At 71.3% G+C, this 57,671-nt stretch carries 45 protein-coding genes (2 of these 45 running past the window's edge); 25 read left to right on the top strand and 20 right to left on the bottom strand.

Annotated features, from left to right (window positions below):
* A protein-coding gene (locus tag R3E98_10185; protein ID MEZ4423770.1) for an iron dependent repressor, metal binding and dimerization domain protein crosses the window boundary here: on the top strand, positions 1-1,053 show its 3' portion. 9 nt of this gene lie to the left of the window's left edge; 1,053 of the gene's 1,062 nt are visible here — the last part of the coding sequence; its start codon lies beyond the left edge, outside the window; it ends in the stop codon at positions 1,051-1,053.
* A gap of 4 nt (positions 1,054-1,057) precedes the next feature.
* Positions 1,058-3,277, top strand: a complete 2,220-nt coding sequence (feoB, locus tag R3E98_10180; protein ID MEZ4423769.1) for a ferrous iron transport protein B — start codon at positions 1,058-1,060, stop codon at positions 3,275-3,277.
* A gap of 22 nt (positions 3,278-3,299) precedes the next feature.
* On the opposite strand, the gene glgP is transcribed toward feoB, so the two are convergent.
* Both glgP and R3E98_10170 read right to left on the bottom strand, forming a co-directional pair.
* Positions 3,300-5,459: an alpha-glucan family phosphorylase gene (gene glgP / locus R3E98_10175; GenBank protein MEZ4423768.1), complete on the bottom strand. Its 2,160-nt coding sequence runs from the start codon at positions 5,457-5,459 to the stop codon at positions 3,300-3,302.
* 133 nt (positions 5,460-5,592) lie between these two features.
* Positions 5,593-7,203 (bottom strand): peptide ligase PGM1-related protein, encoded by a 1,611-nt coding sequence (locus tag R3E98_10170; protein MEZ4423767.1) that lies wholly within the window; start codon positions 7,201-7,203, stop codon positions 5,593-5,595.
* 183 nt (positions 7,204-7,386) lie between these two features.
* Here R3E98_10170 and R3E98_10165 point away from each other — a divergent pair, with 183 nt between their 5' ends.
* The 4 genes from R3E98_10165 (at position 7,387) to R3E98_10150 (ending at position 13,248) form a co-directional block, all read left to right on the top strand.
* On the top strand, positions 7,387-7,782 hold the full coding sequence (locus R3E98_10165; GenBank protein ID MEZ4423766.1) for a hypothetical protein: 396 nt from the start codon (positions 7,387-7,389) through the stop codon (positions 7,780-7,782).
* Between the two features lie 159 nt (positions 7,783-7,941).
* A complete protein-coding gene (locus R3E98_10160; protein ID MEZ4423765.1) occupies positions 7,942-10,968 on the top strand; it encodes a SusC/RagA family TonB-linked outer membrane protein in 3,027 nt (1,008 codons plus the stop codon).
* A 10-nt stretch (positions 10,969-10,978) separates the two neighbouring features.
* The gene (locus R3E98_10155; GenBank protein ID MEZ4423764.1) at positions 10,979-12,343 is read left to right on the top strand and encodes a RagB/SusD family nutrient uptake outer membrane protein; all 1,365 of its coding nucleotides are present in this window, start codon (positions 10,979-10,981) and stop codon (positions 12,341-12,343) included.
* Between the two features lie 92 nt (positions 12,344-12,435).
* Complete coding sequence (locus tag R3E98_10150; GenBank protein ID MEZ4423763.1) at positions 12,436-13,248, top strand: TonB-dependent receptor plug domain-containing protein; 813 nt, start codon at positions 12,436-12,438, stop codon at positions 13,246-13,248.
* 19 nt (positions 13,249-13,267) lie between these two features.
* Here the strand turns inward: R3E98_10150 and R3E98_10145 are convergent, their stop codons facing one another.
* From R3E98_10145 to R3E98_10130, 4 genes are all read right to left on the bottom strand, one after another.
* Positions 13,268-14,083 carry a hypothetical protein gene (locus R3E98_10145; GenBank protein ID MEZ4423762.1) on the bottom strand — a complete coding sequence of 272 codons (816 nt, stop codon included), beginning with the start codon at positions 14,081-14,083 and terminating at the stop codon, positions 13,268-13,270.
* 56 nt (positions 14,084-14,139) lie between these two features.
* On the bottom strand, positions 14,140-14,658 hold the full coding sequence (locus R3E98_10140) for a hypothetical protein (GenBank protein MEZ4423761.1): 519 nt from the start codon (positions 14,656-14,658) through the stop codon (positions 14,140-14,142).
* A 5-nt stretch (positions 14,659-14,663) separates the two neighbouring features.
* Positions 14,664-16,346, bottom strand: coding sequence for an amidohydrolase (locus R3E98_10135; protein MEZ4423760.1), 1,683 nt, complete (start codon positions 16,344-16,346; stop codon positions 14,664-14,666).
* Between the two features lie 106 nt (positions 16,347-16,452).
* Complete coding sequence (locus R3E98_10130; GenBank protein MEZ4423759.1) at positions 16,453-17,817, bottom strand: hypothetical protein; 1,365 nt, start codon at positions 17,815-17,817, stop codon at positions 16,453-16,455.
* Positions 17,818-18,099: 282 nt separating this feature from the next.
* On the opposite strand from R3E98_10130, the gene R3E98_10125 reads away from it, so the two are divergent.
* The 3 genes from R3E98_10125 to R3E98_10115 all read left to right on the top strand — a co-directional run bounded on the left by R3E98_10125 (position 18,100) and on the right by R3E98_10115 (position 20,054).
* Positions 18,100-18,246: a lasso RiPP family leader peptide-containing protein gene (locus R3E98_10125; GenBank protein MEZ4423758.1), complete on the top strand. Its 147-nt coding sequence runs from the start codon at positions 18,100-18,102 to the stop codon at positions 18,244-18,246.
* Between the two features lie 159 nt (positions 18,247-18,405).
* Positions 18,406-19,110, top strand: a complete 705-nt coding sequence (locus R3E98_10120) for an FKBP-type peptidyl-prolyl cis-trans isomerase (protein MEZ4423757.1) — start codon at positions 18,406-18,408, stop codon at positions 19,108-19,110.
* A 68-nt stretch (positions 19,111-19,178) separates the two neighbouring features.
* On the top strand, positions 19,179-20,054 hold the full coding sequence (locus R3E98_10115; GenBank protein ID MEZ4423756.1) for an HD domain-containing protein: 876 nt from the start codon (positions 19,179-19,181) through the stop codon (positions 20,052-20,054).
* A 22-nt stretch (positions 20,055-20,076) separates the two neighbouring features.
* Here the strand turns inward: R3E98_10115 and R3E98_10110 are convergent, their stop codons facing one another.
* Positions 20,077-22,800, bottom strand: coding sequence for an ABC transporter permease (locus R3E98_10110; GenBank protein ID MEZ4423755.1), 2,724 nt, complete (start codon positions 22,798-22,800; stop codon positions 20,077-20,079).
* The gene (locus tag R3E98_10105) at positions 22,797-23,162 is read right to left on the bottom strand and encodes a PadR family transcriptional regulator (protein MEZ4423754.1); all 366 of its coding nucleotides are present in this window, start codon (positions 23,160-23,162) and stop codon (positions 22,797-22,799) included. The genes R3E98_10110 and R3E98_10105 overlap by 4 nt, the downstream gene beginning before the upstream one ends.
* Positions 23,163-23,379: 217 nt before the next feature.
* On the opposite strand from R3E98_10105, the gene R3E98_10100 reads away from it, so the two are divergent.
* The gene (locus tag R3E98_10100; protein ID MEZ4423753.1) at positions 23,380-23,700 is read left to right on the top strand and encodes a TraR/DksA C4-type zinc finger protein; all 321 of its coding nucleotides are present in this window, start codon (positions 23,380-23,382) and stop codon (positions 23,698-23,700) included.
* A gap of 207 nt (positions 23,701-23,907) precedes the next feature.
* Positions 23,908-26,526, top strand: coding sequence for a M14 family metallopeptidase (locus tag R3E98_10095; protein MEZ4423752.1), 2,619 nt, complete (start codon positions 23,908-23,910; stop codon positions 26,524-26,526).
* A gap of 34 nt (positions 26,527-26,560) precedes the next feature.
* Here the strand turns inward: R3E98_10095 and R3E98_10090 are convergent, their stop codons facing one another.
* From R3E98_10090 to R3E98_10070, 5 genes are all read right to left on the bottom strand, one after another.
* On the bottom strand, positions 26,561-27,193 hold the full coding sequence (locus R3E98_10090; GenBank protein MEZ4423751.1) for a hypothetical protein: 633 nt from the start codon (positions 27,191-27,193) through the stop codon (positions 26,561-26,563).
* The gene (locus tag R3E98_10085) at positions 27,190-28,467 is read right to left on the bottom strand and encodes a glycogen-binding domain-containing protein (GenBank protein ID MEZ4423750.1); all 1,278 of its coding nucleotides are present in this window, start codon (positions 28,465-28,467) and stop codon (positions 27,190-27,192) included. Before R3E98_10085 ends, R3E98_10090 begins: the two co-directional genes overlap by 4 nt.
* A gap of 86 nt (positions 28,468-28,553) precedes the next feature.
* Complete coding sequence (locus R3E98_10080; GenBank protein MEZ4423749.1) at positions 28,554-29,159, bottom strand: glycogen-binding domain-containing protein; 606 nt, start codon at positions 29,157-29,159, stop codon at positions 28,554-28,556.
* The gene (locus R3E98_10075; protein MEZ4423748.1) at positions 29,156-29,710 is read right to left on the bottom strand and encodes an RNA polymerase sigma factor; all 555 of its coding nucleotides are present in this window, start codon (positions 29,708-29,710) and stop codon (positions 29,156-29,158) included. Before R3E98_10075 ends, R3E98_10080 begins: the two co-directional genes overlap by 4 nt.
* A gap of 89 nt (positions 29,711-29,799) precedes the next feature.
* Positions 29,800-30,861 (bottom strand): hypothetical protein, encoded by a 1,062-nt coding sequence (locus R3E98_10070; GenBank protein MEZ4423747.1) that lies wholly within the window; start codon positions 30,859-30,861, stop codon positions 29,800-29,802.
* Positions 30,862-31,100: 239 nt separating this feature from the next.
* On the opposite strand from R3E98_10070, the gene R3E98_10065 reads away from it, so the two are divergent.
* The 8 genes from R3E98_10065 (at position 31,101) to R3E98_10030 (ending at position 42,116) form a co-directional block, all read left to right on the top strand.
* Entirely contained in the window at positions 31,101-33,089 is a 1,989-nt protein-coding gene (locus R3E98_10065; protein MEZ4423746.1) for an Ig-like domain-containing protein, read from the top strand.
* 11 nt (positions 33,090-33,100) lie between these two features.
* Positions 33,101-34,267 (top strand): YncE family protein, encoded by a 1,167-nt coding sequence (locus R3E98_10060; protein ID MEZ4423745.1) that lies wholly within the window; start codon positions 33,101-33,103, stop codon positions 34,265-34,267.
* A 102-nt stretch (positions 34,268-34,369) separates the two neighbouring features.
* Positions 34,370-35,206 (top strand): ion transporter, encoded by an 837-nt coding sequence (locus tag R3E98_10055; protein ID MEZ4423744.1) that lies wholly within the window; start codon positions 34,370-34,372, stop codon positions 35,204-35,206.
* Between the two features lie 137 nt (positions 35,207-35,343).
* Positions 35,344-38,310, top strand: coding sequence for a prolyl oligopeptidase family serine peptidase (locus tag R3E98_10050; protein MEZ4423743.1), 2,967 nt, complete (start codon positions 35,344-35,346; stop codon positions 38,308-38,310).
* Positions 38,307-38,804, top strand: a complete 498-nt coding sequence (locus R3E98_10045) for a DinB family protein (GenBank protein MEZ4423742.1) — start codon at positions 38,307-38,309, stop codon at positions 38,802-38,804. The genes R3E98_10050 and R3E98_10045 overlap by 4 nt, the downstream gene beginning before the upstream one ends.
* Before the next feature lie 13 nt (positions 38,805-38,817).
* Complete coding sequence (locus R3E98_10040; GenBank protein ID MEZ4423741.1) at positions 38,818-39,285, top strand: hypothetical protein; 468 nt, start codon at positions 38,818-38,820, stop codon at positions 39,283-39,285.
* Positions 39,286-39,426: 141 nt separating this feature from the next.
* The gene (locus tag R3E98_10035; protein MEZ4423740.1) at positions 39,427-41,520 is read left to right on the top strand and encodes a TonB-dependent receptor; all 2,094 of its coding nucleotides are present in this window, start codon (positions 39,427-39,429) and stop codon (positions 41,518-41,520) included.
* Positions 41,520-42,116, top strand: a complete 597-nt coding sequence (locus R3E98_10030) for a 5-formyltetrahydrofolate cyclo-ligase (protein MEZ4423739.1) — start codon at positions 41,520-41,522, stop codon at positions 42,114-42,116. Before R3E98_10035 ends, R3E98_10030 begins: the two co-directional genes overlap by 1 nt.
* Positions 42,117-42,196: 80 nt before the next feature.
* Here the strand turns inward: R3E98_10030 and R3E98_10025 are convergent, their stop codons facing one another.
* From R3E98_10025 to R3E98_10015, 3 genes are all read right to left on the bottom strand, one after another.
* Positions 42,197-42,784 (bottom strand): ECF-type sigma factor, encoded by a 588-nt coding sequence (locus tag R3E98_10025; protein ID MEZ4423738.1) that lies wholly within the window; start codon positions 42,782-42,784, stop codon positions 42,197-42,199.
* Between the two features lie 314 nt (positions 42,785-43,098).
* Positions 43,099-44,709, bottom strand: a complete 1,611-nt coding sequence (locus R3E98_10020; protein MEZ4423737.1) for a hypothetical protein — start codon at positions 44,707-44,709, stop codon at positions 43,099-43,101.
* 180 nt (positions 44,710-44,889) lie between these two features.
* Entirely contained in the window at positions 44,890-47,211 is a 2,322-nt protein-coding gene (locus tag R3E98_10015; GenBank protein ID MEZ4423736.1) for a DUF5916 domain-containing protein, read from the bottom strand.
* Between the two features lie 231 nt (positions 47,212-47,442).
* Here R3E98_10015 and R3E98_10010 point away from each other — a divergent pair, with 231 nt between their 5' ends.
* From R3E98_10010 to R3E98_09985, 6 genes are all read left to right on the top strand, one after another.
* Positions 47,443-48,960, top strand: a complete 1,518-nt coding sequence (locus R3E98_10010) for an APC family permease (GenBank protein MEZ4423735.1) — start codon at positions 47,443-47,445, stop codon at positions 48,958-48,960.
* A 262-nt stretch (positions 48,961-49,222) separates the two neighbouring features.
* On the top strand, positions 49,223-50,221 hold the full coding sequence (locus R3E98_10005; GenBank protein ID MEZ4423734.1) for a cytochrome-c peroxidase: 999 nt from the start codon (positions 49,223-49,225) through the stop codon (positions 50,219-50,221).
* A gap of 121 nt (positions 50,222-50,342) precedes the next feature.
* Positions 50,343-51,293 carry an NAD-dependent epimerase/dehydratase family protein gene (locus R3E98_10000; GenBank protein ID MEZ4423733.1) on the top strand — a complete coding sequence of 317 codons (951 nt, stop codon included), beginning with the start codon at positions 50,343-50,345 and terminating at the stop codon, positions 51,291-51,293.
* A 49-nt stretch (positions 51,294-51,342) separates the two neighbouring features.
* On the top strand, positions 51,343-52,569 hold the full coding sequence (locus R3E98_09995) for an aminotransferase class I/II-fold pyridoxal phosphate-dependent enzyme (GenBank protein ID MEZ4423732.1): 1,227 nt from the start codon (positions 51,343-51,345) through the stop codon (positions 52,567-52,569).
* A 162-nt stretch (positions 52,570-52,731) separates the two neighbouring features.
* The gene (locus R3E98_09990; GenBank protein MEZ4423731.1) at positions 52,732-53,166 is read left to right on the top strand and encodes a hypothetical protein; all 435 of its coding nucleotides are present in this window, start codon (positions 52,732-52,734) and stop codon (positions 53,164-53,166) included.
* Positions 53,167-53,242: 76 nt separating this feature from the next.
* Positions 53,243-54,757 (top strand): aldo/keto reductase, encoded by a 1,515-nt coding sequence (locus tag R3E98_09985; GenBank protein ID MEZ4423730.1) that lies wholly within the window; start codon positions 53,243-53,245, stop codon positions 54,755-54,757.
* A 36-nt stretch (positions 54,758-54,793) separates the two neighbouring features.
* Here the strand turns inward: R3E98_09985 and R3E98_09980 are convergent, their stop codons facing one another.
* The 4 genes from R3E98_09980 to R3E98_09965 form a co-directional block, all read right to left on the bottom strand.
* Positions 54,794-55,186, bottom strand: coding sequence for a type II toxin-antitoxin system VapC family toxin (locus R3E98_09980; GenBank protein MEZ4423729.1), 393 nt, complete (start codon positions 55,184-55,186; stop codon positions 54,794-54,796).
* Positions 55,183-55,452 (bottom strand): type II toxin-antitoxin system Phd/YefM family antitoxin, encoded by a 270-nt coding sequence (locus R3E98_09975; GenBank protein ID MEZ4423728.1) that lies wholly within the window; start codon positions 55,450-55,452, stop codon positions 55,183-55,185. Before R3E98_09975 ends, R3E98_09980 begins: the two co-directional genes overlap by 4 nt.
* A gap of 95 nt (positions 55,453-55,547) precedes the next feature.
* On the bottom strand, positions 55,548-57,488 hold the full coding sequence (locus tag R3E98_09970) for a diguanylate cyclase (GenBank protein ID MEZ4423727.1): 1,941 nt from the start codon (positions 57,486-57,488) through the stop codon (positions 55,548-55,550).
* Positions 57,489-57,581: 93 nt separating this feature from the next.
* Positions 57,582-57,671, bottom strand: partial view of a hypothetical protein gene (locus R3E98_09965; protein MEZ4423726.1) — the end only. It continues 201 nt past the right edge of the window; 90 of the gene's 291 nt are visible here — the last part of the coding sequence; its start codon lies beyond the right edge, outside the window; it ends in the stop codon at positions 57,582-57,584.

The raw sequence follows: 57,671 nt of genomic DNA, 5'->3' as shown, positions 1-57,671 counted from the left end.
CCGATCCCCCAGCTTCCCACCCCCGAGCACGCGCTGCTCTGGTTCTTCGCCGTCGCCCTCCTGGTCGCATTGCTGCTGTGGCCGGGGAGGGGGGTCGTGGCGCGCGTCCGTCGCTCGCTGCGCTCCAGCGAGCGGGTTCGCATGGAGGACGCCCTCAAGCAGCTGCTGTCCGCGGAACGACGCGGCGTCGCCTCGTCCGCCGACACGCTGGCGGGCGCCCTCGGGATCACGCGCCTCCTCGCGTCCTCGACGCTCCAACGGCTCTCGGAGGGCGGACTGGTGAGCCTGGATCCCGCGGGGCCGAGCCTCACCGAGGCGGGACGCGAGTACGCGCTGCGCATCCTGCGCACGCACCGGCTCTGGGAGCGCTACCTGGCGGACCGGACCGGTGTGCGTCCGGAGGACTGGCACACGGTTGCGGAGGAAGCGGAGCATACGCTGACGGGCGGCGAGGTGGACGCGCTGTCCGCCCGCTTGGGGCACCCGCTGTACGACCCGCACGGGGATCCGATCCCCCGACCGGACGGGTCGCTGCCTCCGTACCGGGCCACGACGCTCAACAGCGTCGAGCCCGGCAGCGCCGTGGCGGTGACCCACGTGGAGGACGAGCCGCCGGAGGTCTTCCGGCAGCTCACCGAGCTGGGTCTGGTGCCCGGGGCCCGGATGGAGGTGCAGGAGCGCGGCACCCACGGCGTTCGCGTGGTCGGGGAGTTCGGCGAGCGCGTGATCCCGCGCTCGGTCGCCGGCCATGTGACGGTCCGCCCGCTGGTGGAGGGGGAGGGCATCCCCCGCTCGCGCCGCTCGCTCGCCGACGTGCCGCGCGGCGAGGTGGCGCGGGTGGCCGGGATCTCCCCCGCCTGCCAGGGGCCCCAACGGCGCCGACTGCTCGACCTGGGCGTGGTGGCCGGCACGCTCGTGGTGCCGGAGCTCGTCAGCAGCGGAGGCGATCCGGTCGCCTACCGGATCCGCGGGGCCCTGATCGCGCTCCGCCGGGATCAGGCGCGCTGGGTGGAGGTGGAGCCCGCCGCGACCCCGTCCGTCCGGAGCGCGTGACGCCATGGCCACCCTCGTTCCCGAGCCCCGCGCCGGCTGCCACGAGCACCGCGAACAGAGCCTGGTGCGTCTGGGCCTCAAGCCCGACCGCTGGGACATCCTGGTGGCGCTGGCGGGCAACCCCAACACCGGCAAGACCACCGTCTTCAACGCCCTGACCGGATTGCGCCAGCATACGGGCAACTGGCCCGGCAAGACCGTGGTGCGGGCGGAGGGCGCCTTCCTGCACGAGGATCGGCGCGTCAAGATCGTCGATCTGCCCGGCACCTACTCGCTCCAGGCCGGCAGCGTGGACGAAGAGGTCGCGCGCGACTTCATCCTGTTCGGTCGGCCCGACGTCACCGTGGTGGTCGTCGACGCCACGCGGCTCGAGCGCAACCTGAACCTGGTGCTCCAGATCCTGGAGATTACCGATCGGGTGGTGGTGTGCCTCAACCTGATGGACGAGGCCCGGCGCCACGGGATCGCGATCGATCCCGACCGCCTCTCCGAGGCGCTCGGCGTGCCCGTCGTCACCGCCGTCGCCCGGGAGAACCGCGGGATCGATGAGCTGGTCCGTACGGCGGTCGCCGTGGCCAACGGGGAGCGCGTCACGGCGCCGTATCGCATCGCCCGGCACCAGCCGGCCGTGGAGGAGGCGATCTCCGCGCTCGTCACCGTCATCGAAGACGCCTATCCGGCGCTCCCCAACGCGCGCTGGGTGGCGCTGCGCCTCCTCAATGCCGATGAAGCCGTCGAGGCGGCGGTGGCCTCCGGCGAGCTGGGCCACCTCATCGAAGGGGCACCGGGCGCGGAAGACGCGCCGGCGCCGGCGTTGCGCGATGCCGTGCTGGAGCGGGCGCGCGCGCTCCGCTGGGACCTGCCCCACGACTTCCACGACGCGCTGATGGAGCGCACCTACGGCGCCGCGCAGGAGATCGCCGAGCGGGCCCAGACCCGCGGCCTGCAGAAGGCGCGCTTCGACCTGGATCGGACGCTCGACCGGCTGCTCACGAGCCGCTGGCTCGGCTTTCCCACCATGCTGGCGATGCTGGCCGTCGTGTTCTGGCTGACCATCGCGGGGGCCAATGTCCCGTCCGCGATGCTCGCAGAGCTGCTGATCGACACCGTGCATCCCTGGCTGAAGGGCCTGGGCGCCGGCGTCGGGCTGCCCTGGTGGCTGAACGGCTTCCTGTTCGACGGACTCTACCTGTCGACGGCCTGGGTGGTGAGCGTGATGCTTCCGCCCATGGCCATCTTCTTTCCGCTGTTCACGCTGCTGGAGGACTTCGGGTATCTCCCGCGCGTCGCGTTCAACCTGGACGGCCTCTTCCGTCGCGTGGGGGCGCACGGGAAGCAGGCGCTCACCATGAGCATGGGCTTCGGCTGCAACGCGGCCGGTGTGGTGGCCACGCGCATCATCGACAGCCCACGCGAGCGCCTCATCGCCATCCTCACCAACAACTTCTCCTTGTGCAACGGCCGTTGGCCCACGCAGATCCTCATCGCGACGCTGTTCATCGGCGCCCTGGCGCCGCCCGCCCTCGCAGGCATCGTCTCGGCCGCCGCGGTCGTCGGGATCGCGCTGCTGGGGATCGGTGTGATGCTCCTCACGTCGTGGGGTCTCTCCCGCACGGTGCTACGTGGGGAAGCCACCGCGTTCAGCCTCGAGCTGCCCCCGTATCGTCCCCCGCGCATCCTGCAGACGCTGTACACCTCGCTCATCGATCGCACGTTGATCGTGCTCTGGCGCGCCGTGGTCTTCGCGCTTCCCGCGGGGGCCGTGATCTGGCTCACGTCCAACATCACGGTGGGCGGCACCAGCGTCGCGGAGCACCTGATCGGATGGATGAACCCGCTCGGTGTGCTGCTGGGCCTGAACGGCGTGATCCTGCTGGCCTACGTGGTGGCCATCCCCGCCAACGAGATCGTCATCCCGACCGTCCTGATGCTCACCGTGCTGACCACGGGCATGGCCGGCGTGGGATCGGGGGCGGGCGTGATGTTCGAGCTGGACTCCGCGGACGCCATGGGCTCCGTGCTGCAGGCAGGGGGCTGGACGCTGCTGACGGCCGTGTGCCTCATGCTGTTCAGCCTGCTGCACAACCCCTGCTCGACCACGATCTACACCATCTACAAGGAGACGGGCAGCAAGCGCTGGACGGCGCTGGCCACGGTGCTGCCGCTCGCCCTGGGCTTCGTGGTCTGCTTCCTGGTGGCGCAGGTCTGGCGCCTGCTCGCCTGACCCGACTGTCCCGGCCCCGGCATCAGCCGTGGGGGGGAAGGTCCGTCCCCGCGTCCCCGCGACAGGCGCCGACGTAGTACTGCGCGACATAGCGCTCGATCATGCCGCCGGCCGTGAAGTTGCGCCCGGCTTCCCGGATCGCGTGCTTCATCCGTTCGGCCCAGCCGTGGGGCACGCCGTCCGCGTCGCGCTCGTGATAGAGGGGGAGCACCTCGTCCTCGAGCAGCGTGAAGAGGTGATCCCAGTCCGCCTCGTCCACGTCCGAGCGCTCCCCCGGGAGCGGGATGGCCCATCCGTTCTTCCCGGTGAAGCCCTCCGCCCACCAGCCATCGAGTGTCGCGAGCTGGGGGACTCCGTTCAGCGCCGCCTTCATGCCACTGGTGCCGCAGGCCTCCAACGGCACCCGGGGCAGGTTCAACCACACGTCCACCCCTTCGTAGAGCCGGTGGGCCAGGTGCAGCTCGTAGTCCTCCAGGAACGCGACCCGTCCCTCCACCTTGGGGTCGCGCGCCAGCTGGTAGATCCGTTGCAGGACCTGCTTGCCGGCGTCGTCCGCGGGATGGGCCTTGCCCGCGAAGACGATCTGCACGGGACGCCGCGCGTTGGTCAGGAGCCGCAGCAGACGACCCTCGCTCCGGAGCAGCAGGTCGGCCCGCTTGTAGGTCGCGAAGCGGCGCGCGAAGCCGAGCGTCAGCGCGTCCGGATCCAGGAGGGTCCCGGAGGCCGCCAGGTGGGCGGGCTCGTCCCAGTGCTCGGTCCAGCGGCGCCGCGACTGCTCGCGGATGAACCGGAACAGTTGCTTCTTCAGCCCGACGTGCGTGTGCCAGAGCTCACGGTCCGGGATCTCCAGGACGCGGTCCCACAGCTCCGGGGCCGCGCCGGGAGCGCGCCACTCGTGCCCCAGGTGGCGATCCAGGAGCAGGCGGATCTCGGCGCTCATCCACGTCGGCATGTGCACGCCGTTGGTGACGTGCCCGATGGGCACGGCCTCCGGCTGCACGCCCGGCCACAGCGACTGCCAGATGCGGCGGGTCTCCAGACCGTGCCGCTCGGACACCCCGTTGACTCCCTGACAGAGCCGGATGGCGGCTGCGGTCATGTGGAAGGTCTGGTGGTCGATCTCGGGATGGCGTCCCAGGGACAGGAAGCCCTCGGTGTCCATCCCCATCCCCTCCCAGTAGGCCGCCGGGATGCAGGACTCGATCTGTTCGCGCTGGAAGGTGTCATGGCCGGCGGGAACCGGCGTGTGCGTCGTGAAGACGCTGTGGGCGCGCACGCGCGCGACGGCGTCATGGGCGCCCATGCCGCGCTCGAGGTACTCGCGCAGCCGCTCGATCAGCATGAACGCGGCGTGGCCCTCGTTCGCGTGCCACGCGCCCGGGCGAACGCCCAGCGCGCGCAGGACACGCACGCCCCCCACGCCCAGGATCCACTCCTGCTTGAGGCGCAGCTCGCGTCCGCCGCCGTACAGCTTGCTCGTCAGCGCCCGGTCGTCGCGGTGGTTCTCCTCCAGGTCCGTATCGAGCAGGATGACCCGTGTGCGACCCACCCGGATCTCCCACGCCCCGATGTGGATGTCCCGATCTCCCGTGGGGAGCGTGGCGAGGACCCGGCTGCCGTCCTCCGCCCGCAGCGCCGTCAACGGCATCAGGTCGGTGTCGAACGGCTCGTCCCCGTCCACCTGCCATCCGTCCGCCGTCAGCTTCTGGTCGAAGTATCCCTTGGCGTACAGCAGCCCGACGCCCACGAAGGGGACGCCCAGGTCGGAGATGGCCTTGCAATGGTCACCAGCGAGCACGCCGAGACCGCCCGAGTAGATGGGCACGGAGTTGTGCAGCGCGAACTCGGCGCAGAAGTACGCGATCGGCCGCCCGCGTCCGAGGTCGGGGTGGCGCTCGTGGAACCACGTGTCGTCCCCGGTGAGCTCCTGCCGCATCCGCTCCTGGACGGCGTGGTACCGCTGCAGGAACTGCGGATCGCTGGCACACTCGGCCAGCCGGGCCGGGTCGGCCTTCCGCAAGAGGGCGATGGGGTTGTGCCACCACTGCCGCCACAAGATGGGATCGATCGAGGCGAACAGCGCCCGCGCCTCCAGGTGCCAGGACCACCAGAGGTTCGTGGCCAGCTCGGCGAGGCCCTCGAGGGCGTCCGGCAGGTAGGGGATCTTCTGTCGGTGGCTCATCGGGTCGGGGCGCGTTCAAGGGGACGGACGGCACCACGGCCGCCCTGGTGCCACGGGTGCAGGCGTTGCAACAAGCGAGCCCGACAATCTGCACAGGACGGCCTGTCCGGTGAAGTCCCGCCGGCGCCGGCGCTTACTCCATCCGGGTGGAGGCCGTGACGGTGAACAGCGAGGTGGGGACGTCCAGATCGCTGGAATCGGCGCCCGTTTCGCGGTCGAGGATGGCCACCGTGGTGCGATACATCTCGTCCGCCTCGGCGCGACTGTTCCCGATGGAGGTCAGCCCCAGCTTCCCGTACTGGGACAGGGCCCCGATCATGTAGAACAGCACACCGGTTCCCGTGCTGTGCTTGAAGTGCAGCCCGTGCGAGACCAGCAGCTCCATGAGGTCTTCCGGCAGGAGGCCGCGGTAGGCCGGAGAGCGCAGGTTGTCCGTGGCCGTGTAGTACTTGGGCGTTCCGTTCAACGTGTGGTACAACCCGGTGCCCCGGTCCAGCCGGCCGCCGGTGAGGAACTCCAGCGCCATGAACGGAGGCGTGGTTCCGCCCATCCGCAGGTTGATCTCGATGGCGTGGGCCCGCCACGGGGTTCCGGGATCGCGGGACAGCACGAAGTCGATCCCGAACCGGCCCAGGACCCCCTTTCTGGCCAGGACCTCGCCGATCCGCAGCCCCGCGTCCTGGATGAGGTCCCGGTACCCGTCCGCGGCGGGAAAGCGGCATCCCACGTAGGCCTGCGCCGACTCGCCCCCCAGCACCTGGTCGTGGGTGGAGACCAGGGCCAGCTCGCCGTCGGGGTGGATGCGGAGCTGGACGCTCGGGGAATGGAACTCCGTCCCCTCGATGCGCTCCTCCACCACCCCACCCATCTCGCCCAGCTTCCGCAGGAACTCGCGGTGGGTCTCTCCCTGACCGGCGAGCGCCATCGCGTGCAGCTCCGTCCGCAGGGCGGCCGAGCGCTCCAGCGGGGCCTCGGGCAGCGGGTCGGGAAAGCGGAAGATGGCGTTGCCTTCTCCCGCGAAGCTGTCGTTGAGCTTGACGATGGCCTGACGCAGCCCGGGCCGGTCCGACGCGAGCCGGCTCAACGCGTGGATCACCTCGTCCTCGCTCTGGACCCCGGACCGCCCCGCGGGCAGGTCGACGCCGGCCTCCTCGAAGACCCGGCGCGACCCCGACTTGGTGCCGAGCCAGAGCAGGGCCGGGTCGACCGCATTGAGCGGGATGCCGAGCTCGACCGCCAGTCGGCGTTCGAGGGCCGTGGAGTTGAAGACGCTCAGATACGCGCGCTCGGGGGGGCCGATCCAGTCCCGGATGCGCCGGATCACGCGCGGGCGCTCGAGGACCTTCTCCGTGAGCGGGCGGGGAGACGCGTCGTAGAGCCGGAGGACGAGCAGTCGGCGCAGCGCGTGCCGCATGGGCACGCCCGGCAGATGTTGCAGATAGTACTCGAGGATGTCCGGGTGGATCGGCTGGCTGGTGACGTAGACCAGACGCGCCGCCGGATTGGCGAGTCGGATCAGCGTGAACAGGAGGCGCTCCTCGTAGAAGGAAGCGCCCTTGATCTTGCGCAGCTCCTCCTGGTTCACGCTGATGGACGGCACCACGACGGTCGTGTGCTCGAAGCCCGGCTCGTGCAGGATGGAGCGCGCCGTGTCGGGGAGTTGACGTTTGAGTCGCTCGAATTCCTCGAGCTCCTCGTGGGACCCGAGCGGACCGTAGGGAGAACCAGGGGGGAAGGTGGACATCACGGGCTCCTACCGGGGGAAGCGCCGGCGGGGCCGGCCGCAGCCAGAATGGGCCGGGGGACGTGACGCGTGCAACCGCCGCCACGGGGCGTCGGGGGCTGGGGACGGCCTCGCGCCGTCCGGCCCGGACCCGCGCGTTTCCACGTGTTGGCGCGCGCGCGCCTGGCGCTGGTAGCTTGGAGCATGCGCCGGGAATGCTGGGCACCTTCCTTCCGACACGCGGCGGTCGCACTGGCCCTGGTGCTGCCGGCCCTGGAGGGGTGTGTGCGTCCGCGCTGGGCCGGAGCCGGGCCCGAGCCGGCCACCCTCCAGGTCACGAACCGGGGCTGGGCGGATATCACGGTGTCCGTCGAGCGTGGAGGGGCGCGCCACCGCCTGGGCCTGGCACCCGCCCTGTCCGACCGCACCTTCCGCATCCCACCGGAGATCGCGCCCCCGGGGGAGACCATCGCCCTGCTCGCCGATCCGGTGGGCAGTGATGCCGTCTACCGCAGTCCCTCGGTCCAGCTCGAGTCGGGGCTCGTGTTGGTGTGGACCCTCCAGGACAACCTGGTCCAGTCGTCCCTGCGCACGCGCTGACCCGCACCGGGTGTCCTGAACCGACGCGCATGTCCGGCCGGTCCACCGGAGGGCGCCGGGCTCCCGGGTTGAAAGGCGCGTGCGGGCATCCCAAGTTGCCCGGACAACCCCCCGCGGGCGTGCTCTCTTCCCGTCCCGCACCCCTACTTCGGAGGTCACATGTCGAGAGTCCCCATCCGCCTGGGACTCCTCTTGGCGCTGATCGTCCCCCTCCCCCTCCACGCGCAGCAGCGTGAGGTCCGAGGGCAGGTCGTCGCCGAATCGGGAGCCCAACCCCTCCAGGACGTCGCCGTCCAACTGGTCGGGAACAACCGTGTCGGCACGTTCACCGACCGGGAGGGTCGCTTCGTCCTGAACGTTCCCTCCGGTCCGGTCCGGCTGCAGGCCAGCCTCCTGGGCTGGCAGACGGCCACCGTGGAGGTCGGCGAGAACCAGTCCACGGTGGTGATCCAGCTGGGGCAGGACGCCCTGCGGCTGGACGAGCTGGTGGTCACCGGCCAGGTCACCAGCGTGGCCCGCCGCAACCTCGCCAACGCCGTTGCGAGCGTGAGCGCAGAGGAGCTCACGCAGGTCCCCGCCGCCTCCGTCGAGCAGCAGCTCGCCGGTAAGGTCGCGGGCGCCGACATCCAGGCCAACTCGGGCGCGCCCGGCGGCGGGATGCAGATCAACCTGCGCGGGGTGACGTCGATCATCGGAGCCGCCACGCCGCTCTATGTGATCGACGGCGTGATCGTCTCGGATGCCTCCATCGCATCGGGTACCAACGTCATCACCCGGGCCAGCGGAGGGGCATTCAACAGCGGCTTCGCCAGCAACCAGGACAACGCTCCCAACCGCATCGCGGACCTGAACCCCAACGACATCGAGAGCATCGAGATCCTGAAGGGTGGCTCCGCGGCCGCGATCTACGGGTCCAAGGCCTCGAACGGCGTGATCGTGATCACGACCAAGCAGGGCCGCGAGGGTGCGCCGCGCTACAGCTTCACGCAGCGGGTCGGGACCTTCGATCTGGCCAACAAGCTGGGGCTGCGCGTCTTCGACAACGTGGACGAGGCCGTGGAGGCCTTCGGGCCCCGCGCCGCGGACTTCTTCGTCCCCGGGCAGGTCTACGACCACGAGGAGGAGCTGGCCGGCAACAATCCCTTGTCCTACGAGACCGCCGCCAGTGTGAGCGGCGGCAGCGGCAACACCCGCTACTTCGCCTCCGCGTTGCTCAAGCACGACGGCGGCATCATCACCGGGACCTACTACGACAAGCAGTCGCTGCGGCTCAACCTGGATCAGAACCTGGGCTCCTGGGCCACCCTGGGGCTGAACACCAACCTGATCCGCTCCAAGACGGGCCGGGGCTTCACGAACAACGACAACCGGTCCATCAGCTACTGGATGACGTTCCCGCAGACGCCCACGTTCGTGGACATCCGCCCGGGTGCGGACGGCGAGTATCCGGACAACCCGTTCGCGAACTCCAACCCGCTGGAGACGGCGGGCCGCGCCTTGAACGACGAAGAGGTGTGGCGCATGATCGCGTCCACCGACTTCACGGCGGACCTGTGGAGCGGGGACAACCAATCCCTCCAGCTGGTCGCGACCGGCGGTGTGGACTTCTTCAGCCTGAAGAACAACATCTTCTCCCCGCCCGATCTCCAATACGAGCTGGACGACGGGAAGGCCGGGACCACGTTCCTCGGGAACTCGAGCAACCGGAACCTGAATGTCACCGGCAACCTGGTGCACCGGTACGGCTTCGGGGAGGGCCTGTCGGCGACCACGTCCCTCGGGATCCAGTACGAGGACGTGGACCTGGACGTTGCCCGTATCCTCAACGAGGACCTGATCGTCGGGCAGTCCAACATCGATCAGGGCACGAACCCGGGCGTCTTCCAGACGCGTTCGCGCACGCGCGACCTGGGCTTCTTCGCCCAGGAGGAGCTCCTGCTGCTCGATGAGCGGCTGACCCTCGTGGCCGGCCTGCGCGCCGACAAGAGCTCCAACAACGCCGACCCCGGCGAGTTCTTCCTGTATCCGAAGTTCGCGGCCGCGTACCGCTTCGTGGATCTCGCGCCGGGAATGGTGGACGAGCTCAAGGTGCGCGGCGCCTGGGGCCAGACCGGGAACCAGCCTCGGTACGGCGACAAGTTCTCGGTCCTGAACACGGGCAACATCGCCGGCCTGCAGACGCTGAACATCTCCACCACCACGGTGGCGGAGGATCTGCACCCCGAGCGCCAGCGCGAGGTGGAGGTGGGCTTCGACGCCACGCTCCTGAACCGGACGGCGCAGCTCGAGGTCACCGCCTACGAGCGGCGCATCACGGAGCTGCTGCTCCGGCGCGCGCTGCCGCCGTCGACCGGGTACGCGACCTCCATCTTCAACGGGGGTGTGCTGGAGACCCGCGGCATCGAGTCGTCCCTGCGCGTGGTGCCGGTGCAGACGTCCGGCTTCCAGTGGACGTCCACCACCACGTTCTCGCTCGACCGCTCCGAGGTGGTGGAGCTGCCGGTGCCGCCGTTCGCGGCCGGTGGCTTCGGAACCGCGCTCGGTGGCTTCCAGATCGAGGAGGGCAGGTCGCCCACCCAGATCGTCGGCCGCGACACGGTGGTGGCCAACGACCCCCGCTGCGTGGTCGGTGGGCCGTGCGACCCCGGGACCGCCGCGGGGACCCGCATCGTGACCGGCATCGGCGACGCCAACCCGGACTTCCGGATGGGCTTCTCCAACGAGTTCAGCTTCGGCGACTTCAACATCTACTCACTGTGGGATTGGCAGCACGGCGGCGACGTCATCAATCTCACCGCATGGCTGTTCGATCTGAGCCGCACGTCGGGCGACTTCAACGATCCCTGCGTGGAGGCCTGCGTCGACAACGAGACGCTGGGCGAGCAGCGCCTGCGGCTCTATCCGGGCCGCACGTCCACCATCTGGGTGGAGGACGCGTCGTTCGTGAAGCTGCGTGAGCTGACGCTCACGTACGAAGTGCCGAGTGACGCCGCGGCGCGCCTGTGGGACGGGATCGAGGGGATGCGCATCAGCCTCTCCGGTCGCAACCTGCTGCGGTTCACCGACTACACGGGCCTCGATCCCGAGGTGTCCAACTTCGGCGCCCAGGCCATCGGCCGGAACGTCGACGTGGCCCCGTATCCACCGAGCCGCAGCTTCTGGCTGTCGGTGGATCTCACGTTCTGAGGAGACAGCCATGAACGCCATCCATAGACATCTGGGCGTCGGTGCGGTCCTCCTCGCCGTGGCCTGGAGCACGGGCTGCACGGAAGAGCTCACCGTTCCGAACTTCAACAATCCCGCCCGGGAGGATCTCACGGGCACGCCGACCCGCGGCACGCTGGCCGCGGCCGTCCAGGGCCTCGTGGCCGCCCAGCGCGGCCTGAAGGAGGGCATGGTCGGGCGGCTGGGCGTATGGGGCCGCGAAGGCTACGACCTCCGGCCCGAGGAGCCGCGCACGACGACGGACGCGTTGATCGATCCGATCGATCCGATCAACGGCGGGCTGTTCTTCGGCGGTCAATACACGCAGATCGCCGGGATCAACACGGTGCTCACGGCGGTGGAGAACGCCTCGGTCCTCACGGACACGGAGAAGAACGCGATCCGTGGCTTCGTGAAGACGCTGAAGGCGGACGCCTACTGGCAGATGATCATCGCGCGCCCGATCGGGATGGGCATCCCGTTGGATCCGAACCCCGATCCGAACGCCGAGCTCACGCCCATCTCCAGCGCGGCGGAGGTGCACCAGTACATCAACAGCCTTTACGACGAGGCCCTGAGCGACCTGCAGAGCGGTGGGAGCAGCTTTCCGTTCCAGCTTCCGTCCGGGTTCGACGGCTACGCCGATCCGGGTTCGTTCGCGCAGGTCAACCGCGCGCTCAAGGCGCGGGCGCTCAAGTACCAGGGTCAGTGGAACGACGTGCTGACCACCCTCGGCCAGTCGTTCATCGATGCGAGCGGCGACATGGACGAGGGGGTGTACTTCAACCACAGCACCATCTCCGGGGATGCCCCCAACGGCTTCTTCTCCACGGTGTCGCACTTCGCGCATCCGCGCGTGCGCGCGAACGCCCAACAGCAGCCGAGCGGGGACCTCGACCAGCGTGTGCTCGACAAGACCAAGGTGATCCCGGCCTTCACGCTGTACGAGATCACCGTCACCGAGGACATGGACGTCTATCAGAGCCTGACGGCAGCCTTCCCGTGGATCACCAACGACGAGCTGCTGCTCATCCGGGCCGAGGCCAACGCGGCCCTGGGCAACGACGGCGCGGCACTGGCGGACGTGAATGCCGTGCGCGAGGAGTCGGGGGGTCTGGCGCCGCTGGCGTCCTTCAGCGGGGATCCGCTGGACGAGATCCTCTACAACAAGCTGCTCTCGCTCCTGTGGGAGGGCGGATTCGCGTACCTGGACATGCGCCAGTACGACCGTCTGGATGAGCTTCCGCGCGCGCGTCCCAACCACGGGGTGTATCCGGGCTTCCCGTATCCGCAGAACGAGTGCCTGGCCCGGGACATCTCGGGTCAGCCGGAGTGCGGGACGTTCTTCGCGCAGTAGGCGGAGGCGCTGCAAGGCCCGGTGTGCCGGGCCGTAGGTTGACGGAGGGAGGGGCCTCATCGGCCCCTCCCTCCTCGTCCATGGAGGCAACGATGCACATGCGGATCGTCAGCGCGCTCGTGGTCGCGTGCGGGCTGTTGCCGGCCGCTCTCGCCGCCCAGACCGTGCGCGCCCGGGGGCAGGTGCGGCCGCTCCAGGTGGGGGTGCCGTTCGCGGGCGCGGCCATCTCCGCACCCGAGGCGGGCGTGGACGTCTGCGCCCGGCCGGACGGGCGCTTCGCCGTGGTGTTGCCCGCGGACATGGACGTCGCACTGCGGATCACGCCGGTCGGGTTCGACCCCTACGACGTGACCGTGCGGCCCTCGACGGACACGGCGGTCCTGCCGCTCGGCGAGCACGTGATCGAGCTCGAGGGGCTCACGGTGGTCGGGCTGGCGCTGGAGGGAAGGGGGGCGGCGGCCTGGGCGCAGACCGAGCTACCGGGCGGGGACATGACCCGTGCGCCCGGAACGCTCACCGAGGCGCTTCAAGGCCGCGTCGCGGGCGCGCGCTCCACGTCGGGAGCACCGGGCGGCAGCGTGCGCATCGACCTGCGGGGTGTGCGCTCCCTCCTCGGTCGCACGGAGCCGCTGGTGGTGATGGACGGCGTGGTGCTCTCCACCGTGCGGATCGCGCCGGACGACGGGATCACCGGCGCCACCGAGGCCGAGCGGGACGTGCTGTCGCGGCTGGCGGATCTGAATCCCGCCGATATCGAGCGCATCGACGTCGTGCAGGGCGCGGCCGCCTCGGCCCGCTACGGACCGCGGGCGGGGAACGGCGTGATCGCCATCACGACCCGCCGGGGTCGGGTGGCGCCGGCGGCGCCCGCTGCGGCGTTGCGGTGTTTCCGCCCGGCGCCGTGACGGCGGGGCGGTTCGCGCCTCAGTCCCCCGGAGGCCCCTGGTTGACCCTCACCTCCTTGGTGGTGACGGTCATCTTCATCCCCTCACCGGAGGCCATGCCACCCATCGCCTCCATCTGTGCCCGCATCTGCCCCTCCACCTGCTTGCGCACGTTCTCGGGCAGCTCGGCCAGGCGCTTCTCCATCTCCGCCAGCGCCTCTTTCATCTCCGCGCTCTCGGCGCCGCTCATGGCCCCGCTGACGGTGGCCTCCATGCGGAACGGGTGGAGCACGCCGTCCACGTTCCGGTAGTCCAGCAGGTTCGCCGTCATGGACATGTCACGGGCCTGACCCTCCACGTCCGCGGTGCCTTCGAAGACCATCCGCCGCACGACGTAGTCGTCCTTGTCGATGTAGAGCCGCACCTCGCCCTCGCGCAGGTCCGCGTCCGACATGCTCGGGCCGGCCATCGCCTCCAGGTTGTCCGTCCGCAGGATCCAGGTGTCGTGACCGTCCACGCGCTCGCTGCCCGCCACCTCGGCGTTCTGGATCCAACGCTCGTACATGTAGAACGGATCGGCCCCTTCGTCCTGGGCGCCGCCCACGGAGCGGCCGCCCACCAGGGTCCGCGTCACCACGAACATGCGGTGGCCGCCGACCTCGCGCGCTTCGTGGTACTGCAGCATCTCCTGGCCGTTGAACTCCTGCACCAGGGTGTAGTTCTCGACGTTCGCGGTGCGCGCATCCTGCTGCGCGAGGGCGCGCTCGACGATCTCCCGAGGGGACTGGCCGGCCAGGGTGCTTCCCGGGAGAAGGGCCAGGGCGCCGGCGAGAAGGAAGCCGCGTGTGGGTCGCATGATCGGATCCCGGTGGAGGGAGGGGAGTCCCGCGCGCCTGCGCCGGACCTTGAAGCCTACGCCTGTCGCGCCAGCGCGTTCCAGACCTGGGAGACGCTCTCCGTCACCGCCTCCAGGGCCTGCCCGGTGGTGCGGTCCAGCTGTTCGGCCAGGCGCGGGCCCAGGAGGTCGCGCAGGAACGCGATCCGCCCGGACAGATCGATGCCCAGGACGGTGCCCGGACCGGCTTCCAGGAGGGACAGCACCCGCAGCACGAAGTAGGCGTCGTCGATGAGCCCCGCGAGTCCCTGGGTCATCTCCGGGATCGCATCGATGGGCGCCGTGAAATACCGCGCGGCGTGCGCCACCACGGGCTCCACCACAGACTCCAGGTCGCGCCCGCGGGCGCCCGCCACGGCGCGCTCCATCAGGAGGGGGACCTCCTCGATCAGCGCCAGCGTCCGGTCGGCGAGGTCCTGCAGCCCCGCGTCCGACACGTCGGGATGGCGGCTACGGACGAGCGCCAGGAATCCGCCGGTCTCGCGGGCCTTGGCGCTGGCGATGACCGCGCGTACGTCGTCCAGGGGCAGGTCCATCGCGCTCAGCCTTCGTAGACCGTGCGGCCGCCCACGACCGTCCGGGCCACCGTGATCTCCTTGAGCCGATCGGGGTCGACCGTGTGGGGATCGTCGCCCAGGAGAACGAAGTCGGCGAGCTTGCCCGCCGTGATGGAGCCTTTCTCGTGCTCCTCGAAGGACGCGTAGGCACCGTTGAGCGTACAGATCCGCAGGGCCTCGTCCACGGACACGCGCTGGTTCTCGCCCCACACCTTGCCCCGGAAGTCCTTGCGCGTGACCAGCGACTGCAGGGCCATCAGCGGTTCGAAGGGACCGGGGGTGTAGTCGGACGCGCCCGGGACCCGGATGCCGGCGTCGAGGAAGGAGCGGTGGGCGAACATCGACCGCATCCGCTCGTCGCCGTATTCGTCCCACTTCTCGCCGTGGTAGTGCACATAGGTGTAGAACGGCGTGGGGATGTAGCCGCCCTCCGCGATCCGCCGCACCAGGTCGGGGGTGACCAGGGTGCAGTGCTCGATGCGGTGACGCACATCGGTCCGGGGCCACAACTCCTGGACCCGCTCGTACGCGTTCAACACGTAGTCGATGGTGACGTCGCCGTTGGCGTGGATGCCCACCTGCCACCCGGCCCGGTGCGCCTCCTCGACGGCCTCGTGGATCTCCTCCTGGGTCATGGTGAGGATGCCGAAGTCGTCGGGTCGGCCCACGTAGGGCGTGCTCATGCGCATCGTGCGCTCGGAGGCGGAGCCGTCCGCCGCGAACTTGACGGCCCCGATGCGGACGTGCGCGTCGCCGAACCCGGTACGGAGGCCGGATGCCAGCAGCTGCCGATACGACTCTCCGCGCGGCAGCAGATAGGCGCGGAATGTCAGCTCGTCCGCGGCGCGCGCGTCCTGGTAGGCCACGTAGTCGTCGATGCTGGTGCCGGTCTGATGCACCGACGTGAGGCCCGCGGCGTTCATCATCTCCCCGATCTTCTTGACGCCGGCCTGGCGTTCCTCCCGGGTCGACGTGGAGGGGATGAGCCGGGTGATCAGCGCGTTGGCGCGCTCGGCCACCTTTCCCGTCAGCTCGCCGTTCTCGCGGTAGAAGTGCCCGCCGAAAGGATCGGGGGTGGCGGCGCTGATCCCGGCCAGCCGGAACGCGGCGGAGTTGTAGACGGACGTGTGCCCGCCCCGGTGGCCCACCCGGACCGGGTGATCCGGAACGGCCGCATCGATGTCCGCCCGGGTGAGCGCGCGTCCCTCCTCCAGCTTGGTGTCGTCGTACATGTAGCCGGAGATCCACTCCCCACGCGGCGTCTGCTGCGCACGGGCCCGGAGCGCCTCCTGGATGCGCGCGATGCTGCCGAGGTTCGTGTCCACGTTCTTCAGCGCGGACAGGCCGCCGCCGGAGGGGTGGGAATGGGCGTCGATGAACCCCGGGACCACGGTCAGTCCGGCCGCGTCGATGACCTGCGTATCCGGCCCGCGCAGCGCGTCGATGTCGTCGGTGCTGCCGACGGCCAGGAAGCGACCGTGGCGGACGGCGAACGCCTGGGCCGTCGGCTGCGCGTCGTCCATCGTGTAGACCGTGCCGTTGCGCACGACCAGGTCCGGTCGGCCCGGGTGGGAATCCGCGGAGCGGGAGGGCGCGCACCCGGTGCCGAGGGCGGCCGCGAAGGCGGCGCCCAGGCCCAGGAACTCGCCACGACTGACGGTGGACATGGGACAGCTCCGGAAGCGGGGACCGAACCGGGAATGCCGCCAAGGTAGGGCGCGCCTCCCGGACCGGCCACGCGGACGCCCGCCGCACCGCGCCCCGGTGCGGCCGTCAGGGTCGAGCGCCGGGCAGATCCGCGAACCGGGTGGCCGCCCGCACCTGCTCCGTCCAGCGTGGCGTCTCGAACCAGGTGTCGAAGAGCGGGGCGACGGAGGGGTCGCGCTCCGCGAACGCGCGCACCAGGTCGTCGGTGGACACGCCGACGGCGCCCCGGGCCCGCCAGAGCCCCCCGTAGGCGGCGTCGAAGGCGGCTTCCCCCATCTGCGCGTACAGCAGCGCGAAGAACACGCCGCCCAGCAGGTAGGCGTCGTCCGTGCGCCGCTCGCGGCCGAAGTCCCGGAAGGGGACGCGCTCGAGCGTGCGGGAGCGCTCCAACCGGTCCCGCAGGCGCGCGAGCAGGCCGTCCAACGCCCCCTCCAGGTCGGCCCCGTCCAGCTCGGCCGCCAGCCGGGCTTGCAGGAAGGTCGCGAGGCCCTCGTTCCAGCGCGGCGAGGGCCGGTCCAGGTCGGGCGCGTTCCACAGGTGCGTGAGCTCGTGGTAGACCTCGCCCAGCCGGGCGGTCTCCTGGAACGCCGGCGCCGTCTGGATGATGCCGGCGGTGAGGCTCGCCTGGGACCCCCACCCGTCGGGGATCTCCATGATCGTCAGCTCCGCCGCCGATCCGAGGGGGCCGAACCAGCGCGCCATGACCTCCAGCCCCCGCTCCACCCGGTCGGCCAGGCGACGGGCCCCCACAGAGTCCTCGGGGAAGTGGTGGACCGCGAGTCCACCCCGACGCACGGTGTGGTAGGGGGCGATGGCGATCAGCAGGAACGGAACCGGTCCGCGGGAGACCGCGTCCCACCGGAGCAGATCCCCATCGGGGACGGGCTCGGAGGTGCGCCCTCCCGACGCGACGACCTGCCCGGGCGGGACCCACACCGACGCGCTCCACGTGAAGTCACTCGACGCCCCCGCCGGCCACGGGAACGCGGCCGCGTCCGCGCGCAGGAGCGTGAAGCCGGGGTCCACATGGTCCTGGACGTACCGCATCCCGGTCTCGGTGTAGGGCGCCAACCATCCCCGATAGGTCACCTCCAGACGCGTCCGACCCCCCGGCGCGAGCGGCCGGGGCAGGTCCACGCGGACGTGCCGGAGCTGCATGCGCTCGAAGCCGTCCCGTCCGCGCACCTCCTGGGAGAAGGGGAGGCCGCCGCCGGTCGCCGGATCGCGCACGGCCTCGACCTCCAGCAGCCGGTTGAGCAGGAGCAGCACGGACGAGGCGGGGTCCGGGCCGGGGTTCGCCAGCGTCAGGACGGCCCGTCCCTGGAGGGTGCCGGCGGCCAGCTGGGGCCGGACCTCCAGGACCAGGTGGACGCCCTGGACGGCGGGCGGGACGGCGGCCACCTGGAGGCCGAGGAGCAGGGTCGCGAGCATCGGAGGTCCGGTGCGAGGGACGGGGCGCGCGATGGTTGGATGTCTGCCGGCGGCGTCGGGTTTGGGACCGTGCCTGATGCGACTGCGCCTCGGCTGTTGATGGGTGCTCGCCACTGGGTTTGGGGCCGGTTTCATGAAAATGGCGTCACCAGGCCATTTCCAGGTGCCTTGACGCCGATGTGACACCGGGGGTGCATCTTGCAGTCTATCCCCCTGCACGTCGCACGCGTCCGGCGTCGCCGGGTCCAGCGGCGTGTGCAGTCACTCAGGAGGTTCGGAGTCATGAAGTACGAGGCTCCGCGCGTGAAGGTCCTCGGATCCTTCCGTGAGATGACCCAGACGGGCGGCCACTGGTGGTTCTGGTGGTGGAAGCCCAAGCCGCCGAAGGGTGGCGGTGGTGGGTCGGGCGGTCACAACGGCCGCAGCTGACGGAAGCCGGTGCGGCACCGGCCCGACCCGGTGTCTGCCCGCGCGCACCCATGGCCCGGTCCCCCCACGGGGGCCGGGCCGCTCTTGTCCCAGGGCCTGCGGGCACCTGCCCGCACACCCGGTGTACCCTGGCCTTTCCCATTTCCCGGACAGGACAGGATGATGCGCAACCGTATCGTGGGTGGCGGGCTCGCCGCCGTGCTGGCGCTCGCCGGCTGCCAGGCCGGCGCCGACCCGGCCCCGACGCTCGAGACCAACGATCAGAAGGCGAGCTATGCGATCGGCCTCAACATGGGCGGATCGCTCGCCGAGGTCTCCGATCGGATCGACATGGTGGCGCTGCGGGCCGGGATCCGGGACGCGATGGAGGACGCCGACCCACGCGTTCCCCGCGAGGAGCTCCAGGGCGTGATGGAGCAGTTCGGCCGCGAGGTCACCGAGGCCCAGGCGGCCGAGATGGCCTCCCGCGGGGCCGAGAACCGGGAGCGGGGTCAGGCCTACCTGGCCGAGAACGCCGCCCGTGACGGCGTCAGCACCACCGAGAGTGGCCTGCAGTACGAGGTGATGCGACCGGCGGACGGCCCCTCTCCGGAGACCGGCGACCGGGTGCGGATCCACTACCGGGGGACGCTCGTCGACGGCACCGAGTTCGACAGCTCCTACCAGGGGGGCGAGCCTGTGGTCTTCGGCGTCGACCAGGTGATCCCCGGCTTCTCCGAAGCGCTCAAGCTGATGGAGGTCGGCAGCCAGTACCGCTTCGTGATCCCCAGCGACCTCGCCTACGGGCCCCAGGGCACCGGCGGCGACATCGGGCCGGACGCCACCCTGGTCTTCGAGATCGAGCTGCTCGAGATCGTCGAGTAGGCGCTCGCGGTCGGCCGACACCGCATCCGGTGTCGGCCGCGCCGCCCCTCGCCCAGGAGGACGCACCCATGGCGGACGAATCGTCTCCCCCGCTCAGCGGCGAGCTGGCGAGCGGATGGTCGGTCCCGACCGAGGAGACGCGGACCTTGGAGGCCCGCTTCGCGCGCCGGGTCCTGATGACCGTGCCGGACCGGCACAACCCCAAGCTGCACCAGGTCATCGAGTGGGCCAACGCGGACGACGACCTCTACGCGCTCTGGACGGCCTGCAACGTCACGGCCATGGAGCGCCTGGGCATGACGGATCACGGGCCGGTGCACGTGAAGATCGTCATGAACATCGCGGTGCGGCTGCTGCGCCTCCTCATGGAACGCGGCATCGAGCCGTCCATCGTGGCCACGTACGGAATGGAGCGCGAGGACGCCGAGGTGATCGTGGCGCTGGCGGCGCTCCTGCACGACGTGGGCATGTCCATCCACCGCGCCGACCACGAGAGCTACTCGTTGTTCATCGCGCAGGACAAGCTCAAGGAGATCCTGCCCGCGCTCTACCCGGGCGCGGCCGCCACGCTCGTGCGCTCCGACGTGCTGCACGCGATCATCGCGCACCGCTCCGGCGGGCATCCGCTCACGCTGGAAGCGGGGGTGGTACGCCTGGCGGACGCGCTGGACATGGCCAAGGGCCGCTCGCGCGTGCCCTTCGAGGCCGGGTCGGTGAGCATCCACTCCATCTCCGCCGCTGCGGTCGAGCGCGTCTCCATCGAACCGGGTGAGGACAAGCCGGTGCGGGTGCGCATCGACCTCCTGAACTCCGCCGGCGTCTTCCAGCTGGACAAGCTGCTCCGCGACAAGCTCTCCGGAAGTGGTCTGGAGGACTACGTGGAGGTCACGGCCGCGATCGAAGGGGAGACGGAGAAGCGGCTCATGGGTGCATTCCGGCTGTAGGCGCGGAGCGCCACGTGCGCGCTCACTCCGCCTGCAGCGAGGCCCGCGGATCGACGCGGGTCGAACGCCGGGCCGGCAGCCAACACGCCAGGAACGCCGCCGCGAGCAGCAGCAGGCTCACGCCCCCGATCGTGAGCGGATCGGTGGGGGTGATCTCGAAGAGCAACGACCGCAGCCCGCGGCCGGCCACCAGGGCCACCCCCAGGCCCAGGGCCATGCCGACCACGACGACCGTCAGCCCCTGACCGATCATCATGCGCAGGATGTCGCGCGGGGACGCACCCAGCGCCATCCGCACCCCGATCTCGTGCGTGCGGGCGCGGGCGGCCTGCGCCGTGACACCGTAGACGCCCACCGTGGCCAGGAGCAGGGCCACGACGGCGAAGATCCCGAGCAGGGTGAGGACCCGCTCCTCGTCGGCGATCGAGGTGCGCCACACCTGACGCAGTGAGCGAACCTCACCGAGCGGGATCAGCGGATCGAGCTCCGCCAGCACGGAGCGGACCGACGGTACGACCGACAGTGGATCGCCTTCCGTGCGCAGCACGATGCGCAGGTCGCGCGCCCAGTCCTGATCCCGGTTCTCGAACGCCTCGGCCCGCACCGGCTGCCCGGGGCTGACCTGGCTCTGGTCCCCGACGATGCCCACGATCTCGTACCACACCGAGCTGGAATCCGGCTCCCGGTCGTAGGCGATGCGCTGGCCGATCGGGTCTTCTCCCGGGAAATGCTCGCGGGCGAACTGCTCGTTGATGACGATCACCGGGGGCGCGTCCGGCCCGTCCGAGGCTTCGAAGAGCCGGCCGCGCACGAGCGGGATGCCGAGCGCCTCGAAGTAGCCGCGGTCGGCGCGTCGGTGGAGGATCTCGAAGGCGATGCGCTCGGCGGGCCAGCCCTCCGCCTTGGCCTGGCTCGACCAACTGGTCCCGTCCAGCGGTAGTTGCCCGACCCCACCGGCGCGCTCGATCCCGGGTCGCGCCTCCAGCAGCGTCTGCAGGCGGTCCCAGAACGCCAGCACCTGATCCCGTTCAGGGTAGCGGGCGTTGGGCAGCGACAGCTCGACCGCGAGGACACCGTCCACCTGGAAGCCGGGGTCCACGGCGCGCAGGCGCAGGAAGCTGCGCAGCACGAGTCCGCCGCCCAGCACGAGCAGGAGCGCGAGCGCCACCTCCGTTCCGACCATGAGGCGCGTGGTGCGCAGCGCGTGCCGGCCGCGCGAGGTGCCGCGGCCCCCGTCCTTGAGGGCGTGGCCGGGTGAAGCGCCTCCGGCGCGGAGGGCCGGCCCGACCCCGAAGGCAAGTCCGGCGGTGAGCGCGACGCCGAGCGTGGCCAGCACCACCCGATGGTCGAGCGCGAGTCCCGTGGCGCCGGCGATGCCGAGGGGGTGGGCGCGGGCCAGGGCCTGGATGCCCATCCAACCCAGTGCGAGCCCGAGCGTGCCGCCCAGCAGCGCGAGCAGTCCGCTCTCGGTGAGCACCTGACGCGCCACACGGGCGCGCCCCGCGCCCAGCGCCACGCGGACGGCCACCTCGCGCGAACGCTCCTGGGCGCGGACGAGCATCAGGTTGGCGACATTCACGCAGGCCAGCGTGAGCAACAGCAGAACCGCCGCACTCAGCACCAGCAGGGGCGTGCGCACCTGGCGCACGAAGAACGCGCGGGCCGGGGCCAGGCCCGCGCCCATCACGCGGTTGGTGGCAGGGTAGTCGCGCGCGAGGCGCTCCACGACGACCTGCAACTGGGCGTCCGCCTGCGCGGCCGTGACACCCGGTGCCAGGCGGGCCAGCGGTCGCACGAAGTGGGCGCGCCGGAACCACACCTGCTCCCGGGCGGCCGGGTCCCAGCCCATCATGCCCCAGATCTGTGTCTCGTCCGACGGGAACCGGAAGCCGGGTGGCATGACCGCGGCCACGCGGAACGGTCGGCCCGACAGCGGTACGGTGGCACCGACCAGCGCGGTATCGGCTCCGAACACGTCCTGCCAGACCTGATGGGTCAGCACGACCACGTCGCCACTGGCGGCCCAGGTGTCCTCCCACTGCAGGGGGCGGCCGAGGAGCGGCGGCACCCCGAGCACGGCGAAGAAATTTCCGCTCACGTTGGTGACGTTGAGCAGGCGGGGCTCCCCGTCCTGGACGTAGGTGGTCTGATCGACGAAGTCCGAGTAGAGGGCAACGTCCTCGAAGGCGTCCACCTGGTCGCGCCAATCCATGGCGTTGGCCGGGGCTGCCGTGGCATCCACCCAGCCGAACTCCGGGTTGGTCTCGTACAGGGCGACCACGCGTTCTTCGTCCAGGAACGGCAGCGGACGGAAGAAGTAGGCGTTGACCGCGGAGAAGATGGCCGTGACCGCGCCGATGCCGAGCGCGAGAACCCCCACGACGGTGGCGGCGAACGCCGGGTTGCGGCGCAGGGAGCGCAGGGTGGTGCGGAGATCCTGCTTCAGTCCGTCGATCATGGAAGGCCGCGCTCGCGACAGGGAGGAAGGCGTGCGGGTGGATCGGTCGAAGCGGAGGCGCAGCGTGAGCAGTGCGAGCCCCGCGACCTCGTGGGCCACCGTGCGCAGGCGTACGAGCCCACGCGCGGAGCGCGCCGTCTCCATGCGGCGCCCGTGCGTCTCGGTCAGCTCGGCCCCGTAGCGCTCCCGGAATCCACGCGGCAGGGTCCGAAGCAGGAGGGCGAAGATCCGGCTCCCGCGCGGATCCGGCTGGGAACCGGGTCCGTGCCCGCCCCGTTGCGAGGTCATGCCTCGCCCCCGTCCGGCACCGGCTCACCGAGCAGACGGCGCGCGCGCGCATCGGCCACCAGGTCGGCGAGGCGGCGGGACTCCGCCGCGGCGGCATCGCGTCCCCGGGCGGTGATGCGGTAGTAGCGACGGCGCGCGTCGTCCACATCGTCCGGGGGCGCCGGGGCTTCCCGCACCAGCCCTTCGGACTCGAGCCGGGAAAGCGCCATGTACAGTGCGCCGGTGCTGGGAACGGCGTCGGCGCCCCCGCGCTCCTCCATCTCCTTCAGGATGGCGTATCCGTGCCGATCACCCCCGGAGAGCGCGAGGAGGATCTGGTACGTCAGGGAGGTCAGTCCGGGGCGGGCGCGCTGCGATGTCATGGGGCTCCGTGCCGTGGAGGGTCGGCGAGGCTCAACTATATCTTGGTTAGATATATCTAGACAAGAGGTGTCAGGGCGGCGCCGCGGGTCGGCCCCCATCCCCGGCCCGCGCCGACATGCATTGTCCCCGCGGGAGGCCGGCGATATCGTGCCCGCCCGCGAGTGACGCCGTTTCCACGCCTCACCCCCTCGAGGCGGCTTTCCGAGGTGTGTATCGATGGATCTCGACGCCCAACGCGAACGCCTGGAGAACGAGCTCCGGACGCTGCTCGGCCGTCATGCGCGGCTGACCGGCCACCTGCGCAACACGGATCGGGAGCTGCCCGCCGATTGGACGGAGATGGCGCAGTTCGTCGAGAACGACGAAGTGCTGGAAGCGCTGGAGGGGCGCACCCGCGAGCGGTTGGATGGGATGGTGCAGGCCCTCGCCCGCATCGATCAGGGCATCTACCTCGTCTGTGCCCGTTGCGGGGGGACCATCGAGGCCGAGCGGCTGGACATCCTACCCACCACGCACGTCTGCGCGAAGTGCGCCTGATCGGGCGCTCCGAGCGAGGGGACGCGCCCCTCCCTCGGCCCGCCATCTCCCGCTGAGCGACCCTGCCCGCACCGGTGTCGCACCGGACCGGGCCGCACGTTCGACTTGACGGGCACCTGCCCCTGCCGGACACTGGCCTCCTGGAGCGGGCGGTCGCCTGGGGGCCGCCTGCCGCGTCCCGACCCGTCCCGCCCGCCGGAGTCCGCCATGTCCCGCTCCCGCCGCGCCCGCCTTCCGCACGTCCTGCTGAGCCTGTTGGGGATCCTCCTGGCCCCCGTGCTCGTGTCCGCGCAAGGCGCGGACGTCCCCACGCCGGAGGCGTACTTCGGCTTCCGCATGGGCACGGACAACCGGCTCGCCCGGTGGGACCGCATGGTGGAGTACTACCGCATGCTCGGCGAGGCGTCCGACCGCATGACGGTGTGGGAGATGGGTCCCACGACGCTGGGGAATCCCTTCCTGGCGCTCATCGTCACCGCGCCGGCCAATCACGCCCGCCTGGACGAGTACCAGCGCATGAACGCGCTGCTGTCCGATCCACGGGGGGCGTCGGAACGCCAGATCGAGGATGCGATCGCGACCGGCAAGGCGGTGATCGTCCAGTCGCTGTGCCTCCACTCCACCGAGGTCGCCGCGGGGCAGACCGCCGTGGAGCTGGCGTACGACCTGGTGACGCGCGACGACGACGAGATGCAGCGCATCCTGGACGAGACGATCGGCATCATGATCCCCTGCTTCAACCCGGACGGCCAGATCATGGTGGCCGACTGGGTGGAGCGCACCACGGGCACCGAGTACGAGGGGACGGGTCTGCCCTTCCTCTACCACCACTATATCGGGCACGACAACAACCGTGACGCGTTCATGCAGAACACGGTCGAGTCGCGCTATGGGGCCCAGATCCTCTTCCGCGAGTGGATTCCGCAGGCGTACGTGGACCATCACCAGATGGGAGGCTACACCGCACGGATCTACCTGCCTCCGTACGCGGAGCCCATCCGCCCCGCGGGCGATCCGCTCGTGTGGCGGGAGATGGCCTGGTACGGCGCGCATATGGCGTACAAGATGGACGAGGCCGGGCTGGAGGGAGCGGTCAACGCCGCCATCTATTCCGGGTGGGGCCACTTCGGCTTCCACTGGATCACGCCGTTCCACAACATCGCGGGCATGTTGACGGAGTCGGCGAGCCCGCGCATGGCGGCGCCGCTCTATGTGCACCCCGAGCAGCTGGGCGGCTCCCGCCAGCTCCCCGAGTACGAGGCGCAGACGACGTTCCCCAGCCCCTGGGAGGGCGGATGGTGGCGCGTGCGCGACATCGTGGACCGGCAGAAGGTGGCGTACATGGCCACCCTGGACATGGCGGCCCGCAACCGCGAGACGGTGCTGCGCAACGCCTGGCTCAAGGCAGCGCGGCAGACGGAGCGCGGGGAGGAAGGCAGCCCCGCCGGCTTCGTCATCCCCGCCGAGCAGCACGACCCGCTCACGATGCAACACATGGTGGGCAAGTTGATGGGGCAAGGGATCGAGGTGCGCCGCGCGGACGGCGGATTCACGCACGAAGGCCGGGTGTACGGCGCCGGAACGTACGTCGTGACCCTGGCGCAGCCCAAGCGCGGCGTCATCCGCTGGCTGCTGGGCCGCACGTTCTATCCGCAGAACTCGTACACGGTCGATCCCGAAGGGAATCCGATCCGCCCGTACGACATGTCGGGCGATGTCATGGCCGAGTTCATGGGGGTGCGCGTGGACGCCGTGGAGTCGATGCCGGAGACGGCGACGACGGTGATGACCTCTCCACCCGACCCGAACGGGACCGTGCAGGCGGGAGCGCACGGGTACGTGCTGGATGGCGAACTCAACGCTGCCTTCAAGGCCGTGAACCTGCTGTGGAACGAGGACGCTGCGCTGCGACGCGCCGAGCGCGACGGACAGGGCCTGGAAGCCGGTGACTTCGTGGTGCCCGCGAGCGTGTCCGCCGAGCTGGCGCGCCGGGTGGCCGAGGAGACCGGGGTCGACTTCCGGCCCCTGGCCCAGGATCCCGCGTCCGTCACCCGTCCCCTGCAACGCCAGCGCGTGGCCATGTACCAGCGCTACTACGGTGGCAACATGGACGAGGGGTGGACGCGCTGGTTGCTGGAGGACTTCGAGTTCCCCTACGAGACGCTGATGGACGACGAGCTCGTGGCCGGCAACCTGAACCGGCGCTACGACGTGATCATCCTCCCGGACGATCGTCCCGGCATGATGACCGGCGAGGCGACGGCGGACCGGGCGGCGGAGGTTCCGGAGGAATACCGTAGCGGGTTCGGCGAGGCCGGTGTGCGCGCGCTCGAGGCGTTCGTGGAGAACGGCGGCACGCTGGTGACGTTCGCCGGAGCCGGCGCGCTCGCCATCGATGCCTTCGACCTGCCGGTGCGCGACATCGTGGCGGACGTGCCCAGCCGGGACTTCTGGGCACCGGGCTCCACACTCCGTGTGCGCGTGCGCAATGAGGACCCGCTCGCGCTCGGGATGCCCGAGCAGACCCAGGTCGTGTTCTTCGGGGCCAGCCAGGTCTACGAGGCGGAGGCGGGCGCGGGCAGCGCCGACGTGCGGCGGATCGTGTCCTACGTGGACCGGGACGTGCTGCAGAGCGGTCAGCTCTGGGGTGAGGACGTCATCGCGGGCAAGGCGGCCATGGTGGCCGTGGAGCACGGCCAGGGCGAGGTGGTGCTGATCGGCTTCCGGACGCAACATCGGGCCCAGACGCACGGCACGTTCAAGTTCCTGTTCAATGCGCTGGTGTCGCGCGGGAGCGCGCCGGGGGAGGTGGCGGACGGGCGGTGAGGCGGGGCGTTCGCGAGCGACGCGAAGTAGCGCCTCACCCGCCCGGTCGCTGTCCCCGGATCCGCTGCGGAGCCACCCCCTCCCGCATGAGTCGCGTCACATCGCGCGCCGCCCGCTCCGGCGTGATGCCGTCGCGGAGCAGCCTGCGCACGGCGGCCGGCACCTGCAGGAGCGCATCGGGCTCCTGCCCGCGGTCCAGCGCCTGCCGCACCGCATCCAGGGCGCCGTCCGCCGGCACGCCGGCTTCTGTGAGGTCCCCGAGGACGACCAGGGCCACCGGGGTGCGCTCACCGGCTTCGCCACCGACGGTGCGCAGCACGTCCGCGGAGACGCCGCGCTGCAGCGCGTCCGCGCCGGCCACCACCGCGGGCGCGGATGCCTCGACGCCCAGCAACGTGCGCGCGTCCTGCAGGCGACCGGCATAGGCCTCCAGCGCGGCGACGATCCGGTCCGTCGGAACGCGCTTGGCCGCACCTTCGAGCGCTTTGTCGTAGAGCGGCTCGGCGGGGGCGCCGGCGCGCGTTGCGCGCTCGACCAGCGCCTCGATGCGCGTCACGGCCTCGGGCGGTAGCGCCTGCGCCAGGCGGGTCTGCGCATCCTGACCGGCGAGCGTGGTTGCCGGCCCTGCCAGCAGCAGCATGGCGAGCAGGCGGTGCGTGCGTCTCATCGAGCTCCTTCTCCCGGCCCGCTCGACGCGCGGGCCTCCTTCTCGGTTGAAGACGGTCCTTCTGCGCGGGACGTGGTCACTCCAGCCACGGGATCCGCATCCGCACGGGGGACCACCAGCGTCCCGTTCTCGCGACCCCACTCGTCGGACACGCGTCCGGGCACCCCCTCCGCAGGGAGAAACCACTCCCCGTCCGCGAGGAACCCGAAGTGGTACACGCCGGGTCGCACGCGTACCTCCGCGGACCAGACGTCGCCCGCTCGCACCATCGGCACCGGGCTCCAGTCCGTGAAGTCTCCCACGAGCGCGAGTGTCCGGGCGGCCCCGGCCGGCACCCGGAACGTGACGGACGTCCCGCCCTCGGTGCTCGCGCCGAGCGCATAGAGCGGGGCAGGGGGCGTCCCGGACGTCAAGGCGTCCCAGCGCAGCATGAGGCCGCCCTGCGAAGCGGCGGTGGTGCGCACCAGAGGATCGGGGTCCGTGCGGAGCCCGCTGGCGCGGGCGCTCCAGCGGCCGTTCAGGGGCACATGGAGCACGAGCCCGCCTGTGACCTCGTCGCCGGCGGGGCCGGCCCAGGAGGACGCGAAGGCCTGCCAGAGCGTCCCCGCGATCGATCCGCCCACCGAAGCATGCCCTCGGCGCCATTCCCCCGCCCGCGTCCCGGACCAGGCGGCCCCGGCCGCCCACACCAGCGCCCCGGTGCGGACGCGCAGCTCGGCCCCTGCGCTCCGCTGCCAGAGATCGGTTTCGGCGCGGCGCACCCGGGGCGTGGCACCCGTGCGCTGCAGGCGGTTTCGGGTCACCCGCTCCACCTGGCTCACGTCCGCCTCGATCACGGAGTGTCCGCCGCCCGCCTCGACGTGGCCGAGCAGATGCGCCGGACCCAGGCGGAGGCGCACACGCGGGCGCACGAGCGCCGCGAGCGCCCGATAGGTGTACGGCTCTTCCACGCGGAACCCGTAGCCCTCCAGCGCGAAGCCCAGGTCCAGGGGGCCTCGTACCCGCACCCACCCCTCGCCCCCGACGGTGGCCGAGGTCCAATCGCTCCCGCCGCCGTCGAGCGCCCGCCCCCCCGCCACCGATCCCCAGGCTCCGCTTCCGAAGGCGGTGCGCAGGTCGGCCGCCAGACCGGCGAGCGCATAGCTGGCCTGCACCGCGTCGGTGCCGGAAGGGGGGAATCGGCGCGCCCACCCGGCTTCGAGGCCGAGCCGCGCCTCCTGGGCATGCGCCACGTGCGGCGCAGCGACGGCGCACGCAGCCATCGCAGCCAGCAAGCGCGCGCTCCTCCCCGCGCGCGCGGGAGGCGGTCGAAGCCGTGGAACGCCGACCGAAGCCCGGTTCCGGATCGGTGCGCGCTCCATCAGCCGATCACCTCTCCGGCGGCGTCGACGGCGATCACCGCGTTGCGGTTGCCGAATCCATCGTCGGTGTAGCGTTCGGCATGCGGATCCGTGACCCAATCCGAGCCGTCGATCACGAACATGTACTGGTGCACGCCCGGCGTGAGCGCGATCCGTCCCGTCCACACGCCGTCCCCGTCGGTGTCGGTCAGGGCGTGCACGTCCTGCCATCCGGTGAAATCGCCCGCGATGGAGACGGAGCGGGCGCCCGGCGCCTCGAGGGTGAACTGGACGTAGATGTCCTGGATCCCGGTGCCCACCGGGTCGACGGCAGGCCCCGTGCGCGGCCACAGCAGCAGCGCCGCCAGGCCCGCAGCCACCAGCAGCCCGCTCAGCGGCGTGACGTGCACCGCGCGCGGCCTCAGCAGCCACGGGCGGGGCCGGACCGGCGCCGCGCGCGCGACGTCGGCCATGATGCGCTCCTCCAGGTCTGGGGGCGCCGGGCGCGCCTCCGCGCGCAGCTCGTCCAGGGCGCGCTCCCACGCGTCCGCTTCGGCGCGCGCATCCGCGTCCAGCTTCTCGCGCGGCAGCGCGCCGTCCATCCAGGCTCCGACGTCGTCGTTCATCGGCATACGCGCAGGATCCCCTGCAGCTCCTCGCGGGCGCGCAGCACCCGCATCTTGAGCGCCGGAACGGTGGCTCCGATCCGGTCGACCATCTCGTCGTACGAAAGCCCTTCGACGTGCTTGAGCACGAAGGCCTCGCGTTGGTCCGGCGGGAGCTGCCTCAACGCCTCCTTCAAGCGCGCGCGCAGCTCCGTGGCCTCGGCGCGCTCCCACGCGCTGGCCGTCTCGGCGGTCTCGGACGCCGCAGCCTCCAGGGGGAGTGCGCTCCGCCGTCGGCTCTTCAGCTCGTCCTTGCAGAGGTTGGCGCAGATGCGGAACAGCCACCCTCCCACCTTCGCCGGCTCCGCGCACGCGGAGAGCTTCCGGTAGCCGGTCACGAACGCCCGCTGGACCACGTCGGCCGCCTCGTCCGCACTCCCCAGCATGCGGTCGGCGTGGCGGAACAGCGCGTCCTGATGGCGGCGCACGAGCAGTCGATACGCTTCGCTGCGGCCGTGCAGCACGGCGCGTACGACCTGCGCGTCGTCCGGGAGGGTCGGATCGGAGCTCATCGGGAGCGCTGCGGGCAAGCTTCGGGCCGGCACGGCTGCGGTGCCGGGCCCGGAGGCCCGGCACCGGCCGACGCTGCCCGGATCGCCGATCAGGGCAGCAGCACGGAGGAGGCTGCGGCCGAGCTCCACAGCAGCACGAGGCCGCGAGGCTGCCCCTGCGCGAGCGTCTCCGTGCCCGCGGCGAAGAGGCGGCCGGCGAGCTCGAGGAGCGCGCGATCGAGCGCGCTCGCGTCGGCTCCGACCGTGCTGCGCGCCTCCGCCAGGAGCGCCTCCGCGAGGTCGGCGATCTGCTGCGCCTCGTCGTGCCCCACGCCATCCACGTCCAGCACCGCGCGCAGCGCGGTCACCTCGGCCTCGCGCGCCAACGTCGCCGCCCGGCCCCACTCGCCCTGACCCAGCGCGGCCTCCGCCAGGCGCTGCAGCTCCCGCGCGGTGTCCAGCAGCCGCGTCTGCGTGTCGGTCGGCGTGGGGATCAGGCGCTCGGCGAGCGCGATGGCCTCGCTGCCCATCGCCACCTGCACCCGCGCGCGATCGGTGCGCTCGAAGAGGTCGTGGGCGCGACGCGCCATCCCGTCCGCACGCCGTCCGGCGCGGTGGACGTGCTGACGCGCGCGCACCATCGCCTCCCCGGCGTCCCGGTCGGCGCCCTGTGCCACCGCGGCGCGCGCCTGGTTCACCAACGGCGCCAGCGTCGCGGCGAGCGCGGGCGGGTCGTCGTAGCCGCTGCCCTCCACCGCCACCTGGAGGAAGAGCGCCTCGACGTCGTCGATCATCGCCTCGACGCTGCCGCGGCCGAGTCCGAGCAACAGCGCGTCGGCGACGGCTTCCCGGGCCCGGCGTCCTTCGCGGCGGGCATCGTCCGCGTTGCCGGCGTTCCAGCGCCGGCGCGCCTGCTCGAAATGCTCACGCGCCGCGCGCAGCCGGGCCCGGACCTGCGCGCCCTGCACCCGACGCAGCTGCGCCTCGGCGCTCGCCAGCGTCACCTCCGCGAGCGCGGGCTCCGTCGCCAGCACCAGCTCGGTGTCCAGGGCTACATCCGGCGGCGCGTCGAAGGCGTCCAGGCCGGGATCCAGAGGCGTGCGGTCGCAGGCGGTGAACGCCAGAGCGCCCAGGAGGAGCGCGATCCGCGAGAGGGGGGGGCGGGGGGACATGGCTCCGTCTCCGTCTTCGGGGTGTGAGGCGCCCGACGAGCGGGCGGTGTCATTCCGAGGACGACCGGAAGCGCTCGCGCGTCACCCGTCGGCGGCTGGGTCCGACGGAAGCTGCGCACCGCCAACGGCTTACGGGGTCGCCGCTCCGCCGCATGGGTCGCCGTCCGGCTTGCGAGGCCGCGTCCCGCCCCCGACCTTGCCGATCCGGCTCCCCCGCGACCCAGGCCTCGGAGCACTCCATGCGCGCCGTCCCGACCGTGCTGTCCGCCGCAGCCTTCTCGCTCCTGCTCGCGTCCGGTCTCGGCGCGCAGGCCGCACCCGCCCGCATCGAGCTGGCCGAGTCCCGCCTCCTGCTGCGCCCGGGGCAGACCGCGCAGATCGAGGCGCGGGTGCTCGATGCCAACGGCAACGTGCTCGACGAACCGCTCATGTACCTGGCCCGGAGCGGACGAGGCCGGCTGGACGTCGACCGCACCACGGGCGCGGTGGAGGCCGTCTACGGCGGGGAGTATCCCGTCATCGTGATGGCTGCGGGGGACCGCAACGTCCGCGCCGACCTGACCATCCTGGTGGAATATCCGCCCATCGACCGTGTCGCGGTGGAGCCCGGCGACGGCGGGCGCTTCTACGTGGGCGCCTCCGTGCGGCACCTGGCCACGGTGTACGACGAGGCCGACGATGTCCGGACGGACGCGCCGGTGACGTGGCGCTCGAGCGACGAGTCCATCGCCACGGTGGACGAGTTCGGGATCCTCACGGCACACCGACCGGGCCGTGTGACCGTGGCGGCGACCGCGGAGGGCGTGGCGGGTGAGGTGCGCTACGACGTGCAGGCCAACCCCGTCACGGATCTCGCCCTCGAGGCCTCGCAGAGCACCGGTCGGATCGGGGACGTCATCCACTTCCGCGCCACCCCGCGCGCGAACGGGACCGCCGTCGCGGACATGCCCGTCACCTACGGCCTGCTCGCCTACCCGGCCCCGGAAGCCACGGCGGACGTGCCGCCGGCCGAGATCGATCCGCAGGGGCGCTTCGTCGCGTACAAGCCCGGCGTCTACACGGTGATGGCCACCGTTCCCGGTCGTACGGCCCAGCAGACGCTGCGCATCGAGCCGCGCCACGTGAGCGAGGAGGTGACGTTCGTGGGGCAGGGGGCCGTGCGCGGCGTGCCCACGTCCGATCTGTGGGTCTGGGAGGGTGTGGACGGCCGTGACTATGCCATCACCGGTACGTGGGGCGCCTTCGGCGCCGCATACTTCTGGGACGTGACCGACCCGGCCGCACCCGTGCTCACGGACTCGGTGGTCGTGGACGCGCGCACCACGAACGACGTGAAGGTGTCCGAGGATGGCCGCATCTGCGTCATCTCCCGCGAAGGCGCCTCCAACCGGCGCAACGGGATCGTCATCCTGGACTGCAGCAACCCGCGGCAGGTGGAGATCCTCTCCACGTTCGACGACGAGCTGACCGGCGGCGTGCACAACCTGTTCATCTACGAGAACCACGTGTACGCCGTGAACAACGGCGTCCGCTTCGACGTCATCAGCATCGAGGATCCCCGGAATCCGCACCGCGTCGGCCGCTTCGAGCTGGATACGCCCGGCCACGCCATCCACGACGTGTGGATCGTGGACGGCATCGCCTACTCCTCCAACTGGGGAGATGGGGTGGCCGTGATCGACGTGGGTGGCGGCAACAAGGGCGGCAGCCCTTCCAACCCGGTGCTGATGTACCGCTTTGCGGACGTGGGCGGTGCCACCCACGCGGCGTTCCCGTACAAGAGCCCCACGGGGAAGTTCTACATCTTCATGGGCGACGAGATCGGGCGGCCCGGCTTCAACGACCTGGATGCCGAGCGCACCCCGCCGCGCATGGCCGGCTACATCCACGTGGTGGACTTCACCGATCCCATGAACCCCGAGGAGGTGGCCCGCTACGAGGTCCCCGAGGCCGGTTCCCACAACATGTGGATCGAGGATGATCGCCTCTACGCGGCCTTCTACAACGGCGGGACGCGCGTGATCGACATCTCGGGCGAGCTCAAGGGTGACCTGGGCGAGCAGGGCCGCGAGATCGCGCACTACATGGCCAACGATCCGGACAGCTTCGTGCCCAACGCGCCGTTCTCCTGGGGGCCGCAGATGCACAAGGGCAACCTGTTCATCGCCGAGCACCACTCCGGCCTGTGGGCCATCAAGCTGCAGCCGAGGCGGGGGCTGATCCCGTGACCCGCCGAGGCATGCGGAGGGGATGCGCGGGCGCGGAGACCGACGCAGGGCGTCGGCGCGGGCCCGCGGCGATCGCGGGGCTGGCTCTGGCGCTCTGGGCCGGTGCGCTGACGGCGAGACCGGCAGAGGCGCAGGTCTACCGGGTGTACGTGGCGTCCGAGTCCGAGGACGAGGTCACGGTGCTGCGGTACGAGGCCGGGGGTTCGCTGGAGGTGGAGAAGGTCGTGCGGGTGGGCCGTTGGCCCGCAGAGATCGAAGGGCCGCACGGGATCTACTTCGACCCCTCCGGGGACTGGTGGTATCTGACGCTGGGGCATGGCTATCCCAACGGCACGCTGCTCAAGTACGAGGCGGGAGCCGACACGGTCGTCGGCACGTCGGAGTTGGGATTGTTCCCCGCCACGGTGTCGCTGACGCCGGAGGGGGCGTTGGCGTTCATCGTCAACTCCAACTTCTACGGCGACCACGTGCCGAGCACGCTCTCCATCGTGGACACGCACACGATGGACGAGGTGGCGCAGACCGAGACGTGCACCATGCCGCACGGGTCGCGGATGTCCCCGGACGGCATGTACAACTACTCCGCCTGCATGATGGACGACCAGCTGGTGGAGATGTCCACCGTGTCCCTGGAGGTGACGCGGCGCCTGGACCTGGTGACGGGCGCTGAAGTGCGGGTGGACGGCGCGCACGACATGCACGCCATGCACGACATGTCCGGTGGCGCCCCGGCGGGGGGCGGTATGCAGGTGTGCTCCCCCACCTGGACCGCGCCCACCGACGATGGGACGCGCCTCTACGTGGCCTGCAACAAGTCCCACGAGATCGTGGAGGTGGACCTGGCGGACTGGTCGGTGGTGCGCCGCATCCCGGCCCAGGGCGCTCCCTACAACCTGGCGCTCACCCCGGACGGGAGCCGCCTCCTGGCCACGCTGAAGGGCAGCGCGCACCTGGCGGTGTTCGACCGCGCCAGTGGCCGCGAGCTGGCCCGCATCGACAGTGGTCAGAAGGTCACCCACGGCGTGGTCGTCACGCCGGACAGCCGCTACGCCCTCGTCACGGTGGAGGGGATCGGGGGCGAGCCCGGTCTGGTGGAGGTCATCGACCTCGAGACGTACACGCGCGTCGCGCGCGCGGAGGTCGGCAAGCAGGCGGGGGGGCTGGCCCTGGTGCCCTAGCACAACCGACCCGCGGCCGCGGCAGCGGCTAAACCGCCGCACCCGTCCAGCCGATCCTTCCCCGACGAGAGTGTGAGGTCCGACCCACTCCGAGGGACGCGCGTGAAGGCCGCTGCGGTTCGTCGCCTGCCCCGTGAGGGTCCAGCCGAGGGTCCGACCACGACACCCTACCAGGTCTTCATCCTGGCGTTGTCGGTGCTCGTGCTGTTCATGCTCTCCGTCGAGCTGACCATCCCGCTCTCGGAGGAGGAGCACGCCCTGCTGCTCCGTCTCGACCTCCTCATCTGCGTCTTCTTCGGGATCGACTTCGCGCTCACGCTGAGACGCGCTCCGGACCGCCGCCGCTACTTCCTCACCTGGGGGTGGCTGGACCTGCTGTCGAGCATCCCCACCCTGGGCTTGATGCAGTGGGGGCGCCTGGCGCGCGTGGCGCGGATCGTGCGCCTCCTGCGCGGCGTGCGCTCCGCCCGCGAGATCGCGCGCTTCCTGGGCAACGCCCGTCGTGCCGAGACCACGCTGCTGGCGGCGATCCTCATCGCGATCGTCGTGCTGGGGGTGGCGAGCATCGGGGTGCTGCACGTCGAGCGCGCCGCCGGCGGCAACATCCGCAGCGCCTCGGACGCCATCTGGTGGAGCATCGTCACCGCCACGTCGGTCGGCTACGGCGATACCTATCCGGTCACGCACACCGGGCGGATCCTCGCCATGTTGCTGATGCTGGCCGGGATCGGGCTCTTCGGCATCTACACTGCCTTCCTTTCCTCGTGGCTGCTCGCCCCGGGGGAGGACGAGCAGGAGCGCGAGCTGGAGGCCATCCGCCACGAGCTGCAGGCCTTGCGACGGGAGCTGCGGGAACGGGCCGGGACCGCGCCCGTCGCGCCCGAGCCCCCGGCGGAGCGGGTCCCGGTCCGGCCCATCCCGGTCGCCGACCGCCGCTGAGGCCGTCCGGCCCGCGCGGCCCGCGGCCCGGGCCGCGCCGACCGACGGGCCCGGAGGGGCCACGTCCTCCGACCCGTTGCGGGGCGGGCCGCCCTCCCGGACCTTGGTGGGGCACGCACCGCTCCCAGGAGTCGCCCATGTCCAGCCGCGCGTCCGTACGCTCCGCTTGCCCCCGTCCCTCCCCGTCGTACCGGGTCCGGTTCGCCGGTCTGACCGCCGCCCTGGTGGCGGCCGGCATGCTCGCCGCTCCGGCGGCGGCCCAGGACGGCGCCGCCGTCCGCATGGCCGGGTCGTCGTCTCCGCGCGGGGCCGCGCTGCCTCCGCTCGATCCGAGCAACCTCGCGGACTGGAAGTCCATCCGGTGGCAGCAGGTCTCGAACGACGGGGCGTGGTTCGCCTACCAGGTGGTGCCGAACGAGGGGGACGCCGAGGTGGTGGTGCGCCCGACCGGCGACGGCGAGGAGCGGCGCTTCCCGATCGGCGAGCCCAGCGGACCCGCCGGCTTCAACCCGTTCGGACCCGCACCGCGCGGTCCGGTGGCATTGTCGGGGGACGGCCGCTGGCTGGCGTTCACCACCTACCCCACCGCGGAGGCCGCGAAGAAGGCCAAGCGCGACAAGAAGCCCCTGCACAACGGCGTGACCGTGGTGGAGCTCTCCACCGGCGAGGCGCGGAGCTTCGAGCGTGTGCGCGGCCACGAGTTCGCGGGCGAGAGCCCGCGCTTCCTGGTCCTGCAGCGCGCCCTGGACGAGGGGGAGGCCGCGGGCTCCGGGGCCGACCTGCTGCTGTACGAGCTGGCCACGGGCCTGGTGACCACCGTGGGGAGCGTGGCGGCCTACGACCTGGACGAGACGGGCCGCTGGATCGCGTGGACCACCGAGACCAAGGACCGCGTCGGGAACGGAGTGGCGCTGCGCGACCTGGGCACGGACGTGGTCCGCACCCTGGACAGCGACACCAAGCCCTACACCCAGCTCGCGTGGGCGGACGAGGGGCTCGCGCTCGCGGTGCTGCGTGGCACGATCGACACCACCACGTCGGATACGTCGTTCGTGGCGCTCGGCTGGACCGGGCTCGATCGGGGGCAGGTGCGGACCGTCACGCTGGACCCGGCCGAAGCCCGCGGATTCCCGACCGGCCTCCGCATCAGCCAGGCGGCTGCGCCGGAGTGGTCGGACGACCGGGCGGCGCTCTTCGTGGGCCTGACCGAGCCGCGCACCGAGAAGGACTCCGGCAACGAGCGGCCGGACGTACGGCCGGCAGCCGGCACGCCGGGGGCCATGCAGTCGTCTCCGCCGGATCTCAGCGGTGAGGACGATCTGCCCACGTTGGTGCTCTGGCACGGACGCGATCCCCGCCTGCAGTCCCAGCAGCAGGTGGAGGAGAGCCGGGACCGGCGCTACAGCTGGCTGGGCGCGTTCCGGGTGGCGGACGGGAGCTTCGCGCGTCTGGCGACCGACGAGATCCGCGAGGTCGATCTGCTGGCGGGCGAGCGCTACGCGGTGGGCTACGACCAGCGCGACTATGCCCTGCGGGACGCCATCGACGGCGGCCGCCGCCGGGACGTCTACGCGCTCGACGCCCGCACCGGTGAGGCCACCCTGCTGCTCCGCGCGCAGCGCTGGCCCGTCTTCCCCTCTCCGGACGGATCCAAGCTGCTCTACTACACGGATCGGCACTACCACGTCTACGATTTCACCACCGGACGCACACGCTCGATCACGGAAGGTCTGCCGACCTCCTTCGTGGACGTGGAGGACGATCACAACGTGGAGGACCCGCCGCTGGCGCCGATGGGATGGGCGGCGGACTCGAGGAGCGTGGTGCTCAACGACGACTGGGACGTCTGGCGGGTCCCGGTGGACGGCGGAGCGGCGGTGAACCTGACCGTGGACGGCCGCGAGACCGGCGTGCGTCATCCCAGACGCGTCGCGTACGACCCGGAGGAGAAGGGCATCGACTTCAGCAAGCCCGTCTACTTCACCGCATACGGCGAGCGCACCAAGAAGGGCGGTCTGGAGCGGCTGCGGCCGGGTCAGCGGCGCACGGAGCGGCTGCTGTGGGACGACGCCTCCTTCTCGGTGCAGCGGGCCCGGGACACCGAGACGTTCGTGTTCGCGCGCGAGACCTTCGTGACGTTTCCGGACTGGTGGGCTGCACGGGGATCCTTCACGTCCCCGACGCGCCTGACGGACGCCAACCCGCAGCAGGCGGACTTCGCCTGGTCGGCCGGCGCGCGCCTGGTGGACTACGTCAGCGACAAGGGCGACTCGCTGCAGGCGGCGCTCTTCCTGCCGGCGGATTATCAGCCCGGTCAGTCCTATCCCACGGTCGTCTACATCTACGAGAAGCTGTCGCAGAACCTGCACAGCTATTCGCTGCCGAACGAAACCCGTGCCTTCAACCCCAGCGTGTACACCAGCCGCGGCTACGCCGTGCTGATGCCGGACATCGTCTACACGATCAACGATCCCGGCATGTCCGCCGTGTGGTGTGTGATTCCGGCCGTGCATGCGGCCATCGCCACCGGGGTGGTGGACGAAGCGCACGTGGGGCTGCACGGCCATTCCTGGGGCGGGTATCAGTCCGCCTTCCTGCTCACGCAGACCGACCTGTTCGCCGGGATCGTCTCGGGTGCGCCGCTCACCGACATGGTGAGCATGTACAGCTCCATCTACTGGAACACCGGCTCGGCCGACATGGCCATCTTCGAGTCCAGCCAGGGCCGCTTCAAGGGCAACTTCATCGAGAACTACGACGCCTACATCCGCAACTCCCCGGCCTTCCATGCCGACCACGCCACCACGCCGGTGGTGCTGCTGCACAACGAGAAGGATGGCGCGGTGGACTTCAACCAGGGCATCACGTTCTTCAACACCCTGCGCGAGCTGGAGAAGGACGTGGTGTTGCTGCAGTACGTGGGAGAGAACCACGGGCTGCGTGAGCCCAAGAACCAGAAGGACTATACCGGCCGCATGATGGAGTTCTTCGACCACTACCTGCGCGGCGCGCCGGCGCCCGACTGGTGGACCCAGGGCGTGCCGCGCCTGGAGATGGAGGATCACCTGAAGGCGCGCCAGAAGAAGCCGAGGGCCGTCTCGTGAACGGCGCGGCCGTGATCGCCGACCTGCGGCGGATGATCGGGCGGGAGTTGGACGGGCTCCAGCGCCAGCTCGAGCTCTATCCCGACGACGCCTCCGTGTGGGCGTTGCCCGACGGCCTCCCCAACAGTGCGGGCACGCTGGCCCTGCACCTGGTGGGCAACCTGCGCCATTTCATCGGCGCACACCTGGGCGGCACCGGGTACGTGCGGGACCGGGAGGGGGAGTTCGGCGATCGCGACCTGCCCCGGAGCGAGCTGCTGGCCCGGCTGGACGCCGCCCGCACCGAGGTGCTGGGCGCGCTGGACGGAGTGGATCCCGAGGTCCTGGAGCGGCCGTTCACGATGCCCAACGGCGCCTCGGCACCGATCGGGCGCTTCCTCCTGCACCTGGCCGTCCACCTGGGCTATCACCTGGGACAGCTCGACTATCACCGCCGCGTGGTCACCGGCGACCCCGCCTCCGCGTCCATGATGGGCGTGCAGACGCTGGTCTAGGGTCCGACCGCCCATGTCCCTGCGCCGCCTCTCCGGCCGACGGCTCCTCCCGGGGCTGCTCGCGGTGGCGGCATATGTGGCTCCCGTCGCGCTGGACCTGGTGGCGACATCCGGCCACGGACTCCAGCACCTGGTCTCCTACGCCGCCGAACAGCGGCGTGCGGCCGTGGCCCTGGGGCTCGAACACCCCGGGGCCGACGCGCCTCCGCCCGCCGCGGAGACGCGCCGCATCGTGCACGCGCACGGGGGCGGCCCGCTCCACGCGCACGACGCCGCGGTGGGTGTGCTGTTGGAGCTGGCCGAGCAGACCGACGAGGAGTCGCCGGTCGCTCCCGCTCCGCGCGACCTTCCGACCGGCCCGGTGGCGGAGGTCCCACGGGTCTCGTGGAGTCCCGTCTCCACCGCCGAACGCTTCGAGGACCACGCCGGTCCTCCGCTCGCCTTCCGACTCCGGCCGCTGCTCCCCCCTCCCCGCGGCTGACGCTCGTCCCGTCCAAACCACTTGTCGTGCACGCGGCGTATACGCGCCGTGCGCCCGCGAGGGACACCCGGCGCAGCCGGGAGTCGCCGTGCGGGCGGTCCGCTCCGGGCTGCACGTCACTCCTGGAACGAGCAGAGGCACATGCATTCCTTGATTCGCCCGTTCGGTCTCGCCACCCTCGCGGTCCTCACGGTCGCTGGAGGGCTCGAGGCCCAGAGCCCGGCCCCGCGTCCCGCGGGCGCCGGGGACACCCTGGTCTACGTCCTGGAACCCATCGTCGTCGAGGGCCGGATCGACGACCTCGTCGGCACGGTGTCCACGGCATCCGTGGGCTATGTGGGCCTGCGCGACCTGCGCCTCCGCCCGCTCACCCGGGAGGCCGAGCTGCTGGAGACGGTCCCCGGGATGATCCTCACGCAGCACAGCGGGGATGGGAAATCCAACCAGATGTTCGTGCGCGGCTTCAATCTGGATCACGGCACGGACTTCTCGACCCGCATCGAGGGGATGCCGGTCAACGTCCCCACCCATGCCCACGGACAGGGCTACACCGATCTCAACTTCATCATCCCCGAGCTGGTCGACCACGTCGAGTATTCGCTCGGGAACTACTACGCCGAGATCGGCGACTTCGGCAGCGCGGGCGGTGCGCACCTGCGGCTGCGCCGCACGCTCGATCGTCCTCTTTTCTCCGCCGGTCTGGGGGAGAACGGCTTCGCGCGCGCCGTGGCCGCCGCGTCGGCCGCGGCTGGAGGCGGCACCCTGCTCGCGGGCGCCGAGGTGAAGGGATACGACGGGCCGTGGGAGAAACCGCAGGACCTGCGCAAGCTGAGCGGCATGGCGCGCTGGAGCCGGGAGCGCCCCGGGAGTGTCGTGTCGTTGCTGGCGCTGGCCTACCACAATCGCTGGCAGTCGTCGGATCAGATCCCGCTCCGCGCCGTGCAGTCCGGGCAGATCGGGCGCTTCGGTCAGCTCGATCCGACGTTGGGGGGCGAGAGCTCGCGCTACAGCCTGTCCGGCACCTGGATGCGGATCGGAAGCTCGAGCAGCCAGCGGGTCGATGCCTACGCGATCCACTACGATCTCGACCTCTTCAGCAACTTCACCTTCCTGCTGGACGAGCCGTCCACCGGGGATCAGATCCGGCAGCGGGACCGGGGCCGCTGGACCACCGGCCTGAACCTGGCGCACGTGCAGCCGCTGGACCTCGGGGGCCGCGACCACCGGCTGACGGTGGGGCTGCAGGTCCGACGCGACGACGCCGACGTGACGCTCTCGCGGACGGCGCAGCGTACGCCCGTGCGGGTGGTGCGCTCCGACCAGGTCACGCAGTGGGGGAGCGGGCTCTTCGGTGAGCTGGTGAGCGAGTGGTCGCCGGTCTTCCGCACCACGTTCGGCGTGCGCGGAGACGACTACCGCTTCGACGTGACCAGCGACCGGCCCCAGAACTCGGGGACGGCCAACGACCGCATCGTCAGCCCCAAGATCTCACTGGCCTTCGGGCCTTTCGCCGGTACGGAGCTCTACGTGAGCGGCGGGCTCGGCTTCCACAGCAACGACGCGCGCGGCACCGTGGCCACGATCGATCCGGTGACGGAGGAAGCCATCGACCCTGTGGATCCGCTGGTGCGCTCGCGCGGGGCCGAGATCGGCTTCCGCTCGACCCCCGTGACCGGACTGCGCAGCACCTTCGCGCTGTGGGCGATCGAGCTGGACAGCGAGTTGCTCTTCGTCGGGGATGCCGGGACGACGGAGCCCAGCGACGGGAGCCGGCGGGTCGGCGTGACGTTCGCCAACTTCTACCGCTTCAGCCCGCGGGTGACCGCCGACCTGGACGTGTCGTTCACCCGTGCGCGCTTCCTGGACGTGGACGAGGGACAGGACCGTATCCCGGGTGCCCTGGAAAACGTGGTGGCGGCTGGCGTGGCCTGGGAGCCGGGAGGCGACGGTCCCTTCGCCGCGCTCCGGCTCCGTCACTTCGGCGCCTATCCCCTCATCGAGGACGATTCGGAGCGCGCCCGACCCACCTCCCTGGTCAATCTCAACCTGGGCTGGCAGCGTGGACCGGCGCGGCTGGGTGTGGCGTTTCTCAACCTGCTGGATGCGGAGGACTCGGACATCCAGTACTTCTACGGCTCACGGTTGACCGGTGAGCCCGTCGACGGTGTGGAGGACCTGCACTTCCATCCCGCCGAGCCACGCCAGGTCCGCGTCACGCTGAGTTGGGGATTCTGATGGCCGAAGCCGCCCGCGACGCAAAGCGTCGCCTGCGTCGGGACCTGCGCGAGCGGGTCGCGGCGCTGGACGCCGACACGGCGTCGCGGGCGGCGGCCGAGGCGCAGGCGCGGCTCGCCGCGCTGCCGGCGCTGGAGGACGCGGCGTCGCTGCTCGTCTGTCGCTCCTTCGGGGGCGAGATCGACACGCATGCGCTGATCGAGCGCTGGCTCGCGGAGGGACGCGCGGTGTACGTGCCGCGCGCCGTGCCCGGCACCCGCACGCTGACGATCCACCGCTGGCCCTGCGCCGTGGAGACGTTGCGCTTCGGACTGGAGCAGCCGGCCGCGTCGGCGCCGGCGCTGAGCCCCGACGAGATCGACGGCGTCCTGGACGCCGCCGTGCTGGTGGGGCTCGGCTTCGACGAGCGCGCCTACCGGTTGGGCTACGGCGCGGGATACTTCGACACGTTCCTGGCGGGACGCCCGTTCCCGGCGTTTGCGCTCGCGTACGACGTGCAGATCGTGGAGGCCCTCCCGGTCGAACCGCACGACGTTCCCCTGGCGGGCGTGGTCACGGAACGACGCCTGCTGGCCGGCCTGGAGCCGGGCGGGTAGGGACGTCCGGACGCACCACCGGTTCACGGGGAGGGCGGGGGCGGACGTCGTGGGGTCGCCGGCACGGAGCCGTGGCGTTCTCAGGCGGGCGAAGCCTCGCCCGCGTCCTCGACGCCGATCTCGTTCTGCAGCCAGGCCCGGGCCAGCAGCCAGTCCCGCTGCACGGTCTTGAGCGAGACACCGAGGGAGGTGGCCGTCTCGTCCAGGGTCAGCCCCGCGAAGAAGCGCCGCTCCACCACCTGTGCGGCGCGGGGGTTCACCTCCGCGAGGCGATCGAGCGCGCGGTCGAGGAGCAGCAGCTCCTCGGCGCCGTCCTCGGCCAGCAGCGCCCCCGCGTGCTCGAGGGAGAGGGCCACGCGGCCGGACCCGCGCTTCTTGCGCTTGCGGGTCCGTGCATGGTCGATCAACACCCGCCGCATCGCCTGGGAGGCGATGGCGAAGAAGTGATGCCGGTCCTGGGGCTCCAGGATCTCGCGATCCGCCAGGCGCAGGTAGGCCTCGTGCACGAGCGCGGTGGCCCCCAGGGTGTGGCCGGTGTCCTCGCGCCGGAGCTGGGCGCGCGCCAGCTGGCGCAGCTCGTCGTAGACGCGGGGCAGCAGATGCTCCAGGACCTCGGACTCCCCGGAACGGAGCCGGACCAGCCACTGGGTGAGCTCGCCGTCGGACATGGCCTCAGCTCGGCGGTGGGACACGGAGCCCGCGGGCACGGGCCCTCTCGATCGGGAGAGCGCGGACCGCCCGAGACACCGGACACCCGAACGCTCGCCCCCCGGATCGAAGGCCCAATCTACCATGGAGGCCTGGCGGTGCGCGCGGGAGGGCGGGGCAGGGCCGGCCAGGCCGCGGGGCAGGGCCGGGCAGGCCGCGGGGCAGGGCCGGCCACCGCGGGGCAGGCCGGGCCAGGCCGCGCAGCCGGCCGCCCCTGCGGCTCCGCGGCACCGCAGGGGCGGATCGGCCCCCCGCCGAGAGCCGTGGCGCCTCGTCAGTAGGCCGAGCGCTCCACCGTCACGTCCGCGGTACGCCAGGCCTGCTCGAAGCGGAGCCGGGTTGCCTGGGCCTCGTCGGACCGGCCCTGGGCGGCGAGCGCCTGGCTGAGCCCGAGCAGGCTCCACCCGTTCTCCGGGTGCCGCGCCAGGTCGGCCCGGTACACCCGCTCGGCGTCGGCCGGCCTCCCGCACTCCAGCAGCACCCGCCCCAGGACCTGACGGGGGGGAAGCGACCACGCCGGGGGCTCGTCGTAGGTCAGACCGTCCTCCAGCGCCACCGCTTCCTCGAGCAGCCCGACCGCGTGCTCCGTCCGGCCGTCGGCGAGCGCCAGCTCGGCGTCCAGGACGAGGCTGCCCAGGCGGAGCACCTCGCTGGCCGGGTTCCACCAGAGGATGAAGGGGGCGAGTGCAGGCTCGGCCAGCACGGTCCGGACGCGCGCGAGCTCTGCACGCGCCCGCTCCGGCCGTCCCAGCTTGAGCTCGGCCAGCCCTCGGGCCCAATGCTGGAAGCCCACGGCGAACCGCTGGTCGGACGGCATATCCGGCTCTGCCAGCACCTCCTCCCACCGGCCGAAGCGGGTGAGCATGCGGAGCGGGAGCACGCGGTAGTTCTGCAAGCCACCCAGCTCCGGCACCACGGCCATCTCCGCATCGACGATGTCCGCCGCCGCGCGCGCGGCGTCCAGCGCCTCGCCGCGACGGCCGGCCATGGCGGCGGCGAAGGCCAGGAAGTCGTAGTTGTGCGGGTAGTAGGCGAGGGGATACAGGCCGCGCGGCCGCTCGGCGTGGACATAGCGCTCATCCGCGTGGGTCGCGTGATGGTTGCGGTCGATCGCGTCGATGTAGCGTCCGACACGGATGAAGATGTGCGCGGGCATGTGGACGATGTGACCCGCCGACGGCATCAGGTCGGGCAGGCGTTCGGCGCACGGCACCGCGCGCTCGGGGTCGCCCTTCTCCACGGCGTGGATGTAGAGATGGCAGGCGCCCGCGTGGGTCCGGGAGCGCTCCACCACGCGCTCGAGCGTGGCCAGGAGCGTCTCCGTGCCGGGCCGCGGCGACAGGTCCGCCTCCCAGTAGTCCCAGGGCGACAGGTTCATCAACGCGTCCGCGTACAGCACCTGGGCGTCGTCGTCGTCCGGATAGGCCCCGGCCACCCCTGCCATCGCCTCGGCCCAGGCGGAGTCACGCGCCGCTCGGTCCGCGAGCGGACTCGCGCCGTATCTCCGCGTCAACGCCTTGATGTAGGCGCGCTCCTTCGCCGAGGCCGCCTCCATCCGCGCGCGCGCTTCCCCGATGGCCGTCCAGGCGAGCGCTCCGCCCGCGGAGTCCAGGGCCGCGTTGATGTTGGGGCCCGCGGCGAAGGCGATCCCCCACCAGCACATCGCGCACGCGTCGTCGCGTCGCAGCGCCTCTTCGAAGGAGCGGATGGCCTCGGCGTGGTTGAATCCGTACACGAGACGGAGCCCCTGATCGAAGTAGGCCTGGGCCTCTGCGCTCGCCGTGGAGATCGCGTGATGGTGCTCGCCCAGGCCGTCGAACAGGGGGACGGTATCGGCGGGCGCCGGGGCCGAAGCCAGGGCGAGCGCGAGGATGACTGCGTACATGGGGACCTCCGGGATCCGCTTCCGCTATGGAGAACGAGCCGGCGACCGGCTCGGCATGCACGGAACGTGACGGAACGGAGCGGGCGCCGCCGCCGACGGCCGGCGCAACCATCCCCTGCCCTTGGAGGGGGTCGCGGGTCTGTCGGGCGTCGGAGCGCGTTCCCCGGCCGCACCGCCGATCTACAGGCGGAACAGCCAGGACAGCTTGACGAACACGCCGTCCGTGACGGGATCCTTGCGCGAGAGTGCGTAGCCGTACGGACCGTCCATCGCGCGGCTGTAGCCCACGAAGAAGATCGTGCCGGGGGATGGCTCCCAGGACAGCAGCACCTGGCTCTGGAAGTCCCCCCGGGAGCGCACGTCGGCGAGCTGTCCGTCCACGAGCACCGCCTGCCCGGTCACGGGATGGCGCAACGCCTCCCGGCGCTCGAGGTCGTACTGCGCGATGACGCGGGCGAAGACCGAGCGGCCGAACTGGTACTGGACCGCGGCTCGCGAGATGTGGACGGTCCCGAAGTCGCTCCCGTCGGCGCTCCGGGTCAGGTGGGCCCACGTGTGGTTGAGATCCACGCGCCAGGCCTGATCGGGCGTGATCTCCAGGGTGGGCGCCAGCTGGATCTCCCACCCCTGCGAGCCCTCCGCGTAGAGCGGCACCTCCCGGAAGAAGGAGCGCCCGGTCAGGCGCACGCGGTCGTTGATGCGGATGTTGGGAAGCAGGGCCAGGCCCCAGATGGGCGAGACGGCCGGCGGCTGCGGGAACGGCTGCGATTGTCCGTTGGCGTCCACCACCTGGTAGCGCGCGAAGTCGCCCGGTTGGAAGTCGAAACCTCCCACGCGCACGATGGCCGTCAGCGAGCGCGCGCCCCGGACGGCGATGCTCGGCCAGAGCTCCACCTCCCACTCGAACGGGGAGCCGCCGTCCCAGAACGTGTCGTGCCGGTAGAAGCTGTTGTAGCGGATCTGGCTGCCCCACCGCTCGACCAGAGCGCCGGGCCGGCCGTACCGGGTGAACCCCGCGATGGCCTGCATCTCGGTGTCCCCCACCCGGGGGATGAAGCCGCTCAGGGCGCGGAACTCCGGGTGCGTGTCCTCCAGCTTGAACTGGAGCGTGCTCGAGCGGCTGCTGCGGTCGACGTGGAACGTGGCCATGGGCTTGAGCCCGGTGGATTCGCCCGGCACGCCGGTGGCGGTCCAGCTGCCGGTCAGCTGCGTCTGCAGCGCATAGCGACCCCCGAACAGGAGACGTACGTCCGTCGACAGGACCCGATTGTAGACGTCCGCGTTCAGCGTGCGGTCCGTGTAGAGGAACCCCAGCGTGGAGCCGGCCCCCACGTCCCGACGCACCCGGACCAGATTGAACAGCGCGTCGTCCTGCCCGCCGAACACGGACGTAGGGCTCTCGTCCACGGCGCCCAGCCAGGCCACGGCGAAGCTGCCCACCTTGCCGGACAGCCGGGCGCCGCCGATCGGATCGACCACGCTGCGCGTGTGCACCAGCCGCTGTGTGGTGAGGAAGATCTCGGCGCCGTCCAGGAAGAAGGGCCGGCGCTCCGGCAGGAACAGCGCGAAGCGCTCGTTGGTCTGGATCTGGTCGACGTCCGCCTCGACCTGGGAGAAGTCGGGATTGAAGGTGGCGTCGAGGACCAGGTTGGGCGTCAGGCCGTACCGGGCGTTGAGCCCGACCGCGGGGTCGGGATCACCGCGTTCGAAGGCGCCGCCGACCCGCGCGCCCGTGATGCTGCCGGTGACCTCCGGGTTGATCTGGACCAACCGCTTGGGGTGGATGTCGTGGATGCCCACGAGGCGGCCGCTCTGCGCCAGGACGCTGGAGATGTCCAGCGTGAGCGGCGCCCAGGAGGACTTGAAGTCGGAGCGCGTCACGCCGCGCGCGATCTGCAGTCCCCATTGGTGCACGGGACGGTCGGGAAAGCGGAGCGACACGTACGGGATGCGTAGCTCCGCCACCCACCCGTCCTCCACCAGACGGCCCTGCGAGTCCCAGATGTAGTCGATGTTGAAGTCGACCTTGGGATTGGTGGGCACGCCGCCGGCGGGCGGCAGGCTCTCCAGCCACAGGCCGTCGGTCTGGATGCCGTACGGATTGACGAAGAACGCGTAGGCCTGCCGCTGATCGTCGAAGGTGTCCAGCATCACGCGGACCCAGTCGTTCCCGAACGAGGAGCGATCCCGCTCGGTCAGGAAGGCCAGGATGCCGGAGGGATCGCTGTCGTAGGCGTGGAAGCCGAAATAGATGGCGTCTCCCGAGTAGAACACCCGGACCTCGGTGTCCTGTGCGGCGGCGATGCCCTCCACGGGCGTGTACTGCGTGAAGCCGCTCAAGACGGCGGCGTCGGCCCATTCGGGCTCGTCGAGGCGACCATCGATGGTGATGGAAGGCGACTCCATCCGCGGCGGCTCCACCGTCAGGCGACCGTCGCGGCCACTGTAGGTCAGCGTGTCCGCCGGAGAGGGGAGGGCGAGCGCGAGGAGCGACCAGAGCATGGACCGGGCGGCCGAGGCGGAGAGGGAAGGGCGGGCCGCAAGCTAGGTCGTGCGCCGGCAGGCGACCAGTGACCGGAATGGCGCGGGACCGTGTGGTGCGGGCCCACGGGGCGGCACGGGGCCGGTGGCGTCCGGAGGCGGTCGTGACGGTCCGCCATACCCGACGAGCGCGCTGCCGCTTGTGGCCGTGCGGCTCGCTCCCCAAGGTACCCGCTTCCTGCCGATCCCCCCGTGTCCGAGATCGCCGTGACCGCTCCACCCTCCACCGCCGCGTCCGGCACCGGCCTGCGCCGACAACTGGGGCTGGCGGGTCTGGCCGCCACCGGCATCTGCTCGATGCTCGGGGCGGCCATCAACGTCATCCCGTTCATGATCCAGCGCAGCGTGCCCGGGATCGGCCCGCATGTGCTGTCGTCCTACGCCTTCGCGGCGGTGCCGGCGGTCCTGGCCGCGTTGGCCTACGCCATCCTCGCGTCGGCGATGCCGCGTGCGGGTGGCAGCTACATCTACGCGAGCCGGGCCACCACGCCGTTCCTGGGCTTCGTGGCCAGCTTCTCGCAGTGGTTCGGGCTGTCGATCGCCATCGGTGTCGTGTCCTACGTGCTGGTGCCGTTCCTGCGCGACGTCGCCGCCACCGTGGGCTGGGCCGGCGTCGCCACGGCGCTCGAGGTGGGATGGATCCGCGTATCCATCTCGCTCGGATTCCTCTGGACGTTCGTGGCGGTCAACATCCGTGGCATCGCCCTGTACGAGCGTACGCTCATCCCGCTCATGATCCTGATGTTCGTGCTCGGGAGCGTGGTGATCGTCGCGGGCTTCGCGTTCGACCACGCCGACTTCGCGGCCGGGCTCCTGGCGCGCGAAGGGCGGCTGGTCCCGGACGCACCGCCGGCACCGCTCCGACCCGGACCGTTCCTGGCCGCGGCCGCGCTCCTGTTCTCGAGCTTCATCGGCTTCGACTCCATCGCGCAGGCGGGCGGCGAAGCCAAGGATCCCAACCGCACCCTCCCGCTCGCCATCGGCATCGCGGTGGTCTCGGTGGGGACGTTCTACATGCTGTTCACCGCGGCCGTGTATCACGCCGTGCCCTGGCAGTTCATCGCGTCGGAGGCCCAGCAGCGCGACCTCACCGCACCGGGGCTGCTCGGCTACCTGCTGCCCGAGGGCTGGACGGTGCTGATCGTGGCGGGCGCGGCCGTGGCGCTCATCAACGACCTTCCGGCGATGCTGCTCGCCGTCTCCCGCCTGATGTTCGCCTGGGCGGAGGACGGCATCTTCCCGCGCAGCATCGCCGCCGTGCACGCCCGCTTCGGCACGCCGCACCGGGCGCTGGTCGCGAGCGGCGTCATGGCTTCCGTGGGCATCCTGGGCAGCCATCTGGCCGGGGACTTCTTCCTGGGTGTCGACATCCTGGTCACCTCGATGCTGGTCAACTTCCTGCTGATGTGCGTCTCGGTGCTCACGCTGCCCGTCACCAACCCACCGCTCGCGGCCGACGTCGGCGTGGTTCCCCGCCGCGGTCTCCAGATCCCCCTGGCGGTGGCCGGCATCGTGCTGCTCGGCACCTTCCTCGTCGTCCACGTGACGAACGACCTGCGGGCCGACCTGGACGCCTGGTACTTCCACTCCACGGCGCTCTGGGTCGGGGTGATGGCGGCGGCCAGCCTCGTCTACCTCCGCGAACGGCGCACGCTGGCCGCGCGGGGTGTGGATCTGCGCCGGCATTTCCGCACGCTGCCCCCGGAATAGGTGCCGGGCTGCGGGCGCCGGGCGATTCCCGACATCCGGGTCCCGCTCCGACCCGACAGAGCGGCCGTCGGCATTCCGGTAGCGTAGAGGGCAGGATCGAAGCCCGGGCGCTCGGGGCACCGAGGGCCCACCCGACCCGGAGGATCCCATGGCCGCTCGTTGCCGTCTCTCCGTCCTCGCCGGCGTGCTGTCGCTGGCGTCCGGCTGTCAGCCGGCCACCCCTGCGGCCGACGTCACGGCCGACACGTCCTCCCCGGCGTCGATGGGGGCCCTGCCGGCGGACGTTCCGCCCGGTCTGTTCGCACGCCTGGACGAGAACCCCCCGCTGCTCGAGGACAACGAGCTCACACCCGAGCGCGTCGAGCTGGGCAAGATGCTGTTCTTCGAGCCGCGCCTGTCGGCCAGCTGGCTGATCAGCTGCAACACCTGCCACAACCTGGGACTGGGTGGCGTGGACCTGCAGGAGACGTCCGTCGGGCACGGGTGGCAGAAGGGACCCCGCAACGCACCCACGGTCCTCAACGCCGTGCACAACGTGGCCCAGTTCTGGGACGGCCGGGCGCGGGACCTCGAGGAGCAGGCCAAAGGTCCCGTCCAGGCGTCGGTGGAGATGAACAACCAGCCGGCGCGCGTGGTGGAGACGCTCCGGAGCATCCCGGAATACGTGCGCCGCTTCGGCGAGGCATTCCCCGACGAGGCCGATCCCGTGACGTTCGACAACATGGCGCGCGCCATCGAGACGTTCGAGGCCACGCTGATCACGCCCGACTCGCGCTTCGATCGCTATCTGGGCGGCGATCCGGACGCCCTGACCTCCGAGGAGCGCGAAGGCCTGGCGCTGTTCATCGCGAAGGGCTGCGTCTCCTGTCACAACGGCGTCAACGTGGGAGGCCAGGCCTACTTCCCCTTCGGCGTCATGGCCGATCCCGGGGACCGCGTGCGCCCGCCAGCGGACCGGGGACGGGCGCAGGTCACGAACACCTCCGCGGACGACTACGTCTTCCGCGCGCCGTCGCTGCGCAACGTCGAGCTCACGCCGCCCTACTTCCACTCGGGGAGCGTCTGGCAGCTGGAGGACGCGGTGCGCGTGATGAGCAGCGCGCAGCTGGGGGCGGAGCTCACCGATGACGAGGTGGTGCGGATCACCGCGTTCCTGCGGACGCTCACCGGGCGCCAGCCGGAGGTCACCGTTCCCATCCTTCCGCCGAGCACCCCCTCCACACCGCCGCCGGATCTGTCCGTGGCGGGCGGCGGCCACTGAGGGTGGCGCGGGCCCGGGCGGTGCGCCCCCGGGCCCCTCACCGGGGGATGCGGCCCTGGGGCCCCGCCCCTACCTTCCGGGCCGCCCCGACGGGGGCGGGTGGATCACGGAAGGGGGACCCATGAAACGTATCCTGGTCACCGGGGCCGGGGGACAGATCGGTTCGGAGCTCGTGCCCGCGCTCCGCGCCCGATATGGACGCGAGGCGGTGCTGGCCACCGACATCCGTCCGCTGACGGACGGGGCGGACGGTCCCTTCCAGGTGCTCGATTGCGCGGACGCGGACGCGGTCTCGGCTGCGGTGATGCGGCACGGTGCGGATACCGTCTACCACCTGGCCGCGATCCTCTCTGCCGTGGGGGAACGGGATCCCCAGCTGGCCTACCGCGTGAACATGGGGACGCTGCTCGCGGTCCTCGAGGTGGCGCGTCGGCACGGGTGCGCCGTCTTCACGCCGTCGTCCATCGGCGCGTTCGGCCCGGGCACGCCGCGAGACCCCACGCCGCAGGACACGCTGCAGCGGCCCGTGACCATGTACGGCGTGACCAAGGTCGCCGGCGAGATGCTGTGCGACTACTACCACACACGCTTCGGCCTCGATACGCGCGGCGTACGGTTTCCGGGCTTGATCTCCTACGTGGCTCCACCCGGTGGGGGGACCACCGATTGGGCGGTGGACATCTTCTACCACGCGCTCGAGAGTGGCCGCTACACCTGCTTCCTGGGACCGGAGACCCAGCTCGACATGATGTACATGCCGGACGGGATCCGAGCCGCCATCGAGATCATGGAGGCCGACCCCGCGGCGCTGCGACATCGCAATGCCTTCAATGTGACGGCCATGCAGTTCACGCCGGAGCGGTTGGCCGCGGAAATCCGTCGGCACATCCCGGGCTTCACCCTCGACTACGACGTCGATCCGGTGCGGCAGGCCATCGCCGATTCCTGGCCCCGCCGGATCGACGACTCCGCCGCCACGGCCGAATGGGGCTGGCACGCCGAGTACGACGTCGAGCGCATGACCGCCGACATGTTGGAGAAGCTCAGCGCCAAGCTGGGCGTGCGCCGCTAGCGCAGCGGCGTCCGCCTCCTCGCACTGCCCCCAACCGAGAAGACCGACCATGCCGACCGACCGCCTGACGCCCGTCCTCGCCGCCCACGTCGCCGACCTGGAGGCCCAGGGCACCGCCAAGGGCAGCGAGGCCATCGTACGGGCCGTGCTCCCGGCCTCTGGCGTCCGCGGTCCCCGCTTCCTCCTGGAAGGGCAGGGGGATACCCCGTTCCTGCGGATGAACTCGAACTCGTACCTGGGGCTCGGGCTGCGGCGGGAGGTCATCGAGGCGGAGGAGTCGGCCGCGGCCGAGTTCGGCGCCGGGCCGGGCGCCGTCCGCTTCATCTCCGGCACGTACGCGCCCCACGTGGCGCTCGAGGCGCGCCTGGCCGGGTTCCACGGGCGCGAGGCGGCGATGATCTTCTCGTCCGCCTACGCGAGCATCGTCTCCACGATCGTTCCGTTGGTGACGGCGGACACGGTGTTGATCAGCGACGCGCTCAACCACAACTGCATCATCAACGCGATGCGCCTGGCGCGTCCCCTCGACAAGGCGGTCTACGCCCACAACGACCTGGAGGCCCTGGACCAGGCGCTGGCCGGGTTTGCAGGCAAGGCCAGGCGCGCGCTCGTGGTCACGGACGGCATCTTCAGCATGCGCGGGGACCACGCGCCCCTGGACCGCATCCTCGAGATCGCACGCCGCCACGACGACGCCTACCCGGAGAACGTCGTGGTGGTGGTGGACGACTCGCACGGCGTGGGGGCGTTCGGACGCACGGGTCGGGGCACGGAGGAGCACACGGGCTCGGGACCCTGTGACGTGCTGGTGGGCACGCTGGGCAAGGCGTTCGGTGTCAATGGCGGCTACGTGACGGGCAGCGCGGCCTTGATCCGCTTCCTGCGGGAGAGCTCGCCCATGTACATCTACTCGAACCCGATCACACCGGGCGAGGCCCGCGCCGCGTTGCGCGCGCTGGAGATCGTGGATGGCCCGGAGGGCGTGGCGCTGTTGGAGCGCCTGCGCTCCCTGACCAAGCGCTTCGAGGAGGGTCTGGGCCGCGTGGGCATCGAGACGATCCCCGGCGAGCATCCCGTGGTGCCGCTCATGATCCGCGACACGCAGCGCACGCGCGATCTGACCCGCTATCTGTTCGACCACGGTGTGCTGGTGACCGGCCTCGCGTATCCCGTGGTGCCCAAGGGGGACGAGGAGATCCGGGCGCAGGTCAACGCCGACCACACCGAGGCGGACATCGACCACGTGCTGGATCTGCTGGGGGCGTTCCCCGGGTAGCGAAGAGGACGGCCAGCGACGGGCGGGCGACGGGGCGGGCGGGACCACCCGTTTGCCCTCCAGGAAGCCGTGGAGCCCTGTCAGGACGGCGTGGGCTGGCGCGTTCCTCTGGCGGCGGGGGTGCCGGGCATCCCCGGAAGACGATCCGACCCGGGAGGGGTTGTGCGATACGGGATGGTGGCGTGCGTGGTGGTGGTGGGCGTGCTGGGCGGGTGCGCGGGCGCGACCGAACCGACCGTGGAGGCGGCGGCGGACGTGCGGATCGAAGGCCCCGCCGAGCTGGTGCTGGCGGTCGGGGAGGAGCGACCGGTCGGGGGGAGCGCGCTCCGCGTCCGGCTGGCGGGCATCCTGGAGGACTCGCGCTGCCCGACGGATGTCACGTGCGTCTGGGCCGGCAACGTGCGGGTGGCCTTGGGCCTCTCCACCGGGGCAGGCAGCACGACCCCGGTGCAGCTGAACACGGCGCTCGAGCCTCGCATCGCGGAGTGGCACGGCGTCCGGTTCACGGTGGTGGAGGTGCGGCCCGATCCGGTGAGCACCGATCCGATCGCCACGGACGAATACCGCGTGACGGTCCGGGTGGAACAGGCGCCCTGACGGGGTGCCCCACCCGTCCCTTGTGCGGGGAGAGGCCCGTCGCCATATGACGGCCTCCCCCTCGCAGGAGACGACAGTGACCGAGGTTGCTACCCACGCGCTGGCGCCCGGGCTTCGCGTCGCGCGCCTGATCACGGGCCTGTGGCAGGTTGCGGATATGGAGCGCGACGGCCCCCCGCTCGACCCCGACCGGGCCGCCGCGGACCTGCTCCCCTACGCCCGGGCCGGCCTGACCACGTTCGACATGGCGGACCACTACGGGTCGGCCGAGGTGATCGCGGGGCGTCTGCGAGCGCGCGAGGACGTCGGTCGCCTCCAGTTGCTCACCAAGTGGGTGCCGGCGCCCGGCGAAGGGTCACGCGAGGCCACGCGCGCCGCGGTGGAACGCGCCTGCACGCGCTTGGGCGTGGAGCGCATCGATCTCCTGCAGTACCACGCCTGGAACTACGCCGACCCGCGTTGGCTGGACGACCTCTTCTGGTTGGCCGAGCTCCGGGAGGAGGGGCTGGTGGGTGCGCTCGGCGTCACCAACGTGGATACCGCGCACCTGCGTGTGCTGAAGAGCAGCGGTCTGCCCATCGTCTCCGACCAGGTCTGCTGGTCGCTCCTGGACGACCGGCCGCGTGCACGCCTGGCGCCCTGGTGCGCCGCGAACGGCGTGGGGCTGCTCTGCTACGGAGCCCTGGCCGGTGGCTTCCTGAGCGAGCGCTGGCTGGGCGCGGCGGAGCCGGACCAGGAGCGCGCCGGCACGTGGTCGCAGATGAAGTACGGACGCTTCCTGCGCGTGGCCGGGGGATGGAGCGCGCTGCAAGGATTGCTGGAGACCGCCGCGGCGATCGCGCGTCGCCACGGTGTGTCGCTGGCCAACGTCGCGGTGCGCTGGGTGCTGGAGCAGGCCGGCGTGGCCGCGGTGGTGGTGGGTGCCCGCCCGGGTGAGCGGACGCACGTGGAGGACAACCTGCGGGTCTTCGACTTCGCCCTGGACGAGGCCGACCACGCGCGTCTGGACGAGGCGCGGGCGCAGCTCACGCCGATCCCGGGCGAGCCCGGGGACGAGTATCGCAAGCCTCCGTATCTCACGGCCTCGGGGGATCTGAGCCACCACCTCGACGCGCTGCCCGCGCCCTACCCCAGCCGACCCGGCCCCGGCAGCCGCACGCGCGCGTTGAGCGGAACCATCTGGGAGGACCTGGCCGGCTTCAGCCGTGCGGTCCGCAAGGGGAAGCGCATCTGGATCTCCGGCACCACCGCCACCCACGGCACGCGTCTGATCGGGGGCGAGGACGCGGGCGCGCAGGCGCACTTCGCGCTGGACAAGATCGAGGGCGCCCTGCAGTCGCTGGGCGCGCGGTTGGAGGATGTGGTGCGCACGCGCGTGTACGTGCACCACGAAGAGGACTGGGAAGCGGTCTCCCGGGTCCACGGCGAGCGGTTGGGACACGTGCAGCCGGCGAACACGCTGGTGCGTGCGGGCCTGATCGGGGACGGCTACCGGGTGGAGATCGAGGCGGAAGCCGAGCTGGAGGAGGACCCCGACGCGGGGGAAGCCTCCGCACAGCGACCGGCCGCCGCGCACGACGCGGGGTCCTGAGCAGGCCCTTCGCGCCGGGGGTCGGAAGCCATCGCCCTACCACACCTCCACGGTCAGGCCCGGAATACGCGTGAAGTCACGCGCGTTGACGGTTGCCAGCGAGAGGCCGCGGGCCACGCACGTGGCGCCGATCCAGAGGTCGTGGGCTCCGACGGGGTGCCGTTGCCCGGCGAGATCCGCCCACAACGACGCGTGCGTGCGCGCGGTGAGGATGTCGATGGGCAGGAGGGGGAACTCGGCCAGGACGGCCTCCACGAACGCCGAACGGCGAGCGCGCTGGGTGCGGTCCGTGGCGCGGTGCACGCCGTGAAGCAGCTCGCTGGCGGTCACGATCGACAGGAAGAACTCCTCGTCCCCGCGCTGCTCCACCACACCAGAGATGTCCAGCCGCCCGCGCTCGCTCTCGATGAGGACCGACGCGTCGATCACGACTCCCAAGGATCACCCCGGGGCGAGAGGGTCGCGCGGGCCTCCTCCAGCGTCCGGCCGAGCGCCTCTGCCTCCTCCTCTGCCAGGCGGGGCAGGGCGCGCAGCAGGCCCGGCAGCTCGGCCAGCCGTCGCCCCCGAGGCGGCGGGCCCACCTCGGCCACGGGCTTCGATCCCCGCACCACCGTGAAGCGCTCGCCCCCGTAGGCGACGCGATTGACGATCTCCGCGAGATTGCGGGCGAACCGGGTGATGGAAATGATGTTCACAGGTGACGGACGTCGGGCCGAGAATCATACTTTACGTAAAATATGATTCTGGCGGTCCTCGCGCCATGGCGACGCGGCCGCTGCCCTGTCCGACCCTACACCGTCTCCATCAGCGCCGGCGCCGCCGTCTTGCGTCCTCCGCCGGACGCCTTGGCCAGGTACATGGCCCGGTCGGCGGCCACGAGCGCGTCCGCGAGCGTGCTGGTGCGCTCTGTCAGGTGGGCGATGCCGATGCTGGGTCGGCAGGAGAGGGCCGAGCCCGAGAGCCAGTAGGGGGCGGCCGTGACCTCGGTGAGGCGCTCGATCAGGGAATCGGCCGATTCGGCGTCCACGTCCAGGAGCAGCACGACGAACTCGTCGCCCCCGATGCGGGCCAGCAGGTCCCCATCCCGGGTCGCGGAGCGCAATCGGGCCGCGAACTCCTTGAGCAGACGGTCGCCCGCGGGATGCCCGTAGGTGTCGTTGACGGGTTTGAAGCGGTCGAGGTCCATGTAGAGCAGCACGTGGCCGCCGCGACCCCGCCGCGGAGGGAGCGGCACGTCCTCGAAGGCCTGCTCCAGCCCACGCCGGTTGAGCAGACGCGTCAGCGGGTCGCGGAACGCCACCTCCTCCATCTCCTCCTGGCGTCGCTTCTCCGCGGTGATGTCGACGAAGGTGATGATCACGTCCCCGCCCACGGGCGAGACGAACAGCCGGTACCACAGCGGGTCGTCCGCTTCGTCCTCCCGCACCGGAAGCTCGAGCACACGTTGCTGATCCCGCTCGAGCGCGCTGCGCAGGACCGGGACCACCTGCGGCCCCACCACCGGCAGCAGCTCCAGCGCGCGCCCGCCCTCCACGATCTCCGGCGACAGGTCCAGCGCCGCCACCGCCGCCGGGTTGGCGAAGGTGCACACGAAGTCGTGGATCTCGCCCGTGTGGTTGCGCACGGGCTGGGCCCGGAGGATCCCGTTGGGCGAGACATCCACGATGCTCCGCAGCGTCGCTTCCTGGCGGCGCCGCTCGGTGATGTCCCGCAGCATGACCGTGCGGCCCCGCCGGCTTCCACTGGCGTCGACCACGGTGGAGACCCGGATCTCGTAGCGGCGGCCGCAGCGGGTGGAGACCTCTTCCATCACGTCCCCGGGCAGGTCCAGCACCTCCAGCAGTGCGCGCTCCTCGGCCAACACCGCGCCCAGACGCATGCCGGGCCCCGCACCGCCCGCCTCCGTGGCGAACGCGGCCGCCGCGGGATTGAGATCCAGGATGACGTCGCGCTCGTCGGTGACGAACACCGCATCGGGCATGGTGGCCAGGATGCGGCGGTGCGCCACATGCCGGAACGGGACCAGCTCGAGCTGCGCGAAGACCCACAGGAAGAGGACGCTGGAGAACGCGATCGCCACGGCCGTGGGGCTCACGGCGTAGTCGCGCGTGCCCAGGACCGTGATGACGTTGATGGAGAACGTGCCGACCAGCGCGACCAGGAGCACGGCGGCGTGCAGGCGGCCGATGCGCGGGCCGGCGTCGGCGACCACCTTCGAGCCCAGGAGCGCGGCCCGCCCCAGGAAGACCGTCGCCACGATGACCAGCGTCCAGTGATACGGCGCGTGCACGAGCTTGAACCAGGGTCCCCACTGGGCCCGGATCGTGAAGCGGCCGTCCGCGTCCAGGGGCGGATGGGCCCACATCAGCTCGTGCCAGGGATTGGTCCAGATCAGGAAGGCGGAGACCAATGGCAGGACCGCGAGCAGCAGGATCAGCCGCCGCGGGATGGGCCGCGACCGGGTGTAGAACGCCACGAACACCAGGATCGCCAACGGTGTGAAGCAGGCCCCCAGGTACGCGACGTTGAGGGACAGGAGCTGGAGCGGGAGCGTCGGGGCCAGGCCGGACAGAAGGGCGCCGGCCACCCACACCAGGCAGGCCCCCATGGCGAAGGCGGTGACCCCCGCCCCGTGCGCGCGCCGGTAGCGGAGGAGCACCCAGGCCATCACGCAGTAGAAGACGCTCCCGGCCAGGAGCACCACGACCGGGCTGGAGATCTGCGGGGGCACGCCGTCCTCGGGTCCTGAAGGTCCGGCAGGTCGCTCACCTGCCGAGGGGGTCTGAAGGGCAGAATCCGTGCCATCTGCCGTCCAGCGACGGCGTTAGGAGCTTGGGCCCCGGGCCTGTCGCAGGAAGCGGCGTGCCAGCTGGGCCACCCGGTCCTCGCCGTCCCGCTCGGCATCGGCCAGGAT

This window comes from Gemmatimonadota bacterium (assembly GCA_041390125.1).
In the GTDB taxonomy this organism is placed as follows: Bacteria; Gemmatimonadota; Gemmatimonadetes; order Longimicrobiales; family Gaopeijiaceae; genus JAGQIF01.
The sequence above is the reverse complement of the archived record's forward strand: the minus strand, read 5'-3'. Positions and strand labels throughout refer to the sequence as shown.

What these genes read in the sequence shown, in the direction of transcription:
- R3E98_10155 (MEZ4423764.1), top strand. Translation starts at nt 10,979, where the DNA reads ATGAACGCCATCCATAGACATCTGGGCGTCGGTGCGGTCCTCCTCGCC.
- glgP (MEZ4423768.1), bottom strand. Translation starts at nt 5,459, where the DNA reads ATGAGCCACCGACAGAAGATCCCCTACCTGCCGGACGCCCTCGAGGGC.
- R3E98_10135 (MEZ4423760.1), bottom strand. Translation starts at nt 16,346, where the DNA reads ATGTCCACCGTCAGTCGTGGCGAGTTCCTGGGCCTGGGCGCCGCCTTC.
- R3E98_10115 (MEZ4423756.1), top strand. Translation starts at nt 19,179, where the DNA reads ATGGCGGACGAATCGTCTCCCCCGCTCAGCGGCGAGCTGGCGAGCGGA.
- feoB (MEZ4423769.1), top strand. Translation starts at nt 1,058, where the DNA reads ATGGCCACCCTCGTTCCCGAGCCCCGCGCCGGCTGCCACGAGCACCGC.
- R3E98_10080 (MEZ4423749.1), bottom strand. Translation starts at nt 29,159, where the DNA reads ATGAACGACGACGTCGGAGCCTGGATGGACGGCGCGCTGCCGCGCGAG.
- R3E98_10025 (MEZ4423738.1), bottom strand. Translation starts at nt 42,784, where the DNA reads ATGTCCGACGGCGAGCTCACCCAGTGGCTGGTCCGGCTCCGTTCCGGG.
- R3E98_10030 (MEZ4423739.1), top strand. Translation starts at nt 41,520, where the DNA reads ATGGCCGAAGCCGCCCGCGACGCAAAGCGTCGCCTGCGTCGGGACCTG.
- R3E98_10110 (MEZ4423755.1), bottom strand. Translation starts at nt 22,800, where the DNA reads ATGACCTCGCAACGGGGCGGGCACGGACCCGGTTCCCAGCCGGATCCG.
- R3E98_09995 (MEZ4423732.1), top strand. Translation starts at nt 51,343, where the DNA reads ATGCCGACCGACCGCCTGACGCCCGTCCTCGCCGCCCACGTCGCCGAC.
- R3E98_10050 (MEZ4423743.1), top strand. Translation starts at nt 35,344, where the DNA reads ATGTCCAGCCGCGCGTCCGTACGCTCCGCTTGCCCCCGTCCCTCCCCG.
- R3E98_10005 (MEZ4423734.1), top strand. Translation starts at nt 49,223, where the DNA reads ATGGGGGCCCTGCCGGCGGACGTTCCGCCCGGTCTGTTCGCACGCCTG.
- R3E98_10070 (MEZ4423747.1), bottom strand. Translation starts at nt 30,861, where the DNA reads ATGTCCCCCCGCCCCCCCCTCTCGCGGATCGCGCTCCTCCTGGGCGCT.
- R3E98_10145 (MEZ4423762.1), bottom strand. Translation starts at nt 14,083, where the DNA reads ATGCGACCCACACGCGGCTTCCTTCTCGCCGGCGCCCTGGCCCTTCTC.
- R3E98_10105 (MEZ4423754.1), bottom strand. Translation starts at nt 23,162, where the DNA reads ATGACATCGCAGCGCGCCCGCCCCGGACTGACCTCCCTGACGTACCAG.
- R3E98_10040 (MEZ4423741.1), top strand. Translation starts at nt 38,818, where the DNA reads ATGTCCCTGCGCCGCCTCTCCGGCCGACGGCTCCTCCCGGGGCTGCTC.
- R3E98_10120 (MEZ4423757.1), top strand. Translation starts at nt 18,406, where the DNA reads ATGATGCGCAACCGTATCGTGGGTGGCGGGCTCGCCGCCGTGCTGGCG.
- R3E98_10095 (MEZ4423752.1), top strand. Translation starts at nt 23,908, where the DNA reads ATGTCCCGCTCCCGCCGCGCCCGCCTTCCGCACGTCCTGCTGAGCCTG.
- R3E98_10035 (MEZ4423740.1), top strand. Translation starts at nt 39,427, where the DNA reads ATGCATTCCTTGATTCGCCCGTTCGGTCTCGCCACCCTCGCGGTCCTC.
- R3E98_10125 (MEZ4423758.1), top strand. Translation starts at nt 18,100, where the DNA reads ATGAAGTACGAGGCTCCGCGCGTGAAGGTCCTCGGATCCTTCCGTGAG.
- R3E98_10100 (MEZ4423753.1), top strand. Translation starts at nt 23,380, where the DNA reads ATGGATCTCGACGCCCAACGCGAACGCCTGGAGAACGAGCTCCGGACG.
- R3E98_10150 (MEZ4423763.1), top strand. Translation starts at nt 12,436, where the DNA reads ATGCACATGCGGATCGTCAGCGCGCTCGTGGTCGCGTGCGGGCTGTTG.
- R3E98_10130 (MEZ4423759.1), bottom strand. Translation starts at nt 17,817, where the DNA reads ATGCTCGCGACCCTGCTCCTCGGCCTCCAGGTGGCCGCCGTCCCGCCC.
- R3E98_10170 (MEZ4423767.1), bottom strand. Translation starts at nt 7,203, where the DNA reads ATGTCCACCTTCCCCCCTGGTTCTCCCTACGGTCCGCTCGGGTCCCAC.
- R3E98_10000 (MEZ4423733.1), top strand. Translation starts at nt 50,343, where the DNA reads ATGAAACGTATCCTGGTCACCGGGGCCGGGGGACAGATCGGTTCGGAG.
- R3E98_10065 (MEZ4423746.1), top strand. Translation starts at nt 31,101, where the DNA reads ATGCGCGCCGTCCCGACCGTGCTGTCCGCCGCAGCCTTCTCGCTCCTG.
- R3E98_10090 (MEZ4423751.1), bottom strand. Translation starts at nt 27,193, where the DNA reads ATGAGACGCACGCACCGCCTGCTCGCCATGCTGCTGCTGGCAGGGCCG.
- R3E98_10060 (MEZ4423745.1), top strand. Translation starts at nt 33,101, where the DNA reads ATGCGGAGGGGATGCGCGGGCGCGGAGACCGACGCAGGGCGTCGGCGC.
- R3E98_10015 (MEZ4423736.1), bottom strand. Translation starts at nt 47,211, where the DNA reads ATGCTCTGGTCGCTCCTCGCGCTCGCCCTCCCCTCTCCGGCGGACACG.
- R3E98_10020 (MEZ4423737.1), bottom strand. Translation starts at nt 44,709, where the DNA reads ATGTACGCAGTCATCCTCGCGCTCGCCCTGGCTTCGGCCCCGGCGCCC.
- R3E98_10160 (MEZ4423765.1), top strand. Translation starts at nt 7,942, where the DNA reads ATGTCGAGAGTCCCCATCCGCCTGGGACTCCTCTTGGCGCTGATCGTC.
- R3E98_10165 (MEZ4423766.1), top strand. Translation starts at nt 7,387, where the DNA reads ATGCGCCGGGAATGCTGGGCACCTTCCTTCCGACACGCGGCGGTCGCA.
- R3E98_10140 (MEZ4423761.1), bottom strand. Translation starts at nt 14,658, where the DNA reads ATGGACCTGCCCCTGGACGACGTACGCGCGGTCATCGCCAGCGCCAAG.
- R3E98_10075 (MEZ4423748.1), bottom strand. Translation starts at nt 29,710, where the DNA reads ATGAGCTCCGATCCGACCCTCCCGGACGACGCGCAGGTCGTACGCGCC.